54 protein-coding genes and 1 riboswitch (1 of these 55 running past the window's edge) are annotated in these 57,671 nt (G+C 70.0%); of the genes, 29 read left to right on the forward strand and 25 right to left on the reverse strand.

The features are described from left to right. Positions 1–273: 273 nt before the first annotated feature. The gene (locus VGJ24_RS06080; RefSeq protein ID WP_331499614.1) at positions 274–909 is read right to left on the reverse strand and encodes a DUF2249 domain-containing protein; all 636 of its coding nucleotides are present in this window, start codon (positions 907–909) and stop codon (positions 274–276) included. 45 nt (positions 910–954) lie between these two features. On the opposite strand from VGJ24_RS06080, the gene fdxA reads away from it, so the two are divergent. The 3 genes from fdxA to VGJ24_RS06095 all read left to right on the forward strand — a co-directional run bounded on the left by fdxA (position 955) and on the right by VGJ24_RS06095 (position 2,207). Then, positions 955–1,308, forward strand: a complete 354-nt coding sequence (gene fdxA, locus VGJ24_RS06085) for a ferredoxin (protein ID WP_331499615.1) — start codon at positions 955–957, stop codon at positions 1,306–1,308. Continuing rightward, positions 1,305–1,970 carry a helix-turn-helix transcriptional regulator gene (locus VGJ24_RS06090; protein WP_331499616.1) on the forward strand — a complete coding sequence of 222 codons (666 nt, stop codon included), beginning with the start codon at positions 1,305–1,307 and terminating at the stop codon, positions 1,968–1,970. The genes fdxA and VGJ24_RS06090 overlap by 4 nt, the downstream gene beginning before the upstream one ends. Before the next feature lie 81 nt (positions 1,971–2,051). Continuing rightward, complete coding sequence (locus tag VGJ24_RS06095) at positions 2,052–2,207, forward strand: hypothetical protein (RefSeq protein WP_331499617.1); 156 nt, start codon at positions 2,052–2,054, stop codon at positions 2,205–2,207. A gap of 13 nt (positions 2,208–2,220) precedes the next feature. Here the strand turns inward: VGJ24_RS06095 and VGJ24_RS06100 are convergent, their stop codons facing one another. Then, positions 2,221–2,982 (reverse strand): glucose 1-dehydrogenase, encoded by a 762-nt coding sequence (locus VGJ24_RS06100; RefSeq protein ID WP_331499618.1) that lies wholly within the window; start codon positions 2,980–2,982, stop codon positions 2,221–2,223. 188 nt (positions 2,983–3,170) lie between these two features. Between VGJ24_RS06100 and VGJ24_RS06105 the strand changes: the two genes are divergently transcribed. Together VGJ24_RS06105 and VGJ24_RS06110 are read left to right on the forward strand one after the other, a co-directional pair. Next, complete coding sequence (locus VGJ24_RS06105; protein WP_331499619.1) at positions 3,171–4,874, forward strand: sodium:solute symporter family protein; 1,704 nt, start codon at positions 3,171–3,173, stop codon at positions 4,872–4,874. A 12-nt stretch (positions 4,875–4,886) separates the two neighbouring features. Continuing rightward, complete coding sequence (locus VGJ24_RS06110; RefSeq protein ID WP_331499620.1) at positions 4,887–5,141, forward strand: hypothetical protein; 255 nt, start codon at positions 4,887–4,889, stop codon at positions 5,139–5,141. 34 nt (positions 5,142–5,175) lie between these two features. On the opposite strand, the gene VGJ24_RS06115 is transcribed toward VGJ24_RS06110, so the two are convergent. Continuing rightward, the gene (locus tag VGJ24_RS06115; RefSeq protein WP_331499621.1) at positions 5,176–5,952 is read right to left on the reverse strand and encodes a hypothetical protein; all 777 of its coding nucleotides are present in this window, start codon (positions 5,950–5,952) and stop codon (positions 5,176–5,178) included. A gap of 223 nt (positions 5,953–6,175) precedes the next feature. Here VGJ24_RS06115 and leuS point away from each other — a divergent pair, with 223 nt between their 5' ends. The 5 genes from leuS (at position 6,176) to holA (ending at position 13,992) form a co-directional block, all read left to right on the forward strand. Next, on the forward strand, positions 6,176–8,698 hold the full coding sequence (gene leuS, locus VGJ24_RS06120; RefSeq protein ID WP_331499622.1) for a leucine--tRNA ligase: 2,523 nt from the start codon (positions 6,176–6,178) through the stop codon (positions 8,696–8,698). A 9-nt stretch (positions 8,699–8,707) separates the two neighbouring features. Further along, the gene (locus tag VGJ24_RS06125; protein ID WP_331499623.1) at positions 8,708–9,583 is read left to right on the forward strand and encodes a DegV family protein; all 876 of its coding nucleotides are present in this window, start codon (positions 8,708–8,710) and stop codon (positions 9,581–9,583) included. A 105-nt stretch (positions 9,584–9,688) separates the two neighbouring features. Then, positions 9,689–10,561, forward strand: a complete 873-nt coding sequence (locus VGJ24_RS06130; RefSeq protein ID WP_331499624.1) for a ComEA family DNA-binding protein — start codon at positions 9,689–9,691, stop codon at positions 10,559–10,561. 7 nt (positions 10,562–10,568) lie between these two features. Beyond that, the gene (locus tag VGJ24_RS06135) at positions 10,569–12,872 is read left to right on the forward strand and encodes a ComEC/Rec2 family competence protein (protein WP_331499625.1); all 2,304 of its coding nucleotides are present in this window, start codon (positions 10,569–10,571) and stop codon (positions 12,870–12,872) included. A 136-nt stretch (positions 12,873–13,008) separates the two neighbouring features. After that, on the forward strand, positions 13,009–13,992 hold the full coding sequence (gene holA / locus VGJ24_RS06140; protein ID WP_331499626.1) for a DNA polymerase III subunit delta: 984 nt from the start codon (positions 13,009–13,011) through the stop codon (positions 13,990–13,992). Between the two features lie 2 nt (positions 13,993–13,994). Here the strand turns inward: holA and rpsT are convergent, their stop codons facing one another. After that, positions 13,995–14,255 carry a 30S ribosomal protein S20 gene (gene rpsT, locus VGJ24_RS06145; protein WP_331499627.1) on the reverse strand — a complete coding sequence of 87 codons (261 nt, stop codon included), beginning with the start codon at positions 14,253–14,255 and terminating at the stop codon, positions 13,995–13,997. A 132-nt stretch (positions 14,256–14,387) separates the two neighbouring features. After that, positions 14,388–15,332, reverse strand: a complete 945-nt coding sequence (locus VGJ24_RS06150; protein ID WP_331499628.1) for a hypothetical protein — start codon at positions 15,330–15,332, stop codon at positions 14,388–14,390. Positions 15,333–15,393: 61 nt separating this feature from the next. Between VGJ24_RS06150 and VGJ24_RS06155 the strand changes: the two genes are divergently transcribed. Beyond that, positions 15,394–15,942 (forward strand): maleylpyruvate isomerase family mycothiol-dependent enzyme, encoded by a 549-nt coding sequence (locus VGJ24_RS06155; protein ID WP_331499629.1) that lies wholly within the window; start codon positions 15,394–15,396, stop codon positions 15,940–15,942. Between the two features lie 4 nt (positions 15,943–15,946). Here VGJ24_RS06155 and VGJ24_RS06160 read toward each other — a convergent pair whose 3' ends face one another. Then, positions 15,947–16,606 (reverse strand): Crp/Fnr family transcriptional regulator, encoded by a 660-nt coding sequence (locus tag VGJ24_RS06160; RefSeq protein ID WP_331499630.1) that lies wholly within the window; start codon positions 16,604–16,606, stop codon positions 15,947–15,949. 77 nt (positions 16,607–16,683) lie between these two features. Between VGJ24_RS06160 and VGJ24_RS06165 the strand changes: the two genes are divergently transcribed. The 5 genes from VGJ24_RS06165 to VGJ24_RS06185 all read left to right on the forward strand — a co-directional run bounded on the left by VGJ24_RS06165 (position 16,684) and on the right by VGJ24_RS06185 (position 21,337). Beyond that, positions 16,684–17,226 (forward strand): GAF domain-containing protein, encoded by a 543-nt coding sequence (locus VGJ24_RS06165; protein WP_331499631.1) that lies wholly within the window; start codon positions 16,684–16,686, stop codon positions 17,224–17,226. Further along, positions 17,223–18,038, forward strand: coding sequence for a S8 family serine peptidase (locus tag VGJ24_RS06170; RefSeq protein ID WP_331499632.1), 816 nt, complete (start codon positions 17,223–17,225; stop codon positions 18,036–18,038). The genes VGJ24_RS06165 and VGJ24_RS06170 overlap by 4 nt, the downstream gene beginning before the upstream one ends. A 108-nt stretch (positions 18,039–18,146) precedes the next feature. Next, a complete protein-coding gene (locus VGJ24_RS06175; protein WP_331499633.1) occupies positions 18,147–18,362 on the forward strand; it encodes a hypothetical protein in 216 nt (71 codons plus the stop codon). Positions 18,363–18,554: 192 nt separating this feature from the next. After that, positions 18,555–20,429, forward strand: a complete 1,875-nt coding sequence (gene lepA, locus VGJ24_RS06180; protein WP_331499634.1) for a translation elongation factor 4 — start codon at positions 18,555–18,557, stop codon at positions 20,427–20,429. Continuing rightward, positions 20,426–21,337 carry an NUDIX domain-containing protein gene (locus VGJ24_RS06185; protein ID WP_331499635.1) on the forward strand — a complete coding sequence of 304 codons (912 nt, stop codon included), beginning with the start codon at positions 20,426–20,428 and terminating at the stop codon, positions 21,335–21,337. Before lepA ends, VGJ24_RS06185 begins: the two co-directional genes overlap by 4 nt. Before the next feature lie 158 nt (positions 21,338–21,495). On the opposite strand, the gene VGJ24_RS06190 is transcribed toward VGJ24_RS06185, so the two are convergent. Then, a complete protein-coding gene (locus tag VGJ24_RS06190) occupies positions 21,496–22,614 on the reverse strand; it encodes a winged helix DNA-binding domain-containing protein (protein ID WP_331499636.1) in 1,119 nt (372 codons plus the stop codon). Positions 22,615–22,669: 55 nt separating this feature from the next. On the opposite strand from VGJ24_RS06190, the gene VGJ24_RS06195 reads away from it, so the two are divergent. The 3 genes from VGJ24_RS06195 (at position 22,670) to VGJ24_RS06205 (ending at position 26,909) form a co-directional block, all read left to right on the forward strand. Further along, the gene (locus tag VGJ24_RS06195) at positions 22,670–23,593 is read left to right on the forward strand and encodes an aminoglycoside phosphotransferase family protein (RefSeq protein WP_331499638.1); all 924 of its coding nucleotides are present in this window, start codon (positions 22,670–22,672) and stop codon (positions 23,591–23,593) included. Between the two features lie 51 nt (positions 23,594–23,644). Continuing rightward, positions 23,645–24,964 carry an AMP-binding protein gene (locus VGJ24_RS06200; RefSeq protein WP_331499639.1) on the forward strand — a complete coding sequence of 440 codons (1,320 nt, stop codon included), beginning with the start codon at positions 23,645–23,647 and terminating at the stop codon, positions 24,962–24,964. Positions 24,965–25,091: 127 nt separating this feature from the next. Beyond that, on the forward strand, positions 25,092–26,909 hold the full coding sequence (locus VGJ24_RS06205) for a long-chain fatty acid--CoA ligase (RefSeq protein WP_331499640.1): 1,818 nt from the start codon (positions 25,092–25,094) through the stop codon (positions 26,907–26,909). 110 nt (positions 26,910–27,019) lie between these two features. Here VGJ24_RS06205 and VGJ24_RS06210 read toward each other — a convergent pair whose 3' ends face one another. Further along, on the reverse strand, positions 27,020–27,940 hold the full coding sequence (locus tag VGJ24_RS06210) for a hypothetical protein (protein WP_331499641.1): 921 nt from the start codon (positions 27,938–27,940) through the stop codon (positions 27,020–27,022). Between the two features lie 249 nt (positions 27,941–28,189). Between VGJ24_RS06210 and VGJ24_RS06215 the strand changes: the two genes are divergently transcribed. Continuing rightward, on the forward strand, positions 28,190–29,926 hold the full coding sequence (locus VGJ24_RS06215; RefSeq protein ID WP_331499642.1) for an MFS transporter: 1,737 nt from the start codon (positions 28,190–28,192) through the stop codon (positions 29,924–29,926). 153 nt (positions 29,927–30,079) lie between these two features. After that, positions 30,080–30,253 carry a hypothetical protein gene (locus tag VGJ24_RS06220; RefSeq protein WP_331499644.1) on the forward strand — a complete coding sequence of 58 codons (174 nt, stop codon included), beginning with the start codon at positions 30,080–30,082 and terminating at the stop codon, positions 30,251–30,253. 20 nt (positions 30,254–30,273) lie between these two features. Here VGJ24_RS06220 and VGJ24_RS06225 read toward each other — a convergent pair whose 3' ends face one another. After that, positions 30,274–31,224 (reverse strand): S1C family serine protease, encoded by a 951-nt coding sequence (locus VGJ24_RS06225; RefSeq protein ID WP_331499645.1) that lies wholly within the window; start codon positions 31,222–31,224, stop codon positions 30,274–30,276. Between the two features lie 85 nt (positions 31,225–31,309). Here VGJ24_RS06225 and hemW point away from each other — a divergent pair, with 85 nt between their 5' ends. The 4 genes from hemW to VGJ24_RS06245 all read left to right on the forward strand — a co-directional run bounded on the left by hemW (position 31,310) and on the right by VGJ24_RS06245 (position 35,302). Next, complete coding sequence (gene hemW, locus VGJ24_RS06230; protein ID WP_331499646.1) at positions 31,310–32,527, forward strand: radical SAM family heme chaperone HemW; 1,218 nt, start codon at positions 31,310–31,312, stop codon at positions 32,525–32,527. A 73-nt stretch (positions 32,528–32,600) separates the two neighbouring features. Continuing rightward, on the forward strand, positions 32,601–32,996 hold the full coding sequence (locus tag VGJ24_RS06235; RefSeq protein WP_331499647.1) for a DUF2304 domain-containing protein: 396 nt from the start codon (positions 32,601–32,603) through the stop codon (positions 32,994–32,996). Continuing rightward, positions 32,993–34,465, forward strand: coding sequence for a DUF2142 domain-containing protein (locus tag VGJ24_RS06240; RefSeq protein WP_331499648.1), 1,473 nt, complete (start codon positions 32,993–32,995; stop codon positions 34,463–34,465). Before VGJ24_RS06235 ends, VGJ24_RS06240 begins: the two co-directional genes overlap by 4 nt. A 27-nt stretch (positions 34,466–34,492) precedes the next feature. Next, on the forward strand, positions 34,493–35,302 hold the full coding sequence (locus tag VGJ24_RS06245) for a glycosyltransferase (RefSeq protein WP_331499649.1): 810 nt from the start codon (positions 34,493–34,495) through the stop codon (positions 35,300–35,302). A 12-nt stretch (positions 35,303–35,314) separates the two neighbouring features. On the opposite strand, the gene VGJ24_RS06250 is transcribed toward VGJ24_RS06245, so the two are convergent. From VGJ24_RS06250 to VGJ24_RS06270, 5 genes are all read right to left on the reverse strand, one after another. Beyond that, complete coding sequence (locus VGJ24_RS06250) at positions 35,315–36,082, reverse strand: class I SAM-dependent methyltransferase (RefSeq protein ID WP_331499650.1); 768 nt, start codon at positions 36,080–36,082, stop codon at positions 35,315–35,317. A 54-nt stretch (positions 36,083–36,136) separates the two neighbouring features. Next, positions 36,137–37,624, reverse strand: coding sequence for a hypothetical protein (locus VGJ24_RS06255; protein WP_331499651.1), 1,488 nt, complete (start codon positions 37,622–37,624; stop codon positions 36,137–36,139). 115 nt (positions 37,625–37,739) lie between these two features. Then, entirely contained in the window at positions 37,740–41,756 is a 4,017-nt protein-coding gene (locus VGJ24_RS06260; RefSeq protein WP_331499652.1) for an Ig-like domain repeat protein, read from the reverse strand. 97 nt (positions 41,757–41,853) lie between these two features. Then, positions 41,854–42,132 (reverse strand): Lrp/AsnC ligand binding domain-containing protein, encoded by a 279-nt coding sequence (locus VGJ24_RS06265; protein WP_331499653.1) that lies wholly within the window; start codon positions 42,130–42,132, stop codon positions 41,854–41,856. Between the two features lie 35 nt (positions 42,133–42,167). Then, the gene (locus VGJ24_RS06270; protein ID WP_331499654.1) at positions 42,168–44,009 is read right to left on the reverse strand and encodes a DEDD exonuclease domain-containing protein; all 1,842 of its coding nucleotides are present in this window, start codon (positions 44,007–44,009) and stop codon (positions 42,168–42,170) included. Between the two features lie 168 nt (positions 44,010–44,177). Between VGJ24_RS06270 and VGJ24_RS06275 the strand changes: the two genes are divergently transcribed. From VGJ24_RS06275 to VGJ24_RS06290, 4 genes are all read left to right on the forward strand, one after another. Then, positions 44,178–44,384 (forward strand): hypothetical protein, encoded by a 207-nt coding sequence (locus VGJ24_RS06275; RefSeq protein WP_331499655.1) that lies wholly within the window; start codon positions 44,178–44,180, stop codon positions 44,382–44,384. A gap of 204 nt (positions 44,385–44,588) precedes the next feature. Next, a riboswitch (cyclic di-AMP (ydaO/yuaA leader) is annotated at positions 44,589–44,764 on the forward strand. A 141-nt stretch (positions 44,765–44,905) separates the two neighbouring features. Next, positions 44,906–45,775, forward strand: a complete 870-nt coding sequence (locus VGJ24_RS06280) for a C40 family peptidase (protein ID WP_331499656.1) — start codon at positions 44,906–44,908, stop codon at positions 45,773–45,775. Between the two features lie 46 nt (positions 45,776–45,821). Further along, the gene (locus VGJ24_RS06285) at positions 45,822–47,024 is read left to right on the forward strand and encodes a basic secretory protein-like protein (RefSeq protein ID WP_331499657.1); all 1,203 of its coding nucleotides are present in this window, start codon (positions 45,822–45,824) and stop codon (positions 47,022–47,024) included. Next, positions 47,021–48,277 (forward strand): M48 family metallopeptidase, encoded by a 1,257-nt coding sequence (locus VGJ24_RS06290; protein WP_331499658.1) that lies wholly within the window; start codon positions 47,021–47,023, stop codon positions 48,275–48,277. Before VGJ24_RS06285 ends, VGJ24_RS06290 begins: the two co-directional genes overlap by 4 nt. Before the next feature lie 93 nt (positions 48,278–48,370). Here the strand turns inward: VGJ24_RS06290 and VGJ24_RS06295 are convergent, their stop codons facing one another. From VGJ24_RS06295 to VGJ24_RS06345, 11 genes are all read right to left on the reverse strand, one after another. Then, on the reverse strand, positions 48,371–48,583 hold the full coding sequence (locus tag VGJ24_RS06295) for a Flp family type IVb pilin (RefSeq protein WP_331499659.1): 213 nt from the start codon (positions 48,581–48,583) through the stop codon (positions 48,371–48,373). A gap of 239 nt (positions 48,584–48,822) precedes the next feature. After that, positions 48,823–49,026 (reverse strand): Flp family type IVb pilin, encoded by a 204-nt coding sequence (locus tag VGJ24_RS06300; RefSeq protein WP_331499660.1) that lies wholly within the window; start codon positions 49,024–49,026, stop codon positions 48,823–48,825. A 234-nt stretch (positions 49,027–49,260) separates the two neighbouring features. Then, positions 49,261–49,473, reverse strand: coding sequence for a Flp family type IVb pilin (locus tag VGJ24_RS06305; protein WP_331499662.1), 213 nt, complete (start codon positions 49,471–49,473; stop codon positions 49,261–49,263). 198 nt (positions 49,474–49,671) lie between these two features. Next, complete coding sequence (locus VGJ24_RS06310) at positions 49,672–50,331, reverse strand: response regulator transcription factor (RefSeq protein WP_331499663.1); 660 nt, start codon at positions 50,329–50,331, stop codon at positions 49,672–49,674. Positions 50,332–50,356: 25 nt separating this feature from the next. Next, entirely contained in the window at positions 50,357–51,952 is a 1,596-nt protein-coding gene (locus VGJ24_RS06315; RefSeq protein WP_331499664.1) for a sensor histidine kinase, read from the reverse strand. A 10-nt stretch (positions 51,953–51,962) separates the two neighbouring features. Beyond that, positions 51,963–52,904: a type II secretion system F family protein gene (locus VGJ24_RS06320; protein ID WP_331499665.1), complete on the reverse strand. Its 942-nt coding sequence runs from the start codon at positions 52,902–52,904 to the stop codon at positions 51,963–51,965. Between the two features lies 1 nt (position 52,905). Then, positions 52,906–53,934 (reverse strand): type II secretion system F family protein, encoded by a 1,029-nt coding sequence (locus tag VGJ24_RS06325; protein WP_331499666.1) that lies wholly within the window; start codon positions 53,932–53,934, stop codon positions 52,906–52,908. Positions 53,935–53,939: 5 nt separating this feature from the next. Further along, positions 53,940–55,427 (reverse strand): CpaF family protein, encoded by a 1,488-nt coding sequence (locus VGJ24_RS06330; protein WP_331499667.1) that lies wholly within the window; start codon positions 55,425–55,427, stop codon positions 53,940–53,942. Between the two features lie 4 nt (positions 55,428–55,431). Next, positions 55,432–56,622 carry an AAA family ATPase gene (locus VGJ24_RS06335; protein ID WP_331499668.1) on the reverse strand — a complete coding sequence of 397 codons (1,191 nt, stop codon included), beginning with the start codon at positions 56,620–56,622 and terminating at the stop codon, positions 55,432–55,434. A gap of 6 nt (positions 56,623–56,628) precedes the next feature. Beyond that, entirely contained in the window at positions 56,629–57,402 is a 774-nt protein-coding gene (cpaB, locus tag VGJ24_RS06340; RefSeq protein ID WP_331499669.1) for a Flp pilus assembly protein CpaB, read from the reverse strand. Between the two features lie 193 nt (positions 57,403–57,595). Beyond that, positions 57,596–57,671: the end of an AMP-dependent synthetase/ligase gene (locus VGJ24_RS06345; RefSeq protein ID WP_331499670.1), read on the reverse strand. The gene runs 1,715 nt beyond the window's last position; the window shows 76 of its 1,791 coding nt (coding positions 1,716–1,791); the start codon falls outside the window, past its right edge; its stop codon occupies positions 57,596–57,598.

The raw sequence follows: 57,671 nt of genomic DNA on the forward strand, positions 1-57,671 counted from the left end.
GGAGGATCCCGATCTCGCACCGGTGTTGGGTGTCCGCGAGGTCGGCGGCATGGTCGAGCAGCTCACCGCCCGACAGCTCGTCAACCTCCACCACATCCATGTGGTCACTCTGGCATGACCCACCGACAGACCGACCGCCCAGAACCCCTTCTCCACAGGCATCCGGTCACGAACAGGTCACGATCACGGTCCGCTCAAGAGACCAGGTCGCCGTACGTCCCCGCGTGGTCGGGGATCTCCACGACCTTCGTTCTGCTGGCTGCGCCGCGTCCCTCAGCCACCCGCGCGAGCGTCGGGCCGGGCGGTGGGATCGAGCACCAGCGCCTGGCGACGCCGGTGCACGGTCAGGTAACGGAGACCGTCGTCGCCGGCCCGGAACGCGCGACGTGAGCGCTTCGGGAGCCAAAGCAGCACCCCCGGCTCGAGCTCGACCGTCGTGCCCAGCTCGGTCGTCACGGTTCCGGATCCGTCGAGCACGTGCACGAGTACGTCGAGGTCCGGCCCCGCGTGCGCGTCGATCGCGCCGCCGGGCGGGACGGCCACCACGTTGGAGTCGAGGTCGCGCTCGCGGACGTCGAGCTTCCACAACGCGCCGGCCTCCTCCGGGTCTCGACCGTCGCCGTCCACGATCGAGCGGGTGTCCACGAGGACACGCGGTAGGGGTGTGGCGCTGAGCTTGCGGATCCGGATGCGGTAGTCCCGCGGCTCGCGAGACAGGTACTCCCACCCATAGCTCCCGGCATGGTCGGCCTCGAACTCGTCGCGCAGGTGCCGAGGGTCGTGGTCGTTGACGAGGACGAACGACGACCCGGTGGGCAACGAGTCGTACGCGGCGAAGATCGTGGGGTGCTTGTCGGGCTTGCGAAGCGGTCGTACGTCGAGCTCCGGCTCGGTCTGCTGGTCGGTCACGGGCCCTCCTATTATCACAACACTGACTTGTGTAAACTCTAGCCCATGACATACGTGATCGGTCAGCCCTGTGTCGACGTGCTCGACCGGGCGTGCGTCGACGAGTGTCCGGTCGACTGCATCTACGAGGGGAAGCGCAGCCTCTACATCCATCCGGACGAGTGTGTGGACTGTGGCGCCTGCGAGCCGGTCTGCCCGGTCGAGGCGATCTACTACGAGGACGATCTGCCGGGGGCGCTCGTCCCCTTCCTCGCGGACAACGCGGCGTTCTTCGCCGACACCCTCGACGGGTGCGAGACGCCGCTCGGCTCGCCCGGCGGCGCGGCGAAGCTCGGGGCGCTCGGCGTGGACACGCCCCTCGTCGCCGGGCTCCCGCCGCAGGACCCTTCGGGCGCATGACGAACGACGAGCCGCGTCGGCACCGCCGCCGTGAGGAGGTCCTCGAGGTTCTCCGCGCCGCGGGCGGGCCGCTCGGGATCGCCGAGATCGCCGAGCGGCTGGGCGTCCACGCCAACACCGTCCGGTTCCATCTCAACGCCCTGACCCGCGCCGGCCGGGTCGAAGCGGTTGCCGTCGAGCACGGACGACGGGGCCGTCCCCCGGCGGCGTACCGACCCGTCGGGCGGATGGATCCGGAAGGCCGGCGGGAGTACCAGGCCCTGGCCGCGATCCTCGGCGAGGACCTCGAGTCAGACCCGCAGGCGAGCCGCCGCGCGACCGAGATCGGGCGCCGCTGGGGAAGCCGGGTCGCCACGGAGGGGACTCCCTTGCGTACGGCGCGCGCGGCGCGCACTCGGATGCTCAGGATGCTGGACCGGCTGGGCTTCGCACCGGACCAGGCCGGCGGGCCGAGCCGGATCGAGCTGCGGAGCTGTCCGTTCCTGGAGCTCGCGCAGACCAGCACCCGGGTCGTCTGCCCGATCCATCTCGGCCTCATGCAGGGCGCGTTCGAGACCTGGCGCGCGCCGATCAAGGTCGACCGGCTCGAGGCCTTCGCCGAGCCCGACGTGTGCCTGGTCCACCTCCGACCCAGCGCCTCGACGACCGGAGCCGAGTCGTGAGCGCGGCAACGACGCCGGCGCGGGTGGGCCTCGCCGACGACTCGGCGTTCGCTCGCTGAGAGCCGCCGCTAATCTGGGGCCGTGGAGCTTCCTTCCTTTCGCATGGTGATCGGGGGCGTGCTGGTGCTGGTCACCGCCGCGGGGTTCGAGTTCGAGTGGTCGTGGCTGTTCCTGGCCGGGATGGTCCTGTTCCTGGCCTGGGTCGGCTTCATGCTGATGAGTCCCGACGAGTACTGAGCCGGTGACCGGGCTAGGTGATGGTCATCCCGCCGTCGACCGCGAGGGTCTGCCCGGTGATGTAGCCGGCGGCGTCGGAGGCGAGGAACACCACCGTCGCGGCGAGCTCGGCCGGGTGGCCGGCCCGACCCGCGGGTAGGCGCACCTGCATCGACTCGAGGTAGCCCTCGGGGTACTGGTCGGTCATCTCCGACTCGAAGAAGCCCGGCGCGAGCGCGTTGACCCGGATGCCCTTGCGGCCGGTCCACTGCTGGGCGAGGTCGCGGGTCAGTCCGATCAGGCCGGCCTTCGACGAGGCGTACGCCGCCTGGGGGAGGCCCGCGGTGGTGAGCCCGAGCACCGAGGAGATGTTGATGATCGACGACCCTCTCTGCATCACCCGGCCACAGGCCTGCGCCATCCAGTAGCAGCCGTTGAGGTTCACGTCGATCACCGACCGGAACTGTTCCGGGGTCTCGTGGGTGGCCGGGACAGCAGTGCCGACGCCGGCGTTGTTGACGAGCACGTCGACCCTGCCGAACGCCTCCATCGCCGCCCGGGCGAGCGCCGTACACGCATCCGGGTCGGAGACGTCGGTCGGCACCACCAGCGACCGTCGCCCCGTCGCCTCCACCACAGTGGCGGTCTCCGCGAGCCGGTCGACCCGGCGCGCACCGAGCACGACGTCGGCGCCCGCCTCCGCGAGCGACTGCGCGAACGCCACGCCGAGGCCCGACGACGCACCGGTCACGATCGCCACGCGACCGTCGAGCCGGAACAGGTCGAGGGAGGTCACCTGCGCATGGTAGGGGCCACCGATGACGCCGGCGCTCGTGACCTGTGTTCACCGCGCAGACGCGCGCTCTGACGCTGTCCGTGCATCGAGTCACCCCTTCGGGGGTACGTCGTTCCCGGTCCCTGACGATCTGGTCGGGACCGGGAGCAACGTGCCACACTGCCCACGGGATGACTCGGAGGTTCTCCATGCACGTCCTGGCGTCGTCGATCCTGCGCATGGATGCGAACTGGGTCGACTACCTGCTGATCGCGCTGTACTTCGTCTTCGTGCTCGGGATCGGCCTCTCGGCCCGCGCCTCGATCTCGAGCAGCATCGACTTCTTCCTCTCGGGTCGATCACTCCCCGCGTGGGTCACCGGGTTGGCGTTCATCTCCGCGAACCTCGGCGCCGTCGAGATCATGGGCATGTCCGCCAACGGAGCGCAGTACGGCATGGCGACCTTCCACTACTACTGGATCGGCGCGATCCCGGCGATGCTGTTCCTCGGCGTGGTGATGATGCCGTTCTACTACGGCTCCAAGGTCCGCTCCGTGCCGGAGTTCATGCTCCGCCGCTTCGGGCCCGAGGCACACCTGGTCAACGCGATCAGTTTCGCAGTGGCCCAGATCCTGATCGCCGGCGTGAACCTGTACCTGCTGGCCACGATCGTGAACGCCTTGCTCGGCTGGACCATCTGGGTCTCGACCGTCGCGGCCGCGATCATCGTGCTCTCCTACATCACCCTCGGCGGGCTGTCCGCGGCGATCTACAACGAGGTGCTCCAGTTCTTCGTGATCGTGGCGGCGTTGCTCCCACTGACGCTGCTGGCTCTCCACGAGGTCGGCGGCTGGAACGGTCTCAAGGACAAGATGTCGGCCGCGGGTACGAGCAACCAGCTCGACTCCTGGCCCGGTACGACGATCACGACGTACAGCTCGTCCTTCTGGTCGGTCGTCGGGATCGTCTTCGGCCTCGGCTTCGTGCTGTCCTTCGGCTACTGGACGACCAACTTCGTCGAGGTGCAGCGCGCGATGGCGTCCAAGGACATGAACTCCGCGCGGCGCGCCCCGATCATCGGGTCGTTCCCGAAGATGTTCATCCCGTTCATCATCATCATCCCGGGCATGATGGCGGCGGTCCTGATCTCCCCGCTGGCGAAGCTGAAGAGCTCGGGAGGTGCCTCCGGCGCCGGCGGCATCACCTACAACGACTCGCTGCTCCTGCTCATGAAACAGCTGCTTCCGAACGGTCTGCTCGGCGTGGCGATCGCCGGGCTGCTCGCCGCATTCATGGCGGGGATGGCGGCCAACATCTCGGCCTTCAACACGGTGATGAGCTACGACATCTGGCAGACCTACATCCAGAAGGACAAGCCGGACCGCTTCTACACCGCCTTCGGCCGCGGGGCGACCGTGGTCGCGACCGCGCTCGCGATCGGGACGTCGTACTTCGCGAGCCAGTTCCCGAACATCATGACCTACCTGCAGACCCTGTTCGGCTTCTTCAACGCGCCGCTGTTCGCGACGTTCATCCTCGGCATGTTCTGGAAGCGGATGACCGCGACCGCGGCCTGGACCGGGCTGGTCTCCGGCACCCTCGCCGCCGTCCTGGTCGCGTTCCTCTCCGAGGACGCGTTCGGCTCCGCGAGCACCGGGTTCCTGCACGTCGGCGGCCAGGGCGCCAGCTTCCTGGCGGCGGGAGCGGCGTTCATCGTCGACGTGGCCGTCAGCGTGGCAGTCACCTTTGTCACCGAATCCAAACCGGACTCGGAGCTGCGCGGGCTGGTCTACTCCGAGACTCCCAAAGAGGACCTGCACGACGAGCACGAGGACCACTGGTGGCTGGCGCCCACCAAGCTTGCGGGAGTGTCCCTGGTCATGGTCATCATCCTGAACGTGATCTTCCGGTAGGAGGCGGGTCGCATGAGCCAGAACGGCACGGAGAAGCCGAAGGTCAGTCTCTTCGACATCCGCAACATCATCGGGGCCCTGCTGGGCATCTACGGCGTGGTGCTCGTCGTGGCGTCCTTCTCGACCAGCAGCGCGGACCGGGCGAAGGTCTCCGGGGTGAACGCCAACCTGTGGGTGGGGATCGGGCTCCTCGCGTTCTCGGTCTTCTTCATCGGCTGGGCCTTCCTCCGCCCGCTCGTGGTCGACGACGGTGGCGAGGCCGACTGAAGCCCAAGTCAGGCTGAGCCCGGCTCAGCCTGGCTCAGCCCCGGGCAGCGAGGTCGGCGAGCAGCTCGTCCTGCCAGGCGAAGGTCGCGTCGGCGCGGCTCTGCAGGTCGTCGCCCTCGAGCAGGGCGGCGACCCGTTCGGCGTACCCGGGCGGGAGGTCGGTGCCCAGGTAGCGCAGCCCGAAGTCGTGGCGGGCCGGGCAGTGCCGGATCCGCAGCAGGCGTACCAGCGCGCTCACGCCGTAGCTGTGGTGGAAGGCGACCGCCTCGACCGTGTCCCCACGAGCGATCGCGCGGTTGACGAGCCACTGTGCCGTGGGACGGCGGGCGGCGGCCTGCTCGACCGCCTCCGCACGCGACCTGGTCATCTCCTCCTCGTCGTCATGGCGCAGCTCGACGAGCCCGTCGGGGTCGTGCACGACATGGGGTACGCCGTGCCGCCGCTCGTCGATGAGCCGGTGCTCGTCGGCGAGGTCCGAGACGTGCAGGTCGATGATGCGGGTCGGCCGCGACATGTCGCCGGCGTCGGGGGTGAGGGTGAGGAACGCCTGCCGGCCGTCCGGCCAGGTCGTCTCGGGAAGCTCCCAGACCTGGTACACCTCGAAGTCGCGTAGCGCGGCGTCGAGCATCCGCCGGTACGCCGCAGCCGCCGTGCCGGGCGTGGCCAGCACCTCGACGTCGAGGTCGGAGTGGTCGTCGTACCCGCCGGTGACCGCCGAGCCGCCCACGAACACGACGCGCACGTCGGGGTCGGTCTCGCCGATGCCCTTGAGCCAGGCCAGCCAGTCGTCGTACCTGCTCAGGTCGGTCATGCGCGGGAACCTAGGGGCAACCCGGGAGCGGTCGCCAGCACGTTTCGGTTACGATGGATGCATGCGGCACCGTACGAGCACCCTGCTTCTTCGACAGCCGCGCTGACGTCTCACCGTCGCGCGGCCGCCCCTCCCTGCGAGGGGCTTTTTCATGTCCCAGTGAATGTCCCAGTGGTCTGAGTGAATGTCGCAGAGAGCAGAGCGAGACGAAAGAGCGATCACCATGAGCCAGGAGCAGGCCGACACCCAGGCCGACCAGCCCGAGAGCGGTGCTGCCGCGACGTACGACATCGGGGCCACCGAGGAGAAGTGGTACCGCCGCTGGGAGGGGCTGCAGCCGTTCCGGGCGAGCGACGACGTCGTGCAGTCCGGGACGCGCGAGAAGCGGTATGCGCTGACGATGTTCCCCTACCCGTCCGGTGACCTGCACATGGGTCACGCGGAGGTGTTCGCGCTGCACGACGTGGTCGCGCGCTACTGGTGGCAGAAGGGCTACGAGGTGCTGAACCCGATGGGGTTCGACTCGTTCGGGCTGAACGCCGAGAACGCCGCCATCCAGCGCGACGAGCACCCCGCGACGTTCACCTACGCCAACATCGCCACCCAGATGGACTCCTGCAAGCGGTTCGGTGCGAGCTTCGACTGGACCCGCACCTTCAACACCAGCGACCCGGAGTACTACCGCTGGACGCAGTGGCTGTTCCTGAAGTTCTACGAGCGCGGGCTGGCGTATCGGAAGAAGAGCCCGGTCAACTGGTGTCCGAACGACCAGACCGTGCTGGCCAACGAGCAGGTCATCGACGGCCACTGCGAGCGCTGCGGGGCCGAGGTCACCAAGCGCGACCTGACGCAGTGGTACTTCAAGATCACCGACTACGCCCAGGAGCTGCTGGACTGCCTGGACGACCTGGCGCCGACGTGGCCGGAGCGCGTGATCACCGCGCAGCGCAACTGGATCGGGCGGTCCGAGGGTGCGCACGTGAGCTTCCCGGTCGAAGGGCACGACGACATCAGTGTCTACACGACCCGGCCCGACACGCTCTTCGGCGCGACGTTCATGGTGGTGGCCGCCGACGCCGCGCTGGCCGGCGAGCTGGTCACCGACGAGCAACGCTCGGCGTACGACGCGTACCTGGAGGAGGTGCGCAAGGCCAGCGACATCGACCGGCTGTCGACCGACCGGCCCAAGACCGGCGTCTTCCTGGGCGTCCATGCGACCAACCCGGCGACCGGGGCGCAGATCCCCGTGTACGCCGCGGACTACGTGCTGGCCGACTACGGCACCGGCGCGATCATGGCGGTGCCCGGCCAGGACCAGCGCGACTGGGACTTCGCGAAGGTCTTCGACCTGCCGATCGTGCGCACCGTGCAGCCGGCCGAGGGCTGGGAGGGCCCCGACAAGATGGCGTACGTCGGAGACGGCCCGGCCGTGAACTCCCACAACGACTCGGTGTCGCTGGACGGGATGGGCGTCGAGGAGGCGAAGCGGACGATCATCGACTGGCTGGAGTCCGAGGGCATCGGCACCGGCGCGGTGAACTTCCGTCTGCGCGACTGGCTGCTGTCCCGGCAGCGCTACTGGGGCGCCCCGATCCCGGTCATCCACTGCGAGAAGGACGGAGAGATCGCGGTCGCCGAGGACCAGCTGCCCGTCCTCCTGCCCGAGCTGCGGGGCCGCGACCTGACCCCGAAGGGGGTCTCGCCGCTGGCCGCCGCCGAGGAGTGGGTGAACGTCGAGTGCCCGCGCTGCGGGGGCCCGGCCAAGCGCGACAGCGACACGATGGACACCTTCGTGGACTCGTCGTGGTACTTCCTGCGCTACTGCTCGCCGCACGACCACACCCAGGCGTTCGACGTCGAGCTGGCCAACCTGTGGGGGCCGTGCGACATCTACATCGGCGGCGTCGAGCACGCCGTACTGCACCTGCTGTACGCGCGGTTCTTCACCAAGGTGCTGGCCGACATGGGTCTGCTGGAGTTCCGCGAGCCGTTCTCGGCACAGCTGAACCAGGGAATCGTCATCAACCAAGGCGCCAAGATGTCGAAGTCCAAGGGCAATGGCGTCAGATTGGGGGAGCAACTATCGGCGTACGGCGTGGATGCGGTACGGCTGACCCTGGTCTTCGCGGGGCCCCCGGAGGACGACATCGACTGGGCCGACATGTCGCCCAGTGGGTCGCTGCGCTTCCTGCAGCGCGCGTGGCGGCTGAGCGGTGACGTGACCTCGAGCGCCGTCGCGGACCCGGCGTGGGGTGACGTCGCGCTGCGCAAGGTCACCCACAGGACGCTGCACGAGGCCGAGCAGCTGGTCGAGGCGCACCGGTTCAACGTCATGGTCGCGCGGACCATGGAGCTGGTGAACGCGACTCGCAAGGCGATCGACTCGGGCCCGGGTCCGGACGACCCGGCGGTACGCGAGGCCGCGGAGGCGGTCGCGATCATGCTGTCGCTGGTGGCGCCGTACACGGCGGAGGAGATGTGGGAGCGGCTGGGTCACGAGCCCTCGATCGCGCGTGCCGGCTGGCCTGCCGTCGACGACGTACTGCTGGTCGAGGACTCCGTCACCGCGGTCGTCCAGGTGCAGGGCAAGGTGCGGGCGCGGCTGGACGTGCCGCCGACGATCAGCGACTCCGACCTGGAGGCCGCGGCGATGGCCGACCCCGCCGTCGTCCGGGCGATCGACGGGTCGCCCGTGCGTCGGGTGATCGTGCGCGCACCGAGGCTGGTCAACATCGTCGTCGGCTAACGTTCCGCCATGTCCGGCACCGCGGTGGTCGTCACCGACTCGACGGCCTCGCTGCCGCCGGAGGTGGCCGAGGACCGCGGCATCGTGGTGGTACCGCTCCAGGTCGTGATCGGGGCGACCGTCTACGACGAGGGCCCGGACGGTGCGACGCCCGAGATGGTCGCCGAGGCACTGCGGGGATTCCGTCCGGTGAGCACGTCGCGGCCGTCTCCGACGTACCTCACGGAGGTCTACGCGAAGGCGGCGCAGGACGGCGCGACCGAGATCCTGTCGATCCACCTGTCGGCGGAGATGAGTGGCACCTACGAGTCCGCCCAGCTGGCCGCGCGCGACGCGCCCGTGCCGGTGACCGTCGTCGACTCGCGTCAGGTCGGCGTCGCGACGGGGTACGCCGCGCTGAGTGCGGCCGACGTCCTCGACGCCGGCGGCTCCGTGGCCGACGCGGCGGCGGCCGCGCGAGCACGTGCGGCTACGGCGACGGCGTTGTTCTACGTGGACACCCTGGAGTACCTCCGGCGTGGGGGACGGATCGGCGCCGCGGCGGCGCTGCTGGGCGGTGCCCTGTCGATGAAGCCGCTGCTGCGGATCGACGAGGGCCGGGTCGTGAACCTCGACCGGGTGCGCACCTCGGCCCGGGCGCTCAGCCGGCTGGAGGACCTGATCGTCGAGGCCGCGGGTGACCGGCCGATCGAGCTCTGCGTCTCCCACCTGGCCAACCCCGACCGGGCGGGTGAGCTCGCCGGACGGCTGGCCGAGCGGCTCGCCACGGACCTGGAGGGGCGCGAGGTGTGGTGCGGCGAGCTGGGCGCGGTGCTCGGCGCGCACGTCGGACCCGGGATGGTCGCCGCGTGCGTGGCTCCTCTGCTCGAGACGTCGAGGCGATAGGTCCCGCACCGGTCATCGTCCACAGGATCCGGTCGGGCGAGCACCGTCCACAGGGTCGACGACGAGCGGATCGGCGCGACGGTCCGCGCTCCTAGCGTCACCGTCATGCGCAGCCGATCCCTCGCCGCTCAGCACGACGCCGCTGTGGCTCGCCGGCTCGAGCTGCTCACGACCGAGCTCGCCACGGTGCGGGTGGTCGGTGACCTGTCGGAGCCCGCGGTGGAGACCGCTGGGCGGCTCGATGACGAGGTCGGTCCGGCGCCGTCGGTGGCTCGGCTCCCGGGGCGGCACGCGTCGCGACGTACGCCGTCGACCTGGGTGCTGGGCCTGCCCGACGTGCTACGCGGGCGGGTGGCCCTGGGCTCCGGGCAGCTCGCGGTCGTCGCGGTCCTCGCCGTCGTGGGCCTCGCCCTCACCTGCTGGTGGCTGGTCCGCAGCGGCGGGCACGAGCTGGCGGCGCCGAGCGCCCCCACCACGCCCCGGAACGCGCTGGCGACGCCGGACGGCTCGTCGACCGGCGGCCCCGGGGCGGCGAAGGCGAGCGCGGGGACGGGGAAGGTCGTCGTGGACGTCGCCGGCAAGGTCCGGCGACCAGGCATCGCGGTGCTTCGTCAGGGCGCCCGGGTCATCGACGCCGTGCGGGCGGCCGGGGGCGCACGCCCGGGGGTCGACCTGGCCGGGCTCAACCTCGCGAGGGTGCTCACCGACGGTGAGCAGGTCGTGGTCGGCCAGGCGGCCGCTCCGGTCGTGTCCGGGTCCGCCTCGGCCGGTGGCTCGCCGGTCGGCACGTTGGTGAACATCAACACCGCCGACGAGACGGCGCTGGAGTCGCTGCCAGAGGTCGGCCCGGTCACCGCGCAGTCGATCATCACCTGGCGCACCCAGCACGGCGGATTCACGTCGGTCGACCAGCTGCTCGACGTCGACGGCATCGGCGACGCCACCTTGGCCAAGCTCACGCCCTACGTGACGATCTGAGGTCCGCGTGCGACGCCCACTGCCCGACCTGCGGACGGTGTTCCTCGCGGTCTTCGGCTGGGCCGGCGCGCTGGCCGGCGCCGGTCATGGCCCCGTCCTGCCGATGGCGTCGGGGTGTGTCCTGGCGCTCGTGGCGGCGGCCCTCGCCCGCTGGCGCAGCCACGGTGCCGCCCTGGCGCTGCTCGCCGGCCTGGTCGTGTACGCCGCGGTGGCCACGGCCGCGGGAGTGCGTCACGAGCGAGTCACCGACAACCCGCTGACCCGGCTCGCCGAGACCCGGGCCGAGGCGACGCTCACCGGCACAGTCGTCGACGACCCGCGGAGGATCCAGGGGCGGTTCGCCCCGGAGGTGCTGGTGCGGCTCCAGGTCGGACAGGTGAGTGCGGAGGGTCGCCTGATCGGGCTGCGCGAGCCGGTGCTCGTCTTCGGGCGGGAGTCCTGGCTCGACGTGCCGTTGGGGGCGACGGTGCGGCTGACCGGTCACCTGGACGTCGCGTCCGGAGGCGACGTGGCCGCAGTGGTCTCGACGTCGGAGACGCCGAACATCCAGGCTGCTCCCGATCCGTGGTGGCGCGCGTCCGGTCGCGTGCGGGCAGCGCTCCGCGAGTCGGTGGCCGAACTGCCTCCGGACACTCGGGTGCTGGTGCCGGCCCTGGTCGACGGCGACGACGCCGGGCTCGATCCGGCCCTGGCCGACGACTTCCGCACGACCGGGCTCACCCACCTGCTCGCGGTGTCGGGCACCAACCTCACGCTGGTCGTCGGCTTCGCGCTGGTCGTGGCGCGCTGGTTGCACGTGCGTGGCCGATGGCTGTACCTCGTCGGTGCCGGAGGGATCCTCGGGTTCGTCCTGCTGGCGCGGGCCGAGCCGAGCGTGCTCCGGGCCGCGGCGATGGGCTCGGTGGCTCTGCTCGGGATGGGCGCGAACGGCGCTGACCGCGGCACGCGCGCGCTCGGCGTGGCCACGATCGTCCTGCTGCTCGTCGACCCGGCCCTGGCGTCGGCGGTCGGTTTCGGACTCTCCGTGCTCGCCACCGCCGGGATCCTGCTCCTCGCTCCGGCCTGGCGCGACGCGCTCGCGGTCTGGCTGCCGCGTTGGGTGGCGGAGGCGGTGGCGGTGCCCGCCGCGGCCCAGCTGGCGTGTACACCCCTGATCGCCGCGATCGCCGGTCAGGTGAGCCTGGTCGCCGTCGCGGCCAACCTGCTCGCGGCGCCCGCCGTCGGCCCGGCCACCGTGCTCGGACTCGTCGGCGGGCTGGTGACCCTGGTGTGGCCGACGGCCGGGCGGCTCGTCGGTGTCGGCGCGGGCTGGTGCGTCGCGTGGATCGTGGAGGTGGCCGAGCGCGGTGCCGCTCTGCCCACCGCGGCGGTGTCGTGGGGGAGTGGCCCGGTGGCGTTGACCCTGCTGACCGGGCTCTGTGTGGCGATCGTGCTGCTGGCGCCGCGGCTGCTGGGCCGACGCTCGACGGGGCTGGCCTGCTGCGGGCTGATGGTGGTCTCGGTCGTGGTCCGGGTGCCGACCCCCTGGTGGCCACCCGACGAGTGGCTGATGGTGGCCTGCGACGTGGGCCAGGGCGACGGTCTCGTGCTCAACACCGGGCTTCCGCACACCGCGGTCGTCGTCGACGCGGGTCCGGACGCGCGACCGATGGACCGGTGCCTCGACGGCCTGGGCATCGGACGGGTGCCCTTGGTGGTGCTGACGCACTTCCACGCCGACCACGTGAACGGCCTGCCGGGGGTCCTCGACGGCCGTCAGGTCGGGACCGTGTGGGTGACCCGGCTGCAGGACCCGCCCGAGGGCGTCTCACTGGTGCGTGAGACGACGACGCGGGCCGGGCTACGCACCGAGCAGGCGCCGTACGCCGAGACCCGCCGCATCGGCGACATCACGCTCGAGCCGATCTGGCCGCTGCCCGACTCGCCGACGGTCGGACCGGGCGACGGCAGCACCGCCAACAACGCGAGCGTGGTGATGCTGGCGCAGATCCGGGGCGTCACCTTCTTCCTCGGTGGCGACATCGAGCCCGAAGGTCAGGAGCGCCTGGCCTCGGCGCTGCCCGGCCTCCACGTCGACGTCCTCAAGGTGCCCCACCACGGGAGCCGGTACCAGGACATGCCGTTCCTGCAGTCCCTCCAGGCCCGTCTCGCCGTGATCTCGGTGGGTGCGGACAACGACTACGGACACCCAGCGCCCGCGACCGTCGCGGGGTTGTCCGCGACCGGAGAGCGGGTGCTGCGCACCGATCAGGACGGAAGTGTCGCGGTGGTCGAGCGTGGCGGAAGGCTGGGAGCCGTGACCCTGCGGTGAGCGGGCCCAGATCCCGGCCAGGACCTCGTGCGCCGCCCGGCGCCCACGGTCGGCGTTCGGTCGGGCCACCGGCTCCTCGGCACGGCGCCGGGCCACGGGTCGCGGAGGTGTCGGTCCGGTGTGCGAGGCTTCGGCCATGCGAGGACCGACGCCCGCCGACGTGCTCGGTCGCGTCACCTTGGTGACCGGCAAGGAGGAGTTCCTCTCCGAGCGCACGGTGTCCGGGGTCCGGGACGCCGTACGCCGCCACGACCGCGAGGCCGAGCTCTCCGAGACGCAGGCCGCCGGGCTGACCGCCGCCGCTCTCGGCGAGCTCGCGGCGCCCTCGTTGTTCTCGTCCACCCGCTGCGTGGTGGTGGTCGGGCTGGAGAACCTGCCGGACGAGTCGGTCGACGGCCTGCTCGACTACGCGGCCTCCCCCGTGGAGGACGTCGCCGTGGTGCTCGTGCACGGCGGCGGGCAGAAGGGTTCGGGCGTGGTCACCAAGCTGCGCAAGCTCGACGCGGTCACCGAGGTGAAGTCCGAGGAGCTCCGCTCCTCGGAGTACCCCGGGTTCGTGACCGCGGAGGCACGAGCCCACGGCGCAGACATCGATCCCGACGCGGCGACCGCGCTCGTGCAGTCGGTGGGCCAGGACCTGCGCTCCCTCTCGGCGGCCACGGACCAGCTGGCCAACGACTTCCCCGGCGAGACCCTGACCGAGGAGAAGGTGAAGCGGTACTTCGGGGGTCGGGCCGAGGCGAAGTCGTTCGCCGTGGCCGACGCGGCGTTCTGGGGGAGGCGGCGACCCGCGCTCGAGGAGCTCCGCTGGGCGCTCGACGGCGGTACGGCGCCGGTCCTGGTCACGTCCGCGTTCGCCGGTTCGGCCCGCGGGATCGCCCGCTACCTCTCAGCGCCGCGCGCGATGCGCGAGGCCGACCTGGCGCGTGAGGTGGGGGTGCCGCCCTGGAAGGTGCGCACCATCCGCGACCAGTCGCGAGGCTGGTCCGAGGCCGCCATCGCCCGGGCGATCCGGACGATCGCCCAGGCCGACGCCGACATCAAGGGGGCCGCCAGCGACGCGTCGTACACCCTGGAACGGATGGTGCTGACCGTCACCGGGCTCCGCGACCGGTCCTGAGGTCAGAGGGACGCGGCGCGCTTCATGATGGCCGACTTGCGGTTCGCGGCCTGGTTCTTGTGGATGACGCCCTTGGAGACGGCCTTGTCCAGCTTGCGCGCGGCGACGCGGCTCGCCTCGACGGCTGCGTCGGTGTCGCCGGAGTCCGCGGCCTCGCGGAACTTGCGGACGAGGGTCTTCAGCTCGGACTTCACAGCCTTGTTGCGCTGATGACGCTTCTCGTTCTGCTTGTTCCGCTTGATCTGGGACTTGATGTTCGCCACTGATAAGGCCTTCGGTCGGTGGGTTCGGGGTGGAACAGACGGTGGAGGCGCAGGCCCGAGCGGCCGCACACGCGAGGCACAAAGTTACCAGCGGGCCGCTGACCTGCCCAAATTCAGAGGCGGACCACGCGCTCAGCTCTCCCAGCCACGACGCTCGCTGAGCCAACCCCACACCACCTCGCCCTGCCAGCGCTGTGCGTTTCGGATGTGCGGTGAGGTCGGCGGCACCGGCTGGTCGGCGGAGCTGAGGAAGTACCCGCAGATCAGGGCCAGGACCCGGTCGACGTGGTCGGGCGGTACGTCGCGGAGCAGCCGGCGCTGCGCGATCACGGCCTCGACGTCGAGCCCGTCTCCGCGTGGACCCAGCAGCATGAACAGCGAGTCCAGCCACGCCGCCCCGACGACCGGCCAGTTCCAGTCGCAGAACAGGGCACGTCCGTCGGTGGTCAGCAGCACGTTGTCGTCACGCACGTCGACATGCACGACGGTGCTCCCGCCCATGACTTCGGCGAAGCCTGCCGCGAGTGCGGCGGCCTCGTCGGCGTGCGGGAGCTCGTGGCGCTCACGCACGGTGTCCCAGAACGCCGGCCAGGTCGCGAACTCCCGGGTGACCGGATCCAGCCCGAGGGCTTCCGGTGCCGGGGTCAGCTCCTCGGCAACGATCTCCAGCGCGTCGAGGCAGGGGTCGAGGTCGTCTGTCCGCCACGGGCGCCTCGGCGCTCGCGCCTCGACGTACTCCAGCCCGAGCAGCACCCAGTCGTCGTCGACCAACCAGAGCAATCGCGGTGCCGGGACGGTCTCCGGGAGCGCACTCAGCTTGCGGGCCTCCTCGCGGTACGCGTCGGCGAACATCCGCTGGGCCACGGTCGACGCGGCCTTCACGAAGTGCCGCGACCCGTCCGCACAGATGAGCACCGACGCGAACCCCGGCGTGAACCCGCCCCCCTGAGAGACGGCCTCGACCACGTCCGACCCGCAGTGCTGCTCGATCAGCGCGCGCACCCCGGGTGGCAGGTGTGCCCACTCGAGGCGGCGGGCGGTCCGGCCGTGCGGGATGGTCGTCGGGGTGCGGGCCACCGCGCCATCCTCACCCAGCCACGACGTACGATGCGACCGGGGTCCGGCGTACGGTGAACGGATGACGAACCGCGACGACGAGCTCGCCGTGCTGGCCCGTGGTCTGGACCAGGCCACCGCGCTGCTCGGCTCGGTGAGCGACGACGACCTGGGCACCGCGACGCCCTGCGACGACTGGACGACCGCCGAGCTGGTCGACCACCTGGTCGCCGCACCGGCGAAGTTCGCCCAGATGGTGCGCGGCGAGGACGTCGACTGGGGGGCGCCGACACCGCACGTCGGCGCCGAGCGCGCGGACGTGTTCAGCTCGGCCGCCGACGACCTCCTTGGTGCCTGGCGGGACGTCGCGGACGGCGAGGCACCGATGGGTCCCGACTGGCAGACCGCCGAGATCGCCGTCCATTCCTATGACCTCGCCGCAGCACTGGCCCGCCCCACCTCGGACCTCGACGCAGAGGTCGCCGACCGTGGGTTGGCGTTCATGCGGGCCAATCTCACGCCGGAGAACCGCGGGCCGGTCTTCGAGCCGGAGCAGCAGCCGCCCGAGGACGCGGACGCCTATCAGCGCATCGCGGCCTTCGCCGGCAGGACCGTCACACCGGCTCGATGATCGCTCAGCCGGTGAGCCGGGCCAGCCGTGCGGGATCGTGGACGAGGATCCGGCCGCGACGCACCTCGATCAGGCCTTCGTCGACGAGGCGACGGAGCGCCTGGTTGACCGAGGGACGCGCGCCGCCGACGAGCTGGCTCAGCTCGTCCTGGGTCAGCGGGACGATCACGTCGCCGGAGGCCGTCGCGTAGATGTCCGCGAGCGCGCACAGCCGACGTACGACGCGACGCTCGAGGCTGTCATACATCGCCTCCACGACCTGCGCGGAGAGCTCGTCGACCCTCCGGGCCAGGATGCCGGACACCAGCTGTTCGAGCCGGGGGTTGCGCTCGCACAGATCGCGGAACACGGTGGCCGGAATGCTGAGCGTGCGGACCGACTCGAGCGCCACGATGCTCGCCGTACGTCGGGGGTCGGCGCGGCCGAGCAGCGAGACCTCGCCGAAGTGGTCGTCGGGCCCGAGGATGTTGACGATGGCGGACTCGCCTGCGGGCGTCGTGACCCGCACCGCGGCCCGCCCGCCGAGCATGATGTGGAAGGAGTCCGCGACGTCTCCATCCTGCACGAGCACGTCGCGGCGTGCATAGGTGTTGACCTTGCCGGCCTGGAGCAGGAGCTTCGCGTCGGCGTCGGGCAAGGACTGGAGCACCTTCGGCACCTTCACGCGGTCAGTCAACCAGCCACCCGCTGCTGAGGCGTTCGTGAGCCCCCATGGCCGACCGTGGTCGGTACGGTTCCGGCATGACCTCCGCTCCCGACGTCGACGTCGCCCTCGGTCGCTGCGTGGAGGCCACCCGTGCCTTGTTCGGCGCGGCCGCCTGCTCCATCGCCCTCGTGCACGACGACGGCGCGACGCTGGAGTTCGTCGCCGCCGACGGCGCGGGGGCCGACGAGATCGTCGGGGTGACCATCCCGGTCAGCCGTGGCATCGCGGGCTGGGCGGCCATGTCCGGCCAGCCGATCGCCGTCCGCGACGTCCACGCCGACCCCCGCTTCGCCCGCGACGTCGCCGAGTCGACCCACTACGTACCGACCGCCATCTACGCCGCGCCGATGCTCGACGCCGAGGGTGAGGTCCTCGGGGTCGCGTCGGTGCTCGACCCGGTCGTCGACGAGACCAGCGACTGGACGCTGAACGTGCTCGGGACCATCGCCGGGCTGATGGCCCTGGTCACCACGGCCTCCGCCGGCGCCGACCCGTCCGCCCCGCCCCTCGCCCGTCTCGGGAGCGACGTCCTGCGACTGGTCGCGTCGTGGCAGGCAGAGCCGGGACGGGCGGAGTGAGCACCAGCCCGGCGTGGTCGGGCGCCTTCGATCGCGGCTCGCTCGAGGAGGTCGTCCGGCTCCCGATCGACCACGTCCGCGAGTGGGCCTTCGGTGGAGTCACCGGCGCGGGGGTCAAGGTCGCGGTGGTCGACAGCGGCGTCGACGCCGACCACCCGCGCGTCGCGGGCGTCGCGGGGGGTGTTGCGTTCGAGCTCGACCCTTCCGTCGACCTCGGGTACATCGAGCGCGTCGGGCCGCACGACGACCTGGTCGGCCATGGGACGGCGTGCGCGGCCATCATCAGGTCCTTGGCGCCCGAGGCGGAGATCTACTCGGTCCGGGTGCTCGGGGCCAACCTCAAGGGGCGCGGTGCCCTGTTGCACGCCGGCGTCGAGTGGTGCGTCGAGCGCGGCATGCACGTCGTCAACCTCTCCTTGTCCAGCAAGTCCGAGACGATGTTCGGGCCGCTCCATGAGGTCGCGGACGATGCCTACTTCGCCGGCACCGTGCTGGTCTGCGCCGCGAACAACCTGCCCGGTCCGACGTACCCCTCGCAGTACGCGTCGGTCGTCTCGGTCGCCGCCCGGCCCGGGGACGAGGCGATGGCGCTCGCCTACAACCCCCATCCTCCCGTGGAGTTCGGTGCCCGCGGGATCGACGTCGACGTTGCCTGGGCCGACAGGGGGTCGATCACCGCGACCGGGAACAGCTTCGCCGCCCCCCACGTGACCGGGATGGTGGCGTTGATGCGCAGCAAGCACCCGTGGCTGACCCCGCTCCAGGTCAAGGCGGTGCTCCAGGCCGCCAGCGCCAACACCGTCACGCGCTGACGCCCGGATCTCCGCGTTGTGTCAGCGGGCTGACAGACGATCCGGCGCTCCCAGGGCAGAGTGTGATCATCACGGCCATTGGGGCCGGGGGGACAAGGGAGAAGCGCCATGAGCGAGCAGGGCACCGAGTTCGACCCGCCGATCAACCAAGACGACGACGTCGAGGGTCACCGCCACCACCAGGTCGAGGGTCCCGACGACGACGACGTCGAGGGCCACCGCCACCACCAGGTCGAGGGCTCCGACGACGACGACGTCGAGGGCCACGTCCAGCCGCCGCGCGGTGACGACACCGACCACGTGCACAGCATCAACCGGGAGTGAGGCTTCCGCCGACCGGCCGCGGGGACCGGGAGGCGGGATCACGGGGACAACGGGGGGACGACCGCAGCGTGGAGGCCCGGGACAGGGCCTCCCCGCTGCGGTTGTCGTCGTGGTCGGCGAATCCGGGTCGACGGGTGACGCGTGGAAGAATCGGCACGACCGAACCCGCCCGATTCCTGTCGAAGGTCTGCCGTGCCCATCCCGTCCGTGCCCGTGCCGGGTCGTACCGACCCCGCGGCCATCCGGAACTTCTGCATCATCGCCCACATCGACCACGGCAAGTCGACGCTGGCCGACCGGATGCTGCAGCTGACCGGCGTCGTGGACGAGCGCAGCGCGCGGGCCCAGTACCTCGACCGGATGGACATCGAGCGCGAGCGCGGCATCACCATCAAGAGCCAGGCCGTCCGGATGCCCTGGACGATCCAGGCCGGCAACGAGCAGGGCGCGAAGCCCGGCACCTACGTGCTCAACATGATCGACACCCCTGGGCACGTCGACTTCACCTACGAGGTCTCTCGGTCGCTGGCGGCGTGCGAGGCCGCCGTGCTCCTCGTCGACGCCGCCCAGGGCATCGAGGCGCAGACCCTCGCCAACCTCTATCTCGCGCTGGGCGCCGACCTCCACGTCATCCCGGTGCTCAACAAGATCGACCTGCCCAGCGCCGACCCCGAGAAGTACGCCGAGGAGCTCGCCCACATCATCGGCTGCGACCCCGCCGAAGTGTTCCGCGTCAGCGCCAAGACCGGCGAGGGCGTCTCCGCCGTCCTCAACGAGATCGTCAAGCAGACCCCACCGCCGGTCGGTGACGCGGACGCACCGCCGCGGGCCCTGATCTTCGACTCCGTCTACGACACCTACCGCGGGGTCGTGACCTACGTCCGGGTGATGGACGGCAGGCTCAGCCACCGCGACCGGATCAAGATGATGTCGACCGGCGCGGTCCACGAGATGCTCGAGGTCGGCGTGATCAGCCCCGAGCCGGTCAAGGCCGGCGACCTCGGGGTCGGCGAGGTCGGCTATCTGATCACCGGCGTGAAGGACGTCCGCCAGTCGCGGGTCGGGGACACGGTCACCAGTCAGCACCACGGCGCGACCACGGCGCTCGGTGGGTACCAGCACCCCAACCCGATGGTCTTCGCCGGGCTGTACCCGATCGACGGCGACGACTACCCGGACCTCCGTGAGGCTCTCGACAAGCTCCAGCTCAACGACGCGGCGCTCAGCTACGAGCCCGAGACCTCCGGCGCACTCGGCTTCGGCTTTCGCTGCGGCTTCCTGGGCCTGTTGCACATGGACATCGTCCGAGAGCGGCTCGAGCGCGAGTCCGACCTCGACCTGATCTCGACGGCGCCCAACGTCGTCTACGAGGTGGCGATGGAGGACGGCACCGTCCACACGGTCACCAACCCCAGCGAGTACCCCGACGGGAAGATCGCCGAGGTCCGCGAGCCGGTCGTGCGCGCCACCATCCTCGCCCCGAGCGACTACATCGGCACGATCATGGAGCTCTGCCAGACCAAGCGCGGCTCCCTGTTGGGTATGGACTACCTGTCCGCCGACCGGGTCGAGATGCGTTACACGCTGCCCATGGGCGAGATCGTGTTCGACTTCTTCGACCAGCTGAAGTCACGCACCAAGGGCTACGCGTCGCTCGACTACGAGCTCTCCGGCGAGCAGGCGGCCGACCTGGTGAAGGTCGACATCCTGCTCCAGGGCGAGCCCGTCGACGCGTTCTCGGCGATCGTGCACCGCGAGGCGGCGTACTCCTATGGCGTGATGCTGGCCGGGAAGCTCAAGGAGCTGATCCCTCGGCAGCAGTTCGAGGTGCCGATCCAGGCCGCGATCGGTGCCCGGGTGATCGCCCGCGAGAACATCCGCGCGCTCCGCAAGGACGTGCTCGCCAAGTGCTACGGCGGTGACATCACCCGCAAGCGCAAGCTGCTGGAGAAGCAGAAGGAGGGCAAGAAGCGCATGAAGATGGTCGGCCGGGTCGAGGTGCCCCAGGAGGCGTTCATCGCCGCCCTCTCCACCGGTGCCACGGGGGAGAAGCCGGCCAAGAGGTGACTCCCAGGGTTCCGCTCGGAGATCCCACGCCGCGCGGCGTCGCCGTGGTCGTCCGCGGCGCCAAGGTACTGGTGATCGCCCGCCGCCTCGACGGCCGCGAGTACGCCGTGCTGCCCGGCGACGGCATCGAGGCGGGCGAGTCCGCGGCTGATGCCGCGGTCCGCGAGCTGGCCGAGGAATGCTCGCTGTGCGGCACCGTGGTGCGACACCTGTTCGACGGCGACCACGGCGGCCGGCGCGCGTCGTACGTCCTGGTCGACGTCCCCGAGGGCGAGCCGGTGGTGGGCGGACCCGAGGCCGAGGAGCAGTCGGACGACAACCACTTCCAGCCGCTCTGGGCGACGGCCGGCGAGCTGCCGCTGCTCGGCCTGCTTCCCGACGGCATCGCCGACCTGGTCGTGGACGAGGCATGGCCGCTACGCGTCGCGGAGTGCGGCCCCGACGACTGGCCCGTCGTCGAGCGGCTCTGGCAGCTCTACCAGCACGACCTCTCGGAGTTCCGGCACAGCTCGCCCGACCCGGACGGCCTCTTCCAAGCGCGACGTCTCCCGGGGTACGTCGAGGGTGACGACTCCGTGGGCTACCTCGCCCGGCTCGGCGACGTGCCATGCGGCTTCGCGCTGGTGCATGGCATCACCCGCGAGTCGCGGCTGATGGGCGAGTTCTTCGTCAGCCGGTCCGCGCGCGGGCGCGGAGTCGCGGGAGACTTCGCGCGCGAGGTGTTCGTGCACTACCCGGGTGGTTGGGCGATCCCGTTCCAGAACGAGAACCCGCGGGCGGCGTCGTTCTGGCGACGGCTCGCCTCCGAGGTGCTGGTCGACGTCTCGGAGAAGACCTTCGCCGTCCCCGGCAAGCCCCATCTCCCACCCGATGTCTGGCTGAGCGGGACGCAACCATCCCCGGCATGACCGCGTCCCACCGGGAACATCTACCAAGGGGGGACCTTCGATGAGGCCTGCCGCTGCCGCAGCCCTGGAGGGTGCGGATCTGGAAGAGCGGGACCACGCACCGCGTCCTGCACCGGTCGGTGGCGACGGCGTACTTCGTCGGGACGCACGCCTGAGGTTCAGCCGCGACTGACGGTCACCGACGCGAGGTCGATGTCGAGCGCGCCTGCGAGCGCGGAGGCCGGCTCGTCGAGCTCGGCCTTCCGTGGCTTCCGTGAGCCGGCGAACGACGAGATCGCGAGCGTCTTGTCGCGACCGGTGCCCTCGATCCGCCAGGAGCCGCCGATCCGCCCGTCGACGAGCACCGGCGCCAGCATCAAGCCGTTGTTGCGCAGCCACAGCAGCTCGTGGTCGGCGGGGGAGACGAAGCGGTCGCGGGCCTTCGGGTCGTAGCCGCACAGGACCGCGTCGAACTCCGGGAGAAGTCGGACGCCTGGCTGCTCGCTCGGTGGCGGCGGGTCGGCGACGTCGGCGTACGGCTGACCCCCCGGCCCGTCGCGCCAGCTGAGGTCCAGCTGACCGAGCAGGTCGTCGACCTGGCGCAGCCCCAGCCCCGACCACCAGGCGACGTCGCGCCGGCTCGCCGGGCCGTACGACGTGATGTGGAGCCGGACCGCCTCCAGCAGCGGGTCGTCGGGAACAGCCCGCTCGGGCAGCACGGCGGTGGCCGCGCGGTATCCCGGCGCGCCCTGACCCGACCAGGCACCCTTCAACGGACGGCGCAGCAGGCCGCCGTGCCCGAACGTGAGGTAGCGACCAAGGCCGCGGTCGATCAGCTCGGGTGTCGCCTCGTCGTGCGCTTGCATCCAGCCGCGCAGGTGCTCGAGGAGCTCGTCGGGCGAGCGCCACTCCTCGTCGGCGAAGGCCTCCGTCGCCCGCCAGAGGTCCTCCACCTCGGTGTGCTGGAGCTGGAGGTGGCGCACCCAGATCGCGCGCTGGGCGACGCGGGTGACGGCGTCGAGGAGGGCATGGTGCGCCGACGTCGAGGTGTGGACCGTGCCCCGGATCGAGCTCCCACGCACGATCGCGTGGCACTCGTACGCCTCGGTCACGGCGGCGTGGGTGACGCCCGGGAGGCGCGCCCCCAGAGCGACGTACGGCGAGCGTGCGGTCTGGGACTGGATCGGACCCATCCGGCGGACAGTCTCGGCCACGCTGCCCACGCCGCGAGAGCCCACGTCGGGGAACTGCCGGGCCAGGCTCAGCCCCCGCAGCTCGTCCCAGTCGTACGCCGTCACGGCACCACCGTAGGGGGGCGCACCGACGCGACGGGCGCGTGCCACGATGACGCGCATGCCCCTCCGCCTGCCCGCCGGCCTCGACGAGCAGCGCGAGCTCGGGCCGGACTGGGCCGGCTGGCTGGACTCCCTGCCGCGCCTCCTCACCGACGTGCTGGAGGAGTGGGGTCTGGCGCGGGACGGCGAGGACCTGTGGCACGGGTTCTGCTCGTTGGTGGCGCCGGTCGTCACCGAGGACGGCGAGCCGGCGGTGCTCAAGATCAGCTTCGACGGCGACACCGAGTCGCTGCACGAGGGGCTCGTGCTGCAGCACTACCAGGGAGACGGCGTCGTCCGCCTGCTGCGCGCCGATCCGAACCGTCGCGCCCTGCTGCTCGAACGGCTCCATCGGCGCGACCTCACCGAGCTGTGGGACATCGAGGCGTGCCAGGTCGTGGCGGGGCTGTACCCGCGGCTCCACCGGCCGGCACTGCCGCAGCTGGCGCCGGTCACGTCGTACGTCGAGCGTTGGCTGGACGACCTTGCCGCGCAGCCGCGCGACATCCCGATCCCGCACCGGATGGTGGAGCAGGCGCTGGCGCTCGGGCGTGACTTCGTGGCCGATCCGGCAAGTGTCGGCAGGATCATCCACGGCGACCTCCACTACGAGAACGTCCTGGCCGCCGACCGCGAGCCGTGGTTGGTGATCGACCCGAAGCCGATGTCGGGCGACCCCCACTACGAGCTGGCGCCGATGCTCTGGAACCGGTACGACGAGCTGGCCGGCGACGTGCGCGAGGGGCTGCGGCGGAGGTTCCACACGCTGGTCGACGCCGCCGGGCTGGGGGAGGAGCGTGCGCGCGACTGGGTCGTCGTACGGATGGTCCTGAACGCCAACTGGTCGATCCAGGACGCCCAGCGTGCCGGGCGCCCCCTCGACGACGAGGAACGGGAGTGGATCACCCGATGCGTGGCCATCAGCAAGGCGGTCCAGGACTGAGGGCCCTCCGCTCACTAGAGTGACGCCAGCGTCGAGTGAGGGAGCGTGCGGGTGACGATCGACCCCGTGGTGATCGACAAGCGCCCACGGTCCCTCCTGCACATGTTCCGCCAGCGGGTCGAGGACACGCCCGACGAGGACGCGTTCTACTACCCGGTCGAGGGTGGTTGGCAGGAGTCGAGCTGGGGGCATACCAACGACCTCGTCGTGGGCCTGGCCGCCGGGCTGCTGGCCCTCGAGGTGGAGCCCCAGGACCGGGTCGCGATCATCGCGTCGACGCGCTACGAGTGGGTGCTCGGGTATCTCGCGATCCTCTGGACGGGTGCGGCGGTCACCGCGGTCGACCCGACGGCCGACGACGACACGATCGCGCAGGTGCTGGCCGACTCGGGCGCGCGCATCGTCCTGGCCGAGGACTACGACCTCGTCCAGACGTTGTGGCGCGTGCGGGCCCGGATCCGCGACGTGACGAAGGTGGTCCAGATCGACGGCGACTTCCCGGACGACCGGGTGATCACGCTCGAGGGGTTGCTCGGCCTGGGGCACGACCACCTCGTCGAGCAGCCTCGGGCGTTGTCGCAGCGGTTGTACGCCGTGCGCCGGCAGGGGCTGGCGGCCCTGCCGTACGCCCGCGACCAGCGCGGCAACCTCCGCGGCGTACGCCTCAGTCATGCGGCGTTGACCTACCAGGCGGCCGCGGTGGCGGCGCTCGGAGAACTGACCCGGGACGATCTGCTGTACGTCGCGCTGCCGCTGTCGACGGCGTACGCCCAGGCGATGCTGGGGATCCAGCTGGCGTGTGGCTTCCCGATCGCGTTGGAGGGGCGGGCCGACAGCGTCGTGACCTCGATCTCCGCGGTGCGTCCGACGTTCGTGGCCGCCACGCCGGCGATGCTCGACCGGGTGCGGACCGCGATCGAGGACGCCCGCCAGCCCAGCCTCTTCCACCGCAGGCGCTGGGTCGAGAAGAAGGTGCGGACCGACGTGGGCGAGACGTTCGGCGACCGGCTCCGGTTCGTCGTGTGCGCGGGCGGGATCGACGCGGACCTGGCCGACTTCTACGAGCTGGCCGGCATCACGGTGCTCGAGGCGTACGGCCGGCCCGAGACCGCTGGCGCGGTGAGCGTGGCCCGGCCGGGGGAAGCGGGCAGCCGGACGGCCGGTCTGCCGCTCGTGGGCACCGAGGTGCGCATCTCCGACGAGGGCGAGATCGAGGTCGCCGGGCCCGGGCTCATGGACGGCTACCACGGCCGCCGCGCCGACACCGAGGCCGTGCTCGACCAGGGCTGGCTACGCACGGGCGACGCCGGCCTGCTCGACGAGGAGGGCCGGCTGCTGGTGTTCGGCCGGCACGTGCCGCCGGAAACGTGAGGGAGGCGTGAGCGGGGACGCCAGTGACCCGGCGGGCTCCGGATCGTTGGCTACCCGTGCGTAACCTCGTCAACTAGATTGACGATCTCGGATCGCCGCGTCCCGTTCCCCGCCCCAGGAGAGACCGTTGCCCGTCAGCATCGACCCCGGATTCGTCGACCACATGGTCGCGAACGCAGCCTTGCAGTTCCTCGACCGCGTTGACCGGAGCCCGCGCAACGAGGCGTTCCGCTACCCGGAGGGGGAGCGGTGGGTCTCGGTGACCTGGGCCGAGGCCGGGGAGCAGGTATCGCGGTTCGCGGCCGGGCTGCTGGCCTTGGGTCTCGAGCCGGAGCAGCGGGTGGGCATCGCGTCCGGCACGCGGTACGAGTGGATCCTGGCCGACCTCGCGGTGATGTGCGCGGCCGGCGCGACCACGACGGTCTACCCGTCCACCAACGGTGAGGACACGGCGTACATCCTCAGCGACTCGGAGTGCCGGATCGTCTTCGCCGAGGACGACGAGCAGATCGCCAAGCTGAAGGACCACAAGGCCGAGCTGCCGCATCTCGCGAAGGTCGTCACCTTCGACGGTGCTACCGATGGTGACTGGGTGATCGGGCTGGAGGACCTCGGCGCTCTGGGCGACACCTACGTGGCCGAGCACGAAGGTGTGGTCCGCGAGACGGCGGACAAGATCCGGCCCGACCAGCTGGCGACGCTGATCTACACGTCGGGCACGACCGGTCGGCCGAAGGGCGTGCGGTTGCAGCACCGCTCGTGGGTCTACGAGGGGTCGGCGATCGCGGCCCAGAACATCCTGGACGAGACGGACCTGGAGTTCCGCTGGCTGCCGATGGCCCACTCGTTCGGCAAGGTGCTGATGTCGACGCAGATGGCGTGCGGGTTCGCCTGCGCGATCGACGGGCGGGTCGACAAGATCGTGGACAACCTGGGCGTGGTGAAGCCGACGTTCATGGGCGCGGCGCCGCGGATCTTCGAGAAGGCGCATGCGCGGATCGTCACCATGCAGGCGGCCGAGGGCGGCGCCAAGGAGGCGATCTTCAAGCAGGCCTTCAAGGTCGGCATCGCCTACGACCGCGCGGTCCGCGAGGGCCGCACCCCCGGGATCCTCCTCAAGGCCCAGCACGGGCTCTTCGACAAGCTGGTCTTCGCCAAGATCCGTGAGCGCTTCGGCGGCCGGGTGCGCTTCTTCATCTCCGGTGCGGCCGCGCTGAACCAGGAGATCGCCGAGTGGTTCCACGCCGCGGGGATCCTGATCCTCGAGGGCTACGGGCTGACCGAGTCCTCGGCCGGGTCGTTCGTGAACCACCCCGACGACTACAAGATGGGCACGGTCGGGCCGGTCTTCCCGGCGTCCGAGGTGAAGCTGGGAGACGGCGACGAGATCCTGATCAAGGGTCCCGGCGTGATGGAGGGGTACCACAACCTGCCCGAGGAGACTGCGAAGTCGCTGGCAGACGACGGCTGGCTGCACACCGGCGACAAGGGCGAACTCGACGCCGACGGCTTCCTGCGGATCACCGGGCGGATCAAGGAGCTGTTCAAGACCTCGGGCGGCAAGTACATCGCCCCACCCGCGATCGAGTCGAAGTTCAAGGCGATCTGCCCCTACGCCAGCCAGTTCGTGGTGTTCGGCAACGAGCGGAACTTCGTCGTCGCCCTGATCACCCTCGACCCGGACGCCCTTGCCGACTGGGCGAAGGAGAACGACGTCTCGGGTGACTACCCATCGATCGTCAGCTCGGACGCCTGCCAGAAGATGGTGCAGGGGTACGTCGAGGAGCTGAACCGCCGGCTGAACCGGTGGGAGAGCATCAAGAAGTGGAAGCTCCTCGACCACGACCTCTCCGTCGAGTCCGGTGAGCTCACGCCGTCCATGAAGGTCAAGCGGAACGTCGTCGAGGAGAACTACGCCGCGGTCATCGACGCCTTCTACTCCTGACTCTGCCTTTTCCGGGTCGTCCGCCTCGGTGGTCCGTCTAGTGCCCACCCAAGCGGACGACTGAAACGCGTCATGGGGTCGTCCGCTCGAGCGGTTGTTCTTCTGGCCTCTCAGGCGGACGACCGGCCGACGCCGACAGCACGGAGGGAAGCAGCCACTCTCTCCGGTACGTCGCGCACCTCGCGGCTCGTGCAACGCAGCACCACGGCGCCAGTGGTCACGAGATCGCGCTCGCGCCGGATGTCGCTCTCCCAATGCCCCACCTCCATGTGGAAGCCTCCGTCCACCTCCAGGATCACGATTGTCCCGTCGGCGAGGTGCCACACGCAGTCGAGGTAGCGGTCACGACCCGAGGCGTCCGCCCGCCGCACCTGGCGGTCCGGCAGTGGGAGTCCCTGGTCACGGCACATGCGGGCCACGCCGAGCTCAGCCAGCGAGTGGGATCCGGCGGCCACGTCCTGAAGGTTCGCCCGGAAGAGCTTGGAGCGGCGCAGCGGATGCAGCCGCCTCATGTCCTCGAGCAGGCGTCCTGGCGTGGTCAGTCGTTGCTGAACCACTGCGGCGAGAAGCCCGAGAGCCGTGTTCGCGCCGGCCGTGTATCCGGCACAGAGCAGCGCGGCCGGCTCGGCGCGCCAGGTCGGAAGTCGGCCGGTCGCGAACAGGCCGATCGGCCTACGTGTCTCCACGAAGCGGACGCCCTCCAACGGTTGCAGGTTGTGCGACTTCGGAAGGAGGACCGTGATCTCGTCTCGGTGCCAGTTGCGCAGACCCCGTCGCTCCAGAGCCGTCAGACCACCGATGGCGCTTCCGCGGCCTGCATGGAGGACACCGGCCCACATCAGCTGCTCACGTGTCAGCGTCCCGGTCGTGGTGCACACGACCACCTCGCTGACCAGTTGCCACTGCTCGGCCGCCACCCGCGAGTCCGTGTAGTGATCGTGGTAGCCGAGCTCGACGAGCTGGCGGCGTGCGATGAGCCCGCACTGGGCCCCGGCAACCTCCCGCCAGGTGGTGGCACGTCGTACGGGCATGACCACCAGCGTGGCGATTCATCGGGTCGGTCGTCGGAGGTCATCCACAACCTCGCGGTCGTCCGCCTCGGTGGTTGTTCTAGTGACCAGCTGGGCGGACGACCCACGAGGGGTCCGCAGTCGTCCGCCTGGATGGCTGTTCTTGTGCCCACTGGGGCGGACGACCCGGATGCTCGTCGGGCCTGGCAGCCGGGCGGGCCGACCCCTACGCTGACGCTGCTCGGGCTCGACGCGACTGGGGAGGGTGCCGTGGGCGAGGCCGTGGGGCTTGCCGAGGGACGATCCGGCGGGGTGGTCCGGTCGTTCTTCCACGAGGCTGGCGCGTCGCTGACGTCGGTCTTCGTCAACCGCAACCTGCGCCGCATGCAGCTGGCCTTCGCCGGCTCGCTGATCGGAAACTGGGCCTACGCCACCGCCGTCTCCGTCTGGGCGTACGGCGTCGGGGGCGCCAAGGCGGTCGGCATCTACATGGCCCTCCGGCTGGCCCTGTTGGCCATCGCGACGCCGTTCGTATCGACCTTCGCCGATCGCTACCCGCGCAAGTGGGTGATGATCTACAGCGACCTCTACTGCGCCGTCCTGATCACCGCGGCGACCGCGTGCCTGTACGCCGGCACCCCCGCCCTCCCGCTCTTCGCGCTGGCCGTGCTGACCCCCTTCGGCAGCTCGTCCTTTCGCGCCGCCCAGGGCGCCATCACTCCGCAGCTCGCCAACACCACCGAGGAGCTGACCGCGTCCAACGGCACCGCCAGCACGCTCGAGAGCCTCGCCATCTTCGTCGGTCCGGCGATCGGTGCCGGCGTGCTCGCGATCGCCGACGTGGAGATCGTGTTCTTGCTGAACGTCGTGTCCTACCTGTGGTCGATACTGATGGTCGCCGGCATCCGGGTCGCTGGCGCCGCAACCACGGACACCGGAGTCAAGCCCGACCTCGAGTCGACCCCCGCGAACACCCCGGTGGTCGACGAGGCGCCGCACAGGGAACGATTCCTCGCCGAGACCTCGGCGGGGTTCCGCACGATCTGGCGCGACAAGGACCTGCTGATCACGGTCACCCAGGGCTCCGCCCAGACCGTGGTCGCAGGCGCCACCGCCGTCTTCCCGCTGGTGATGGCCGTCGAGATCCTGCACACCGGAGCCAAGGGCGTCGGCCTCCTCGACTCCATGTCCGGGCTGGCGGCCATCTTCGGCGGCATCTACGCGATCTCCCGGGCCGCCAAGCACAAGCTCGGCCAGGACCTCTCCGTCGGCGTCATGCTCTGGTCGATCCCACTGATCCTGGTCACGATCTGGCCGTCGCCCGGAGCGGCGTTCGCGGTGATGGCGTTCATCGGTTTCGCCAACCCGCTGGTCGACGTCAACGTGTTCACCGTCATCCAGCGCCTCACGCCTGATGCCGTGCTCGGGCGCGTCTTCGGTGCCTTCGAGACCTGCTTGATCGCGACCATGGCCCTGGGGTCCGCGATCACGCCGGTGATGCTCCACTGGTGGGGACTGCGTACGACGTTGGCGATCCTCGGTCTGGCGATCGGGGCAGTGGCGCTGCTCGGCTTCCCACACCTGCGACGCATGGACCGCCGGCTCGAGGCGCCGGCGGGGCTGCCCCTGCTCCAGGCCATCGCGATGTTCGGCCCGCTGAGCCCGATCACCGTCGACGCGCTGGCGCGCGCCCTGGTCAGGGTCGAGGTACCGGCCGGCGGAGTCGTGGTGCGCGAGGGCGACGAGTCGGACCGGTTCTACGTGATCGAGTCCGGCACCGTCCGGGTGACCGCCACCGACGGGTACCTGCTTCGCGAGGAGGGCCCGGGCGAGTACTTCGGCGAGATCGGTCTGCTCCGCGACGTCCCGCGCACGGCCACCATCACCGCCGCCGACGACGTCGTGCTGCTCGCACTGCCGCGCGAGGAGTTCCTCGAGGCCGTGACCGGCCAGGGCGAGTCGCGACGGCTCGCCGAGGACGTCGTCGTACGCCGCCTCCGCGCGTGAGGCCCCCTGCGTCCTGACCACTGGCGCGCACACGACCAACGCCTCGCTGCAGACCGGGAGTGCTGGTGCCCCGGTCTGTCAGGAGCCTGACAGACCGATGCCGTGAGGCGGCCCATGATGGGGTCACACGCAGCCGAGGGAGAGGTAAGACCGATGAGCGAGGACCCGAACGAGACCATCCTGAACGACGAGACGGACCCCACCGACGTCGAGGGCCAGTACCTGCCGCTGGACGACGAGGGCAACATCGACTTCAGCCCCCAGCGCGAGTCCGGCGACGACGTCGAGGGCCACGTGCTGGACCTCGACATCGAGCGAAAGCGCTGAGACCGCGCAGGGCCCACCTATCAGTCGACGAGCTCGACCGGCTCGGCGACGACGTCCACCAGGGCGCCGTTGCGGAGCACGGTGATCTCGACCCGGCTGCCGATCGCGTCGCCGAGGAGCAGGCTCTGCAGCGAGCCGGCGTCGTCGAGAGTGCGGCCATCGACCGCCAGCACCATGTCGCCGCGCCGCAGGCCGCTGCCTGCCGCGGGGCTGCCCTCGACGACCTCGACGACCTGGAGCACCGAGCGGCGACCCGTACGGTCGACCCACGCCGGCGTCAGGCTCGCGGGCGCGGTGACCAGCCCCAGGTAGGCGCGACGTACCCGGCCGTCGTGCAGCAGTGAGTAGATGATCCGGTTGGTCGTGCCGTTCATGGGGACGGCAAGACCGAGACCGATGCCGGCCACCGCGGTGTTGATCCCCACCACACGGCCGGTCGCGTCGGCGAGCGCCCCGCCCGAGTTGCCCGGGTTGAGGGAGGCGTCGGTCTGGATGACGTCCTCGATGAGTCGGGCGGCCGTGCGGCCGCGGGCCGGCATGCTGCGGCCCAGCGCGCTGATCACACCCGCGGTCACGCTGCCCGCCAGCCCCAGCGGGTTGCCGACAGCGACCACGAGCTGGCCGACGCGCAGCCCGTCGGCGTCGCCGAACTCGGGCGGATCGGGCACGGCCCGATCGGCACGGAGCACCGCGAGGTCCGACAGCGGGTCACGGCCCACCACCTCGACGAGTGCCGAGGTGCCGTCGGCGAACGACGCCTCGCCCGCCGTGGCGTCGCCCACGACGTGTGCGTTGGTGACCAGGTGCCCCTCCGCGGTCAGCACCACGGCGGAACCGGCCGACTCACCGCGCCCGCTCCGGATGTGCAGGGCGGCGACCCGCGGGGTCAGCCGTTCGGCCACACCGACCACGGCCGCCGAGTAGGCATCGAGGGGCCGCTGGTCGGCAGCCTCGTCCCGGTCGTCCCTCATGTCGCATCCAACGACGGTACGGCGGTCCGCGTTTCCGCGTTCGCCGACAGCGGAACGGTCATCGCCCCTCTGGTTGGATGAAGGGGTGCCGTCATCGCTTCCCCCGGGCGACCCGGCCCCGGCCGACGGGTCGCTGCCCGAGAGCGCTCTGGCCGAGCTCGGCACCGGACCGTTCGGGATCTACGTGCACGTGCCGTTCTGCACGGTGCGGTGCGGGTACTGCGACTTCAACACCTACACGGCGGCCGAGCTGGGGGACCAGCCCGGCGCCTCGCGCGCGACGTACGCCGAGGCCGCGATCGCGGAGATCAGGCTGGCGCGGGCGGTGCTCGGCGACCGCGACCTGCCCGTCGACACCGTCTTCTTCGGGGGAGGTACGCCGACCCTGCTGGGCGCGGCCGACCTCGCCACGGTGCTCGCGGCGGTGGCGGCCGAGTTCGGTCTCTCGCCCGACGTCGAGGTCACCACCGAGGCGAACCCGGACAGTGTGGCGGCGTGGGATCTCGAGGCCCTGCGCGAGGCGGGCTTCAACCGAATGAGCTTCGGGATGCAGTCGGCCGTCGACCACGTGCTCAACACCCTCGACCGCACCCACGACCCGCTGCGGGTCCCGGCTGTCGTCGAGTGGTCACGCAGCGCCGGCTTCGACGAGGTGAGCCTGGACCTCATCTACGGGACCCCCGGGGAGTCGCTGTCGGACTGGGCAACCTCGCTCGAGGTGGCCCTCGGCTGCCACCCGGACCACCTCTCGGCGTACTCCCTCATCATCGAGCCCGGCACCGCCCTGGCCCGCCGGGTCTCCCGCGGAGAGCTGGCAGCGCCGGACGACGACGACCTCGCGGACAAGTACCTGCTCGCCGACCACCGCCTGTCCGAGGCCGGACTGGAGTGGTACGAGGTGTCGAACTGGTCGCGCGACCGGGCGACCCGGTGCCGGCACAACGAGCTGTACTGGACCGGCGGGCACTGGTGGGGGATCGGGCCGGGGGCGCACAGCCACGTCGGCGGCGTCCGCTGGTGGAACGTCAAGCACCCCGCGGCGTACGCCGGACGGCTCGCGGAGGCGACCAGTCCGGCCGCTGCCCGGGAGACCCTCGACGCCGAGACCCGACGGGTGGAGCGGGTGCTGCTCGAGATCCGCCTACGCGACGGGCTGCCGGTCCTCGCCCTGGACGCGCACGGGCGCGCCGCCGTCGCCGACCTGATGGCCCGCGACCTGGTCGAGCTCGCCGCTGAGCGGCTGGTCCTCACCCGGCAGGGCCGGCTCCTCGCCGACGCGGTCGTGCGCGACCTCCTGCCCTGAGATTTTACGTTCCGCCACGCTCGCACCCGTCACGCCTTAGCCTGGACCGGACCCCTTCTCGAGGCCCACGACCATGACCCAGCCCTTGATCAAGATCCTGCTCCTGGCCGCCCTTGCCGTGGTCGGGTACTACGCCGTGCGCGGCAGTCGCCGTGCCGTGCACCGAGTCGTCTGGCGGGGCTTCGTCGTCATCGCGCTGTTGGCCGCCGTGGTCAGCGTCGGCTTTCCCAACGCCCTGACCTGGGCGGCGAACCAGGTCGGGGTCGGCCGAGGCGCCGACCTGCTGCTCTACGTCCTCACCGTCGCTTTCATGCTCATGTCTGTGGTGCTGTTCCGACGGCTGGCCGAGCTGGAGCGCAAGTACGTCACGCTGGCCCGGACCCTGGCGATCCGAGAGGCACGGGCGGCTGAACACGACGGCCATGTCACGGCGGAGATCTCAAGGACACAGCCGGAGAGCTTCTCGTGAGCGTCGCGGTGCGGCGCGGCGTCATTGCGCTCCTCGCCGTGCTCATCGCGGAAGCGGCCTGGATCATCGCTGTCCCGCCGTTCCGGGGCAGCGATGAGGTCGACCACGTCTATCGGGCAGCGGGTGTCGCACGCGGACAGCTCCATCTGTCTCAGGGTGCCCCTCACGGACGCGGCCTGCTGGTGTGGGTGCCGACGGACATCGTCACCGCGGCGCAGAAGCAGTGCACTGCCCTCTCCTATGTCGGCCACGACAACTGCCACGCGGTCGAGACGTCGGGCGACCGGTCGCTGGTGGCCACGGCGGCTGGGGGCTACGACCCGTTCTTCTATCTGGTCGTGGGCACGCTGGCCAAGCCGTTCCACGGGGCCGCCGCAGACTATGCGATGCGTGTTGCCACTGCCCTGATCTGCGCGGTACTTCTCGCGATCGGCGTGGGGACCATGACCTTCGCCGGGATCGGGCGCTGGACGAGCCTGGGCGTGCTGGCCGCGCTGACCCCGGAGGTGCTGTTCAGCGGGACGATCCCCTCATCGAACGGCGTCGAGATGGCGATCGCCTTCATCGTCTGGGCAGCTCTCCTGGCAGCGGTCAGGACGGACGACGATCCGAGGACCCAACGGTTCCTGCTCGTGGTGGCAGGGGTCGCGGTGTTCCCCCTGACGTTCATGCGCCTGCTGGGCCCGATGTGGGTGGTGCTGATCGTGGCCGCGGTGGTCGCCACGATCGGCTCTCGGCACGCTTGGACGATCGTGCGGAGTCACAGACGTGTGGTCGCGACATTCGTCATCACGACGGTGGTCGGTGTCTGCTGGTGGGCAACGTGGCAGGTGATCGCCAGCCACGCGTCGGGTGTCCAACCTGATCCGGACACGAAGAAGTGGATCCTTGCCTTCAACCTGCCTGCCTACACCATGCAGATGGTCGGTGCGTTCCCGTTCCGGGACGAGCCGGCCCCGCTGGGGGTCTACCCCTTGGCGTTCTGCGTGATCGGCCTCCTTGTGGTCGGTGCCTGGCGAAGAGGGGCGACCGCCCGGGTCCGCCGGGCCGTCTTCTGGATCGCGGTCGCGTCGCTCCTCGTGCCGGTGGTGCTCTCGTTGGTGTTCATGCCGAGCGCGGGAGCCATCTGGCAGGGCCGGTACGAAATCCCGTTCGTCATCGGGTTCCTGCCCCTGTGCGGACTCATCCTGGATGACGCCGCCTTCGCGCCGGCCGAGACGCCACGACTGATCGGGTTGTCCGCCGTCTTCTTGGCTGCCGTCCACGTGGCCTGCGTGTACCACGTCGAGCGGCTCGAGCTGACGCGTCCCGAGTCCTACACCGACCCCGCGTGGTGGCACCCCCCTGGGGTGCTGCTCGGTGCGCTGATGCTCCTGGCTTGTACGGTGGCCTGGCCGCTCTTGCGTCATCGCCCTTCCTCTCGGACTGATGAACGCGTGGCCGTGGATACCCCCGTCAAGGCCGTTTAGATGCCAGCGAACGTTCAAATTGACACGGTGACCGCCGTCTATCATGCAGTAGATCCTCCGCATCTTGACCAGGCATTGCGGTCGTTGGCCGACCAGACGCTGAGGCCGACCAGGTGCATCGTGGTGGCTGACGGACCGTTGACAAAGGATCTGGAGGCCGTCATCTTGCGCTTCACCAGAATCCTGCCGCTGCACGTGGTGCGGTTGCCGGGACATTCTGGTTCAGGTCCGGCCAAGCAGGCGGGACTCGAAGCGAGCGATGCGCCGTACGTCGCGATAGCCGACGCCGATGACATCTCGATCCCTGTTCGTCTGGAGTACCAAGCGCGCTTGATGCAAGAGTCGAACGCTGACCTGCTGGGCGCCGCGATGGAGGAATTTGACGCAGAGTCTGGCGAAGTCCTGGGCATCCGTACCTTCCCCACCTCGCACGAAGAGGTCGCAGCCCTGATGCAGAAGGTCAACCCGATCAATCATCCAACGGTGTGCGTACGTCGGGAAACGGCTCTGCATGCCGGTGGGTACCTCGACCTTCCCTATCTCGAGGACTACGACCTTTGCGCTCGGATGTTGGCTAGGGGAGCGACCGCTGCCAACCATCCTCAGCCACTTGTTCGCTTTCGTGGTGGCGCTGCCAGCCTCGCGCGCCGCCGGGCAAAGGGGGTCGCCGCCAGTGAGTGGCGACTCCAGCAGAACCTTGTCTGCTATGGGCTCATCACATGGCCGCGCGCGGTATGGAACATGGTTGTCAGAACAGGATTCCGGTGTCTTCCGGGTTGGTTGATGCGACGGATGTACCAGCGGATCTTCCTCTCCGTCGCACCGTCGACCCACTGATGCGAACCTCCGCTAGTGCGATGAGTCGGACACGCTGCGTGGCTTGATTGCGATGACCAGGAGCGACTTGGAGATTGCCCAAAGTGCGGGCCAGCGCCGTAGCACAGCCATACCCAAGCGGTAGTGAGGTCCGCCCATCCGAACCGCATCGGGGTCACCGGGAAGCACGAAGCGCCAATCCAGGCCGACACGACTGAGCTCGCGACCCAAGGACCACGACGTCGGGGCGTACGACGCGTCGGTGTAGTCGGTGCCTCGGCGGGTGACACGTAGGTAGCGATTCGCGAGGGGCAACGGCAACCAGGCAAGGCAGGGCAGACGATAGTGCGCCTCGACCGGCCACAGCCGGTTGGGCGTCAACAGGTAGAGCACGCCACCCGGCCTCAACGCGGCAGTGATTCGCTGAAGCCCGAGTGCGTGGTCCGGCAAGTGTTCATACACGTTGTCGAGCACCACGAGGTCGAAGGCATCGACGTCGGTCACGTCCTCGACCCCACCCCGTCGGAAGCTGAGGTTCGCGCGCAGGTGAGTCGTCTGCGCGGTCTCTACGAGCCGGGACGTGGGTTCGATACCTTGCACCGAGCGAAACGTCGTAGCCAGTTCGGCCGCCGTGTCGCCGTACCCGGATCCGAGGTCGAGGACGTCGAGGCTTTCCGGGAGGGCGGATAGCCACGGACGAGTCGTGGTCACGATCTGCCTCGCCAAGGCCTTCGCCAGCTGGAACCTCGCGGGACCGTCCATATCCGTGAAGTCGTGGTACGCCGGGCGATCAGCAGACACGCCTGCATCCTCACCCGTCGCGGTGACGAACGGTGAGCGACCCGCCGCACTCGCTCAGCTCTCCGACGACCAGCCCGGTGGCGCCTGGAGCTCGGCCACGCCCGTCGAGCTGTGCAGCACCGTCCAGTGCTCCTGGCGCAGCGCGTAGGCCAGGGCGCTGGTCGGTCGGAGGACCGCGATGGTGCAACCCGTACGGCGAAGCTCGGTGTCCCACCCGGACGCGACCTCGAGGATGTCGGTGTTGCGCTGGAGCTCGGCGACCGTGAACGTGTCGCCGTACCCGTGCGTGAGCAGGTCGAGCTGCGGGTAGCGCCACATCAGGTACCCGCCGTAGTCCCACGAGTCCACCACCTTCGTACCGGCCGGCAGCGAGGACAGGGCGGGGTCGACCCACGCCGGCTGTGACGGCGGCCCGTCGGCGGTGCGAGGTACGACGACGGCCAGGGCAGCGAGCGCGACGACACCGGCCCCGACGACGAGGAGGTACTCGGGGCGCCGCGGAGCGGCGGGCCGGACACGTCCGGCGTGAACCTGGACCGCGATCAACGGGACCAGGATCACCCCGGCCACCGGGACGGTCCGCCAGGACCAGACGGCACACGCCGCGGCGGTCAGGAGGAGCGCGAGCTCGAGGTAGCTGCGGTTGCCGCGGCGGACCATCAGGGTGACGCTCGCGGCGAGCAGCAGAGCGAGGACGACGCACGCAGGGTTGGTGAAGTCGGGGGAGCCCCACTCCGAGAAGTACTGGGCACGTGAGCCGACGCCCGCGACCGCGCCGTACAGTCCTGGGCCGACCGGTGTCACGGCCGCGGCGACCGCCGAGAGCACGGGGACCAGCGCCGCCTTGCGGAGCGCCGGCGCGGGAAGAGCGCGATCCAGGCTGAGCCCTACGACCGCGACGACGCCGATCACGATCCCGATCGGCCACATCCCGTGCACCATGGCCCACAGCCACGTGGTCGGCACCAGCCACCACCGGATGCGTCTGTCGTCGCGGGTGCGCAGCCAGGCCGCTGTGGTGACCGCGATCAGCAGGAAGCTGAGCACCTGCGGGCGCATCGACAGGTTGACCGACGCCACGAACAACGCGGCAGCCGCGAGCCCCGCCGCCGCGAGGGGGCCGGCCCACCGGCGGGCCAGCAGATAGAGCGTGGCGAGCAGCCCCACCAGGATCAAGCCGAGGAGCCACGCGACACCGGCCAGGCCGAACCACGCGTCGGTCTTGGCCATCACGATCTCGGGCAGCCATTGGGTGGGTAGCCACGATGCGGTGGCGAAGCTGCTCACCGAGCCCGGGTGCCGCAGTGACCACCCGTCCAGGAACTCGTGACCGAAGCGAAGATGGAAGTAGGTGTCGGTATTGCTCACCGGCGCCGCGGCAATGCGGACCACGACCAGCAACAAGGCGACGTACACGCCGCCGCCGGTGAGCTCCCGCCAGAGAGGGAAGCGCCCGGGTCGGTCGTCGCCGGACCGGTCAAGCCGGACGCCCCGGTCGGCGACGTCGCCGGGCTTGGTGGGCCCGTCCCGCACCACGCTCATCGACGACGTCCTTCGGGCAGGGGCAGTGACGGGTCCACGGTAAAGGGGTGCAGCCCTCCTGCGCCGGAAAACCGCCGAACTGTGACCGAGAGGGGTCACGCAGACGTCATGCCCATCACCTCACGACGAGCAGAGCCTGGGCCGCCGTCTTGGAACCATTGATCGTCGGCGCGCCGAGGTAGACCACCTTGATCTTGTGCTTGCCCTTCTTCAGCACCGGCAGCTTGATCGTCTTGACGCCATTGTTCCTGCCCTTGAGGGTCGTCGTCAGCAAAACCTTCCTCTTGCCGTCGTAGACCTTCACCTTGCCGGTGGGCTTGTAGAAGTTGGGCACGGCCACCGAGAACGTGAGCTTGGCGTGGGTGCGGACGAGGACAGGGTTCGCCGCGAACGAGAACGCGGTCGCGGAGCTCATCTTGCCGACCTTGACGGCGCTGCTGGTGGCCTTGCCGGGTGCGTAGCCCGAGATCATCGCGGTGACTCGGACCGACACCGAGCGAGTCGCGTCGTCGGGGCCCAGCGTGTAGGCATAGCTGGTAGCACCCGCGATCGGCCTGCCGTTGCGCAGCCACTGGTAGGTGTAGCTGTAGGGGGTCCCCGGCCAGGTTCCCGGGTTCGCCGTCAGCGTGTCGCCCACGTGATGTCCGCCCGAGATCGAGGGGCGGACGATGGCGGAGGGCGCGACACCGTTTCCACCGGTGATCACGTTGCTCACCGAGGTCCCGTCCGTGTAGCCAGGCTTGGTCCCGGTGGCGCGGAGCGTCAGGGCGTGTCCGACGTCCGCCGGTGTGACCTTGTAGCTGGTCGCGGTCTGACCGTCGATCGGCCATCCGTCGCGCAGCCACTGGTACGCCGTGATCACCCCCGGGAGGTTCCACGTGGGAGCGGCCGACGTCAGGATCTGGTCCACGGCACCGGTGCCCGTGATGGACACGTTGTTCGCGGGTGAGACGCCGCCGGTCACCGTGAACTGCATGTCCGACCAGGTCCCGGGGTTGCCCAACGGATTGCCGTTGGCGTCGAGCGCCGTGACCCGCCACTGCCACGTGCCGGTGCCGATCAGGTTCTGCTCTGCCCAGGACGTGTTCTGCGTGAAGACCGTCTCGGCGACGGTGCTGGAACCGGCAAGCCGCCGTTCGAACTTGTAGGTGACCGCGTTGCCGACCGGGAGCCAGGTGAAGAGCGCGCCGTTGGGAGCCTGCGACGAGCCATTGGTCGGCGAGATCAGGGTGGGGGAGTCACCACGGGAGATGAACTCCTGGAACGGCGACCACGGCCCCGGCCGGCCGGTCGCGTCCACCCGCCGCACGCGCCAGGTGTACGGCGTCGTGCTCGCGGGTAGCAGGCCGGACGGCGCGTAGGCGACCACGGGGGTGTTGACGGCGAGCACCCGGTTGCCGGGCTGGCCGACCAGGTCGTCGTTCCGGTAGACCTCGAGGTCGTACGACGCGGCGAAGGACAGCGGGCTCCAGGTGAACGGGTTGGTGCCGTTGACCTCCGGCATCTGGCCACCGGTGGTGACGGGGTAGGTCAGCGCCGGGGCCGGCGAGCTCTTCTGGAAGGACGCCGGGTCGCTCCAGTTGAGGTTGTTCCCCGATGAGTCGATCGCGCGGACGCGCCAGTACAGCGTGCCCTCCGGGTACGTCGTGCCGTACGCCGTGTAGGTGGTCTGGTCGACCACCGCCTCGTCGATCACCTGGGTGAAGTCGGGTGTCTGGGAGACCTGGATCCGGTACTGGTACGCCTCGGTCCGCGCGGGCGGGGTCAGCACTGTGTCCGTCGTCTCGGCCGTCGACTCCGTCGCCAGGAGGTCCTGCCAGGTGAGCGTGACGTCGTTGCTCACGGTGGCGGGGTGCTGGCTGTCGGTGGTGACCGGACTGGTGAGCACGACCTGGTTGCTCGCCTTGTTGAAGGCGTGCGACGCATGGTCGATCGGCGCGCAGACATTGGGCGAGGTGCAGGGCACGACGGTCCAGTAGTAGGCCGATCCGGCCTGGCTGTCCGGCAGTGCTGAGGGGTCGATCCACATGCTGTTCTGGACCACGAAGCCGAAGAGGTTCGGCACGGCGTTGTTGATGCCGTCGTAGGTCAGGTAGACCTTGTAGAAGCCCACGTCGGAGTTCGGGTCCCAGCGCAGCACGGGCGTCTGCCGGAGGTTCTGGCACTCACTGGGCAGTTGGGCTCCGCAGCTGATGCCCTCCGGTCCCGAGGTGTCGTCTCCCGTCAGGGCCGCCCGGAAGCCGCTGAGCGTGGCGGGTGGGTCGATCGTGTAGTGGCCGATGGCACCGGTCGCGACCGGGGTGCTTCCGTTGTATGCGTCGACGTACCAGTCGTACCTCTGCGAGGTCGAGTTCGGGCCGGCGCTGGAGAACTGGTCACCGGTGTCCTGCGCGCTCGGGTACACGTACGAGGTACCGCCCAACAGGGGTGTCCATGCCGTCGCGCCGCTCTTGCGCACGTACACGACGTAGTGGTCGGCGCCCTGTACCGGCTGCCAGGTGAGAGTGGGGAAGCGCTTCGTGTGCGGCTCCGCCCCGATGGGATCCGGCGACGTAGCGGTGGCGGCGGGCTGGTCCACCACGGTGAACGTCGGCTGGCCGGGTGGCGTCGGTGATGTTCCGAGCGACCCGTCGATCGCGATGCTCTGAACGGTCCAGCGGTAGGTGTGGCCCACGACCAAGCCGGAGCGAGGCGTGTACGACGTGGTGTCCGTGACGTCCGCGGAGCCGCCGCCAACGGTGAGATCCACCCAGGAGACCTTGTACTGTGCCGCGCCGGCGACGGGAGCCCAGGTCATGGTCGGCACGGAGGTGGATGCCCCACCGATGGGAGACAGCGGTTGCGGGAGGTCGGGCTCGTAGGTGAAGGAGTGCACCTGGGCCGAGATGTAGTCGGTCAGCGCGCCGGACGGGTCATCGACGGCGTACACGCGCCAGTAGTACGTCCCGTACGCGCCGGGCAGACAACCCTGGTTCGGGCTGCCCGGGGTCAGGGTGGTCTGCGTGGTGTAGCAGTTGACCGGGTTTCCCGGCCGGTCCGTGAACGCCGCGTCGCTGCTCAGCTGCACGACGTAGCGACTGGCGCGCGGCACCGCGCTCCACTGGTAGTAGAAGGGGTCTGCGACCGTCGCGCCGTCGGCGGGGTACTGCAGCGTCGGCTGGTCCGGGTAGTTGCGCTTGAAGTGCCACACCGGAGCCAGGGCCCAGGGCGACCTGTTGCCGGCGGCGTCCACGGGCCGCACCCGCCAGTAGTACTGGTCGTTGTTCAGCGTCGTCGGTGGCGAGAAACGGGTGCTGGTGACCGTCTGGTCGACCACCGCGGTGTTGAAGTTCTGGTCGGTGCTGACCTGGACGTCGTAGTAGCGGGCTCCGGCGACGGGAGTCCAGTCGAGCACGACGTCCTGGACCGCGCCGTTGATGTCGTCGGCTGGGCTCTGTCGCCCGGCCGACGCAAGCGCCCCGATCGTGAAGGCCGACGGCGCCGACCAGTCGGTGTTGAATTCGCCGTTCGAGAAGCGGGCCTGGACCTCCCAGTAGTAGGTCCCCGGCGCGAGCAGGCCGGACAGGGTCGCGGCGTTGGCCTGCACCGGGTTCAGGGTGATGTAGCGGGACGGATCGACGAAGGCCGAGTCCTGCCCCACCCGCACGAGGTAGTCCTGGGCACCCTGGACGGCGGACCACTGGAAGGCCGGTGTCTGGTCTGGCTGGGGCAGGGTGTCGCCGTTACCCGGTGCCTGCAGCGTGGGCGGATTGTCGGCAGAGCGCGAGAACGACGCGTTGCTCCAGGCGCTGTTGCCGCCCTGTGAGTCGGCGCGGACCCGCCAGTACAGCTGACCCTTGGGCAGCTGGATGGTCGGTGTCGCCTTGTCGTTCCACGTGCCGCCCTGCGACCAGAGCACGTTGCCGAAGTCGGCGTCCTTGGCGATCTGGACGTCGTACACGGTGGCGTCCGCGACACGGTCCCAGGACAGCGTCGGGATGCTGGTGCCGTTCGGCCCGTCGGGCGCGAGGTTCACGGGTGCGGCAGGTGCGGACGCGTGCGCCGGAGCGACGAGGACCAGAGAGGCACCGACAGCGGCGAGTGCCGTGGCGAGCGCCGTGATCAGGCGTGGGGAACGACGGACACCGAACACGAGGGGGCCTTCCCCGAGACGACAGGACGAGGCAGCCTAGGTCGCCATCCGGGCGGGCGTGCGGGGAATGGAGAAATTCAGAGGAAGCCGAAGTGTTTCAGTCGACGCCGACCGCGAACGCCGACTCGAGGTCGTGCCGGGAGTAGGCGCGGAACGCGATGTGGGTCTCGGTCGAGGTGACCCCGGGCACCTTGTTCAACCGATCGGCGACGACGTCGGCCACGTCGTCGTGGTTGCGGACCCGGACCAGCGCGATCAGGTCGATCTGGCCGGTCACGGAGTAGACCTCGCTGACGCCCTCGAGGTCGGCGATCGCCTCGGCCACCTCGGGGATCTGCGCGACGTCGGCCTTCACGAAGACGATGGCGGTGATCATGTCCCGACCCTAGTGCGTGCTGGTGCCGCTCGACGCTAGCGAGCCGGGCGGGCGGCCACCGGCAGGTCACGACGCTCGTCGAACGGCACCAGGTCGAGCCGCGACTGGTGCACGGCGTCATGGAGCGCAAGGTGTCGGGTGGCGCCGCCGACCGGGCACGTCCACTCGCCGTCGACGTCGACGAGCCGAAGCCCTGGGGCCTCGAGCCAGCGCAGGATGCGCTCGGTCTCCTCGGCCGTCGCGGCCGGCACCGGCCCCGGACCGCCGCGGACCGTCTCACCGCTGGCGACCAGCTCGGCGACGTACTGGTGGGCGTCGCCGGCAGGGGGGATCACCCCGGCCGCCGCCAGCCGGCCGTGCCGGACGACGTGCACCTCCCAGTGAGTGCCGCGTCCTGAACCTGTCAGGGGGTCGTCCTCGCGACGGGCCGCGACCAGGTGCGGGATGCGGGTGAGCGCGGTCAGGCGCTGGGTGCGTGAGACCGCGCGGATGAACGCCGACAGCCGGTCGCGGTGGACCCCTGCCTCCTCGAACCGCTCGCCCTCTGCGAGGAGGGCCATCCGGCGGGTGATCAGCTCGACCACGTCGTCGGGCCGCTGCAGGAGGTTGTCACGCAGCTGCCGCACCACGGCGGCGTATGTCGTCTCGTCGACGCTGCCGTCACACGGGGACAGACAGCGGCCCATCTCGGCGAGCACGCATGCCGATCCAGTCGGGTGCCGCGCGATGCGCTGGGAGCACTGGCGTAGGGGGAACGTCTCGTGGAGGGCGGCCAGACACTTCTCGGCGGACCTCTTGCTGGCGAACGGGCCGATGTAGTCGGCGTCGTCGTCGGTGACCCGGCGCACCAACGAGAGACGGGGCCACGGCTCGCGGGTGAGCTTGAGGTAGTGGACCTTCTCGGGGAAGCGCGAGCGGCGGTTGTAGTTCGGCTTGTGCTCGGCGATCAGCCGGAGCTCGCGGACCTCCGCCTCGAGCGGTGTCGCGCACTCGATGCCGGTCACGGACTCGGCGATGGCCACCATCTCCCCGATGCGCGAACGTGTCTCGGAGGCGGTGAAGTAGGAGCGGACGCGGGTGCGCAGGTCGCGCGAGGTGCCGACGTAGAGGACCCGCGACTGCTCGTCGCGGAAGAGGTACACACCCGGGGCGTGCGGGAGTCCCTCGGCGAGGTAGCGCTTGCGGCGCTGTGCCGTCGAGACCTTCGCGCTGAACGTCGAGAGCTCCTCGATGGTGTGGACGCCGAGGCCGCCGAGCCGCTCCATCAGGCCGTGGAGCACGTCGACGGTGGCGCGCGCGTCGGACAGTGCCCGGTGGTTGGGCGTCGTCGACGCATGGAAGACGCGCGCCAGCGAGGAGAGCTTGCAGTTGGGCGCGTCGTCACGGGTGATCACACGACGGGCGATCTTGGCCGTGTCGAGGACCTCGAACCTCGGCCACGGGATCCCCTGCCGGGCCGCGAACCACTGGAGGAAGCCGACGTCGAACGGCGCGTTGTGGGCGACGAGCACCGAGCCCGCCGCGAACTCGAGGAACGACGGCAGCACCGACTCGATCGGGGGGGCGGTGCTGACCATGGAGTTGGTGATGCCGGTCAGCACCGCGATGAACGGCGGGATCTGGGTGTGGGGGTTGACCAGGGTCTGGAACTCGCCGAGCGGCTCGCCGCCGCGGACCTTCACCGCCCCGATCTCGGTGATCATCGAGCCGGCCCCGGCCGAGCCGCCGGTGGTCTCGAGGTCGACCACGCAGAACGTCAGGTCGCGCAGGGGGCGGCCGAGCTCGTCGAAGGAGCGCTGGGCCTCCCAACGCCTGCGGGCCGAGGCTCGCGCGGACACGACCGAGCCGCCGGGGAGGCGGAGCGGCGCGGTGGTCATGTCGACGACGCTAGGGCGGAGCGCCGACACACCGGGCGAGACACGCGGCTCGGCTGTCAAGGCACCTCGCGAGCACGCTCGCTTCGGGCTCGCTTCGGCGTTGCGCTCCGCCCCCGTCCGATCGCAACGTCCTCGCTGATGTCGGTGGTCCCTGGGACCGTCAGGGGCATGACGACGAGAATCGACTGCGACACCTGCCTGGTGCGTGGGCAGGCCTGCCACGACTGCGTGGTGACGGTGCTGCTCGGCCCGCCGCCCGAGCTGACCCTGGCCGACGACGAGTGCCGGGCGCTCGACACCCTGGCCGCCGGCGGGCTGGTGCCGCCGTTGCGGCTGGTGACGCCCGTCGACCCACCGGCCATCGAGTCCGCGTGAGGACGGCGGTGATCGCGGCGTCGGGCCTGTGGAGAGAGCGTGACCCATGAGGCCTGTGTGACTCATGTGACACCCGCTCGTGACCGGTCACGAAAATGTCACGACAGCCTGGTTGAAAGTTTGGCGGTCCCCCCGGGGTGTGGTTAGTGTGACCGCTCAGATGCCCGTGCCGATGGACCAGTCCGGTGTCCATGCGGGTGTCGCGCCGAGTCACCGCCGTAGCCACTCGGGGTTGCGACGGAGAGCCGGGGAACCAACCCACCTGGGGTGAATCGCCGCCAAGGCGCAGGTGCACGAGAGTGCACCGGCGAGGAGGCGGTGTAGGGCCTGTCGTGTCCGAACCCGTCAGCTCACCTGGTAGGCGTACGACAAGCAAGGGAGTCCTTCCGCTCGTGCTCAACGGCCGGAAAAGCCTCGTCACGCTCATTGCCACCTCCGCCGCCGCGGCCGTCACGTTCGTCGGGACGATCCCCAGCGGTACGGCAGAGGCCAAACCCACCATCCAGGACGTCCAGCATCGCGTGGACCGCCTCTACCACGCGGCCGAGCAGGCCTCGGAGCGCTACAACGCGATCCGCGTCCAGCTCAAGCAGATGCGTGGAGACGTCGCGGCGCTGCGCGCCGACCAGACTCATCAGCAGAAGCAGACCGAGAAGGCCCGGCGCCTCGTCGCCGACTCGATCGTGCGGCAGTACGAAGGCGACTCGTTGTCCGCCGTCGGCCAGGCCGTCGTCTCGAGCGACCCCAATGCCTTCGTGTCGCAGCTGACCACGATGTCGGCGTTCAACTCCATGCAGGCGGGGCAGTACTCCTCGTACCTGACCCAGGCGAAGGCGCTCACCATCCGCCAGAGCGCGACCCAGAACCAGCTCACGAAGGTCGCCGAGCTCGAGAAGCAGGCGGCCCAGGACAAGGCGACCATCGCCAAGAACCTCAGCGCGGCCAAGAGCGTGCTCGGCAAGATGCAGGCCGCGGCCCGCGAGCGGATGATCGCCGCCTCCCGCGACAACACCCGCATCTCCAGCGCCGACATCCCGGTCTCGGGACGCGCGGCCGCCGCGGTGCACTACGCGATGGCTCAGATCGGCAAGCCGTACGTCTACGGCGCCGCCGGTCCGAACTCCTTCGACTGCTCGGGTCTCACCATGGCCTCGTGGGGCGCCGCAGGGGTGGGTCTGCCGCACTCGTCGAGTGCGCAGTACGGCTCGGGGACCCACATCTCGGCCAGCCAGCTCCAGCCCGGTGACCTCGTCTTCTACTACAGCCCGATCAGCCACGTCGGCATGTACATCGGCAACGGCATGATCGTGAACGCCGAGAACCCGTCGGCGGGTATCCGCGTCACCGGCCTGTACTCCATGCCGTACGTCGGCGCCGTCCGTCCTGGCTGACCCGGCGCCTCGAGCGCGTCGAAAGGCCGACCGCCCCCGCTGGTGGGTGGTCGGCCTTTCGCTGTTCCTGGTCGCTGTCGTCGGGGTCGTCGTCTGGCTGACGCAGCACGACTCGACGTACCACGCGCCGCTCGACGGCGCGCCCGCGCCGCACATCGACCAGTCCGGCGCCACGTCGCTGCTGGACGACCTCGAGACGGCCGTCCGCCGCGATGACGTGACGTCCGGGGCCGCGCTCGGTGCCACGCCACAGGCGCGAACGGACCTGGGTGGCGTCGTCCGCAACGGACGTGTCCTGCGCGTCGCCGACTTCTCCCTGCGCTACGTCGACGCGTCCGGAGCGGTCGCGCCGGACGGCACCTGGGCCGCGGACGTGGCGACCACGTGGCGGTTCGCCGGCTTCGACGACCGGACCGAGCGTCTGGAGGTCCGGGTCCGGTTCGCCCGTGCTGGTGACCGCCTGCGGATCGCCGGCATCGGCGGGGGAGACCACCGGAGCCCGCTGTGGCTCTCGGGTCCGGTCCAGGTCCGCAGGTCCGCCCGCAGCATGGTGGTCGTCGACGGGTCGGCCGAGCAGGCCGACCGGTTCGCCGCGCTGGCCCGGCGTGCGGTCCCGCAGGTGCGACGTGTGCTGCCGGGTTGGGCCGGCGACCTGGTCGTGGAGGTGCCCGCCTCGCAGGCCAGCCTCGACGCGGCCCTCGGCGCCCATCCCGGCGACTACGACGGCATCGCCGCCGTCACCACCACCGTCGACGGCTCGAGGTCGCGCCGCTCGCCGAGCCATGTGTTCATCAACCCGCAGGTCTTCGACCCGCTGCGTCCGCGCGGCGCGCAGGTCGTGATCACCCACGAGGCGACCCATGTCGCCACGGACGCCGCCACCAGCGCGGCGCCGATCTGGCTGGTGGAGGGCTTCGCCGACTTCGTCGCGCTCAGCTCGCAGCGGTTACCGCTCACCACGACCGCAGCCCGGATCATCGCCCTGGTGCACCGCAGCGGTGCCCCGGAACATCTGCCGGGCCCGCAGGAGTTCCAAGCCGGCGCGAAGCACCTCGAGGCTCGCTACGAGAGCGCCTGGCTGGCCTGCCGGATGCTCGACGGTGACGGTGGCACCGACGCATTGGTCGGCTTCTACCGGGCCATGGACCGGGGCGGGCAACTCGGCCCCGAGCTGCAGCGGTGGTTCGGTCTGACGCCTGCGGCCTTCACCCGGCAGTGGCGGACCCTCCTGACACACTTGCCGGCGTGAGCGAACGCCGCTGGTCTCTGGTCACGTTCCTCGTCGCCACGATCGCCTTCGTGCTGGTCGCGGCCTGGCGGATCCCTTGGCATCCGGTCCCCGGCGGCACTCCTGCGGCGGTCCCGGCGTCGGACGTGTTCACGGCCGCGCAGATCGCTCGCGCCAACGAGTACACCGATCCGGCGCGCTACCTCGGCTGGGCCTCGCTCCTGGTATCGCTGGTGGTCACGCTCGTGCTCGGATTGACCCCGCTCGGCGCTCGGCTCGCCGCGCGGTTGCGCGGTTGGTGGTGGGTGCGGGTGCTGCTCGCGGTGGCGGCGCTGGCCCTCATCGGTCGCCTGGTGACCCTGCCGTTCGCGATCATCGGTCACCACCGGTCGGTCGCCTTCGGGCTGAGCGACGAGGCCTGGGGTCCCTGGACCGTGGACCTGCTGAAGAGCCTGGTGCTCTCGATCGTGATCACCGGGCTGCTGCTCCTGGTGCTGATCGGCTGCGCGCGTCGCTGGCCGCGCGCCTGGCCCGCGGTGGCCGGGACGATCCTGGGCGCATTGGTGATGGTCGGGTCGTTCGTGTACCCGGTGCTCGTCGAGCCGGCGTTCAACCACTTCACCCCGCTCGAGAAAGGTCCGCTGCGGACGCAGATCCTGCACCTGGCCGACGTGGAGCACGTGCACCTCGACGACGTCCTCGTCTCCAACGCGTCACGGCGTACGACGACGCTCAACGCCTACGTGTCGGGGTTCGGCAGCACCCGTCGGGTCGTGCTCTACGACAACGTCATCCACGACCTGCCGCGCGACCAGATCCTGTCCATCGTGGCCCACGAGCTGGGGCACGCCCACCACGACGACGTGCTCACCGGGTCGATCCTGGCGGCGCTGGGCACCACGCTCGGCGTCGGTCTGCTCGGCCTCGCCGTCTCCGCCGTACGCCGCGGCCCGGGCGGGATGCGCGACCCGACGGTGGTGCCCCTCGTCGTCGCTCTGGTGGCGATCGCGACCCTGCTCTCGAGCCCGGTCAACAACGGATTGTCCCGGCTGATCGAGACCCGGGCCGACGTCGCTTCGCTGGAAGCGACCCGCGACCCGACCGCGTTCATCGGGATGCAGCGTGAGCTCGACCTGCACTCCCTCAGCGACGACCCGCCGACCTGGTCGCACTTCTGGTTCGGCTCACACCCCACGACGCTGCAGCGGATCGCGATCGCCGAACAGCTCGGTCGGCGGATGGGCGTTCCGCAGCACGCGGTGCCCGAGGGCTGAGCGGGGGTGCTCGTCCGGAGGTAGCCGAAATGTCGATGGCCGCGGACCCCCCATGGATCCGCGGCCATCAGCACGCCGAAACGAACTGGGGGATCAGCAGGTGCCACCGGTTCCGGCGCTCGAGGCGACCGTGCTGCAGGTGCTTTGGAACAGGCCGTTGAGAACCACGCCACCGAACGCGTAGACGACGAGCACGATCATCGCGGCGATGCCGGCGATCAGCAGGCCGTACTCGACCGCCGACGCGCCGCGCTCGTCGATCCGGCTGAGCCGGGCGTTGAGCATGATCCGCAGGTGGTCGAGCATCGTGAGGTCTCCTTGATCGCGCGCTGTGCTTCTGTCCACCAGTGTGAGGGCACGGGCCCCGCCCCCGGATCCGACGTTCGACCGAGATGGGCTGACCCGGATGGACTAGCCGGACATGCTCAGGTCGCGGGGCCGTTCTGGCCGATCGTCGGGTCCCGCCGACCGAGGTGTCCGGAGACGCGGACGGGGCCGCGGACCTGTCCAGGTCCGCGGCCCCGCCGGTGTCGGTGACGACGTCGTCAGCAGCTGCCGCCCGCACTGGCGCCGACGCTGTTGCAGGTGTCCCTGAAGACGTTCTGCAGAACGCCGCCGAAGGCGAAGACGACGACGACGATCAGGGCCGCGATGCCGGCGATGAGCAGGCCGTACTCCACGGCCGAGGCTCCCCGCTCGTCCCGGGCCGCCAGACGGCCGTTGAGCATGATGCGCAGGTAGTCGAGCATGGCGAATCTGTTCCCCCCTATGAGTGTGCGTTGCAGAGTGTGCGTTGCACGCTCTCCATGAGAAACGGAGATAGGGAGGACGTGTGACGTCACTGAGTGGTAAAGCCGCCGAGATGACTCGTGCCAACCACCGGCGCCGAGCCGGAATCAGCGCACCCAGGGTATTTCTCTACGCCGGAAAATGACGGAGGCCGCGGACCCGTTCGGGTCCGCGGCCTCGCGTTGGCGCTGAGATCAGCAGCTGCCCGAGCCGCCGGTGGCGCTGGCCCCGACGCTCTTGCAGGTTTGCGAGAAGACGTTCTTCAGAACGCCACCGAAGGCGAACACGACGACGACGATCAGGGCGGCGATGCCGGCGATCAGCAGGCCGTACTCGACCGCGGACGCACCGCGCTCGTCCATCTTCGCCAGGCGGGCGTTCAGCATGATGCGGAGGTAGTCCAGCATTTCGTTCTCCTACAGATTGTTTGACGTTGGCGCTTGAGAGCCGAGAAGGCCGGAGGCCTCCGTACTCAATGATGGCGTTAATCCGTCGATCGCGGATCGAGTTTTCGGACGAAGCCGCCTAGTCACTCAGGACCATTTGGGCCACTGCAGAGGGAGGAAATCGTCGAATTCCCTGACAACGACCGCCGACTTGTGCTGTCAGTTGTGCGGGCGCTGTACGGCGGAGAGCAGGCCGATCCGCATCGCCGTGACCAGCGCCTGGGCGCGGTTCTGGGCACCGAGCTTCTGGTAGATGCGGGCGATGTGCGACTTCACCGTGGACTCGCTCATGTACAGCTGTTGGCCGATCGCGGCGGCGTTCGCGCCGTCGGCCAGGAGCAGGAGTACGTCGTGCTCGCGCGTCGAGAGCCGCGTCGACTCCGCGCTCATCCTTCGCATCATCGCGCCGGCCAGGCCCGTGCACATGAACGACCGCGGCGAGACCGCCGCGTGCCGGGCCGCGCGCACCACCTCGGTGGAGGGCGCGTCCTTGCCGACGAACGCGGAAGCACCGGCCTCCATGGCCGCGAAGATCTGGTCGTCGCCGGAGTGCATGGTGACCACGACCAGGCCGATCGTCTCGTCGCGCTGGCGCACCTGGCGGATGATGTCGAGTCCGGTGCCGTCCTGCAGCTGGAGGTCGGTGACGATCACGTCCGGCCGGTCATCGCCGTACGACGCGACGGCCTCGGCGACGGTGCCGACCGAGCCGACCACCTCGGTGCCGTCCTCGCGGGCGAAGGCACCCACGAGCCCCTCCCGGACGAGCTCGTGGTCGTCGACGATCAGGACGCGGAGTGGGGTGGTCAGCGTGGTCATGCGCGTTCCTCGGGTCGTCTCGAACTCATGCGAGCAGGGTGTCGGGTTCCACGGTCGCCTCCTGCGGCGACACGCCGGAAGAGGCGTCCAGACGTACTGACACCACGGTGCCGTGCGGGACGTTGTCGGAGACGGTGAGATCTCCTGCCACCAGGGCCGCACGCTCGCGCATGATCTCGAGCCCGTGCGAGTCATGGCGACGCGCCCCGAGCCCGCGGCCGTTGTCGGCCACGACGATCTCGGCACATGGGGGGGCAACCGAGCAATGGACGCTGATGGACGTCGCTCCGGAGTGGCGTACGGCGTTGGTCATCGCCTCCTGCGCGATGCGCAGCAGCTCGCTCTCGATCTCGGGTCGCAGCCGCGTGGTCTGCTCGTCGAGCGTGACGTGGATCGGGATGCCGCTGCTGGCGCCCAGGTGTCGGGCCAGGGAGCCGATCGCGGTGCCGAGGGAGTCGCTCTCGCCGATCTCGGTGCGCAGAGTCTGGACCGAACGGCGTACCTCGCCCACGACCATCGTCAGCCGCTCGCGCAGCATCGTCAGCTGGCGGGCTCGCGTGGAGCCCTCGGGCTCCTGGTCGATGAGCGTGTCGACGAAGTAGCCGAGCGACGCCATCTCCTGCGCCACGCCGTCGTGCATCTCGCGGGCGAGCCGGCGTCGCTCCTCGACGGTCGCGGAGTCGCGGAACGCCAGGAACAGCACCGCGGTGTCGAGCCGCACGGTCGCCGGGCTGAGGTGCCGATCGAGCGCGGACAGTCGGCGGGGGAGGTCCATGGCCTGCGGATCGAGGCCCGGGGCGAGAACCCCCGAGACGACGGCCGCGACGCCCCCGCCGCTGTTCAGGGGAAAGGCGAAGCTGTGCCCGGCGATCCGGACGTTGCCGGTCATCAGGCTGTACTGCGCCAGCTCCTCACTGACGGTGAGGTCGGGCGTGGCCAGCCCCGAGTCGCCGACCAGCGGCGTGAGCACCTCACCGCGCGGGATGTGAATGGTCACGGCAGAGACCGGCAGCTCGTCGCGCACCGCACTGGCGATCTGACCCCCGAGCGCGACCGGGTCCAGTCCGGAGCTCAGCCGGCCGGACAGGGTGATCAGCTCGCGGATCAGGGTCTGGGCGTCGCGGTAGGCGCGCTGCGGGTCGTTCACCTGCAGGAAGGTGCGGCGGACGAACGCCGCGATCAGTCCGAGCCCCAGCCCGGTGACCGCCCACGTGAACGCTGCGCTGCCTTGGTCCTGGTCGAGGCTGGAGGTGGTCAGCACCACCACGACGTACGCCGTGAGCTCGGCCGACAGGGACAGCACGACGCCCCGGACCCCACGGCTGAGGCCGGCTGTGAACGGTGGAACAGCGATCGCGCCGAGGATCGCGGTCGTCGAGTGTGACGACAGTCCGGCGACCGTCGCCACCAGGAGCGAGTCCATGACCAGGATCAACGTGGCGGGGAGCCCGAGCAGCTCCGCGGCCGTGACGGCCGCCCACACCGCACCGGTGGCCAGCAGGGCGAGGAGGAGCAGCTGGTTGTTCTTGAGGATCAGGGGCATGACCAAGCTCAGGAGCGCGAACGTCCGCGCCCCGACGGCGAGCCAGGTGTGCTGCCGGCCAGCACTGCCCCAGATCATCGGACGCGGGTCACCCCGCCCCTGAGAACGAGTCGATGATGTGGATGACGGCGGGACCCATGACGGCGATGAACAGGGTAGGGAGGATGCAGAAGATCAGCGGAACGGTGATCTTCACCGGCACCTTCTGCGCCTGCTCCTCGGCCCGCTGACGCCGCTTGGTCCGGATCTCCGAGGACTGGATGCGGAGCACGTTGGCGATCGGGATACCGAAGCTGTCGGCCTGGACCATCGCGGTCACGAAGCTCTTCACGTCGTCGACCTCGGTGCGGTCGGCGAGACCACGCAGGGCCGCGGCACGTCCCTGGCCGATCTGCATCTCGCGGAGCACCCGGGAGAACTCGTCGGCGAGCGGTCCCTCGGTGTTGCGAGCCACCTGCTGGACGGCTGCGTCGAACGCGAGCCCGGACTCCACGCTGATGGTCATCAGGTCGATCGCGTCCGGCAGCTCCCGCTGCATCCGCTTCGAACGGTCATACACCTTCTGGTACAGGTACAGGTTGGGCCCCAGCCAGCCGACCGCCGTGGCGCCCGCCACCAGGACGATCCGCACCGTCAGGCTCGTCCCTATCACGGCCGTGAGCGCCACCGAGATCAAGAAGAGCGCGATCGCCCCGATCACCTTGCCGGCCTGGACGCGCTCGATGGTCCACCCGGCCGGGTTGCCGGCGACGTCGAGGCGCTTGCGGATGCGTTCGGGGGCGTCACTGCCGGAGAACCGGCGGGCGATCTTGGACGCGCGCTCCTGCAGCGGCGACATGATCCGGTCGGCGAACGTCTCGTCGAACTCCTTGACGAGCTCCGGCGAGTGGTTCGTCAGGGCCTGCACCAGCTGGACCGAGCGGTCGACGCCCGACGCGGAGTGTCCGCTTGCGGTGGTGCCGACGGCAGCCGACACCAGCACGATCGCGAGGAGGACGAGCGCGCCGCCGAGAATCAGGAGCAGAGTCATCTCACACCTCGACCTTGACGATGCGGGACATCCAGAAGATACCCACGGAGAGGATCATCGCACCACCGATGAGCATGGCGATGCCCATCGGCGTGGTGAACAGCACCATGACGTAGGAGCGGTTGGCAAGCACCAGGTACAGGAGGAACGCCGGAGGCAGACCCCCGAGCACCATCGCCGAGAGCTTGCCCTCCGCCGCAAGGGCGGCGACCTGGCGTCGGATGTACTCGCGCTCGCGCATGGTGTTGGCCACCGTGTTGAGCAGCTCGGCGAGGTTGCCACCGACCTGTCGCTGGATGTTGATCGCCATCACGACCCACTCGAAGTCCTTGCTCTGGAACCGGTCGGCCACGCCCTGGAGAGCGGTCTCCAGCGACAGCCCCAGGCGCGTCTCGACGAGCACCTTGCGGAACTCGCCGGCGATCGGCTCGGTGCCCTCGCGGACGATGGTGTCGACGGACTGGGCGAGCGAGAGACCGGCCGCCAGCGAGCCGGACATCAGCTGCAGCGTGTCGGGGAGCGCCCGCTCGAACTTCTTCTTGCGGTTCTTACGACGGAACCCGAGGTAGAACCACGGACCGACGGCGCCGAGGATGATGAAGAGGAGCCCGATGATCAGGTCTCCACCGCCGAGCAGCAGCCCGACGATCGACGAGACGAGAAAGACTCCGGCGTGGAACAGGAGCCACTCGGCCGGCCGCCACTTGCTACCCGCGCCATCCAGACGCTGGGCGATCTTCGCCTCGAGCCCCTTGTTGCGCTTGAGGACGTGCGCCGCCGCGGTCTTGGCGGACTGAAGTGCCGATTCCTCGGGATGGCTCTGGGTGGGCATCGCGGCCGCGCCCGGCATCCCCGCCGCCGCGCGCTGGGCGTACTGCACGACGCGCTCCTCGGTGGACAGGGTCCGGTCCCGAGGGACAGCCAGCACCAGCAGCACCAGCACGCCCAGACCGAGCGCGCCGAGCCCGGCGTACATCAGCCAGCTCGTGTCCGCCGCCGAGGAGGCGAGCGGGAGGACCAGGGTGCTCACCAGGGTCACCGCAGCCCGTCCATTGCGAACAGCATCGGGTCCACGTGCACGTTCGAGTGCTCCATCTTGTCCAGGAACTTCGGTCGGAGGCCCGTGGAGCGCAGGTAGCCCTGGGCCCGGCCCTCATTGTCGAAGCCGGCGGAGTGGTCGTAGACGAAGATGTCCTGGAGGGTGATGATGTCGCCCTCCATCCGCTCGACCTCGGTCAGGCTGGTGATCCGGCGAGACCCGTCCTTGAACCGTGTCTGGTGCACGATCAGGTCGACCGCGGAGGCTACCTGCTCGCGGATGGCGCGCACCGGCAGGTCCATGCCGGCCATCAGCACCATCGTCTCCATGCGGGCCAGCGTGTCGCGGGGACCGTTGGAGTGCAGGGTGCAGATAGAGCCGTCGTGGCCAGTGTTCATGGCCTGGAGCATGTCGAGCGCGGACGCGTCACGGACCTCGCCGACGATGATGCGGTCGGGGCGCATACGCAGGCTGTTCCTGACCAGGTCGCGGATCGTGACCATGCCTCGACCCTCGATGTTGGCCGGGCGGGACTCGAGCCGGACCACGTGGTCCTGCTTGAGCTGGAGCTCCGCTGCGTCCTCGATGGTGACGATGCGCTCGTCCTCGGGGACGAACGACGACAGCACGTTGAGCGTGGTCGTCTTCCCGGCGCCCGTGCTGCCCGACACGATGATGTTCAGGTGGCCGCGCACGCAGGCCTCGAGGAAGTCCACCGAACGCTCACTGAGGGTGCCGAACGCGATCAGGTCGTCGGAGGTCAGCGGGTCGGCCGCGAACTTACGGATGGTCAGCGAGGACCCGTCGACGGCCAGCGGCGGGATCACGGCGTTCACACGGCTTCCGTCAGGGAGCCGCGCGTCGACCATCGGGCTCGACTCGTCGACACGACGGCCGATGCGGGAGACGATCTTGTCGATGGTGCGGCGGACGTGGGCCTCGTCGCCGAACTGCGCGTTGGCCTTCATCAGCTTGCCGTCCTTCTCCAGCCAGATGGAGTCGGGGGCGTTGACCATGACCTCGGAGACGTCGGGGTCGCGCAGGAACGGCTCGATCGGGCCGTACCCGAGGATGTCGTCGCTGATCTCCTGCGTGAGCCGGTTGCGGTCGGCGTTGCTGATCGGGCGCTCCTGGGAGCTCATCAGCTGCCCCAGGACGCCGCGGACCCGCTGGTCGAGCTCGGCCTGGTCGAGGTTGGCGTCGTACAGCTGCGGGCCGAGCTGCTTGAGCAGCTCGGTGTGCACGTCCTGCTTGAGCTCCTCGAGACGGTCGTGCTCGGCGCTGCCGCGACGGGCGATGCGGCTCGCCGACAGCGGCGCGGTGCGAGGACGGCCGGCGTCGTCGCCACCGTCCGCGCCCTGCGGCGGCGGCGGCGACGTGGTCTCCGGGGTGTCCGGACCCCGCGGAGCCGAGGGAGGCGTCGGGGTCGTACCGGCCTCGCTCTGCTTGCGGGCCGCGGCCAGTCGTTCGGCGAGACTGCTCACGATGTCACCTCTTGATCCGGAAGAGCTTGGCGAACCGGTCGTTGTCGGAGGAGTCGGCCGAGGGGGTGCGGCCCAGGTCTGCCACTCCTGCCGGTTCGCCGACGAGCAGGGTGGAGAGGTTCCGGAACGCCGAGCTCGACGGGTGGTGCGGGCTGGCCGCGATGATCGGCGTGCCGGCGTTGGTGGCAGCCGCGATGTCGATCGACGTCGAGATCTGCGACGCGACACTCATGCCGAGGATCGCCTCCACCTTGTCGGCCCCGATGCCGACGGCGTCGTCGGCGCGGTTCAGGAGGAGGTAGCGGTGACCGTGCCCGATGTTGAGCATCTCGAGCGTGTCCAGGGCCACCTTGACGTTCTTCAGGGTCGGGACGTCGAGGGTCGCCACGATGATGCACTCGTCGGTCTCGTCCAGCGCCGTGAGCGTCTGCTCGTCGAACGCCGGCGCGGTGTCCACCACGACGTAGTCGTACATGGTGCGCAACGTGCGCAGGACCTTCGAGATCAGCAGCGGTGTGATGCGCTCACGTACGTCTGGGTGGCTCGGGGCCGCCAGAACCTTCAGGGCGTCCTGGTAACGGGTCAGCAGCGAGTTGAGCATGGGCGGGTCGAGGTCCTCCTCGGACCCGATCGCGTGCTCGATCGTGTGCGAGGGGAACAGCTGGAGCGTGATCGCGACGTCGCCGAACGCCAGGTCGAAGTCGACCAGGCACACCTGGCGCGAGCCATTGTCGGTCAGCGCGAGGGCGAGGTTGACCGCGACCGTGGTCTTGCCGACACCGCCCTTGGGCGAGAAGACCGAGATCACGTGGCCGTTGTGCTTCGAGGCCTCGGGTCCGCGGAGCGCCTGCGAGAAGGTGTGCGCGCGGGAGACGGCCCCGGCGACCAGGTGCAGGTCGTCCATGGCGACGACCTCTCTGGCACCCGCCTGCATGGCCCGAGCGAGCAGCGCGGTGTCGAGGGCGGGTCGCACGAAGACGACGCTGGTGGCCGGCCGCGAGACGCGAAGGCTCTCGCACACGGTCACGCCGTCGCCGAACGAGATGTTCGGCCCCAGCACCACGACGTACTCCTCGGGGTGCTGGGCCAGCCACGGCAGCAGTCGCTCGGTGGTGTCCACGGACTGGCAGCCCGGGGGCAGCGCACCGAGCAGCCGCCGGGCTGTCGTGCTGTCGGGATCGACGATGACGGGCATGTCAGCTCACTTGCCGAAGAGGGACTGGACCAGGGTGGACGTTCCCGCGGCGGACTTGACGTTGCTGTCCGGGGTGAGAAGGCCGAAGGTGAGGTCGAGCGCCTTGGACGCCACGATCACCTTCTGTGCGTCCTTCTGCGACACGGCGATCGTGAGCAGGGTCCGCGGCAGGGTCTCGGTGGTCTGGACGCCGCTCTCGTCGGTGGACGTCGAGGTCGTCGGCGGCTGGGGCGAGCCGACGTTCAGGACGGTGACCTTGGGCAGCAGGAGCCGGGTCGACTGGATGTCGCCTCCGGTGGAGGCGCCGGTCGTCCCGTTGGTCAGCTGACCGGTCACGAAGATGGCGACCGCGGAGCCGTTCTGGATGTTGCCGGCGACTCGGTCGGGGTCCGTCAGGTTGACCGAGATCGCGATCATGCCCTTCGGGATCGCCAGCGTGGATGAGGTCGCCGCGACCGTGTTGCCGAACTGGCTCTCGATGATCTGCTGGCCGGCGAAGATCGGTACCGAGGCGATCTTGCCCTTCAGTGCGGTCGTGGTGGTCTGGTATCCGCTGGTGAGCTGGTTCTGCGGCACCGGCTGGAGCGAGATCTTGCCCGCGGTCAGCGCCTGGTCGTAGTTCTCTCCGGCGGCGATGTCCTGCGTGGCCTTGAGGACGCTGACGTTGTCGAACTTGTTGTTCGCACGCTTGTCGGCGCCTTGGACGTAGAGGAAGACGAGTGCCGTGCCCATGACGGCAACGAACACGGCGAGAATGAGGAGCAGCCTACGGCGATCCATGGCCGGTTTACCTTTCGCTCGGACATCTGCCGTCCAGCGGATGGCGGGCTGGCAGTACGTGACGCGCGCGAACCGTGCTCGGACGGAGGGGATTTTCGCCCTGGTTGAGCCCGGAACTCGCGAGACAGATGGTAGGTGTGAGACCACTGCGCTCGTGGGAAAATGGCAAAACCCTGCATCCGACGAGGCGTGCCTAGACGGTGAACAGGCCGGCGATCTCGTCCTTGTGCTCGCGCACGACGACGTTGCGCTTGAGCTTGAGGCTGGGC

Source organism: Nocardioides sp., assembly GCF_036493135.1.
GTDB lineage: Bacteria > Actinomycetota > Actinomycetes > Propionibacteriales > Nocardioidaceae > Nocardioides.

Coding starts and splice junctions, on each gene's coding strand:
- fdxA (WP_331499615.1), top strand. CDS start 955: ATGACATACGTGATCGGTCAGCCCTGTGTCGACGTGCTCGACCGGGCG.
- VGJ24_RS06090 (WP_331499616.1), top strand. CDS start 1,305: ATGACGAACGACGAGCCGCGTCGGCACCGCCGCCGTGAGGAGGTCCTC.
- VGJ24_RS06105 (WP_331499619.1), top strand. CDS start 3,171: ATGCACGTCCTGGCGTCGTCGATCCTGCGCATGGATGCGAACTGGGTC.
- VGJ24_RS06110 (WP_331499620.1), top strand. CDS start 4,887: ATGAGCCAGAACGGCACGGAGAAGCCGAAGGTCAGTCTCTTCGACATC.
- VGJ24_RS06115 (WP_331499621.1), bottom strand. CDS start 5,952: ATGACCGACCTGAGCAGGTACGACGACTGGCTGGCCTGGCTCAAGGGC.
- leuS (WP_331499622.1), top strand. CDS start 6,176: ATGAGCCAGGAGCAGGCCGACACCCAGGCCGACCAGCCCGAGAGCGGT.
- VGJ24_RS06125 (WP_331499623.1), top strand. CDS start 8,708: ATGTCCGGCACCGCGGTGGTCGTCACCGACTCGACGGCCTCGCTGCCG.
- VGJ24_RS06130 (WP_331499624.1), top strand. CDS start 9,689: ATGCGCAGCCGATCCCTCGCCGCTCAGCACGACGCCGCTGTGGCTCGC.
- holA (WP_331499626.1), top strand. CDS start 13,009: ATGCGAGGACCGACGCCCGCCGACGTGCTCGGTCGCGTCACCTTGGTG.
- VGJ24_RS06155 (WP_331499629.1), top strand. CDS start 15,394: ATGACGAACCGCGACGACGAGCTCGCCGTGCTGGCCCGTGGTCTGGAC.
- VGJ24_RS06165 (WP_331499631.1), top strand. CDS start 16,684: ATGACCTCCGCTCCCGACGTCGACGTCGCCCTCGGTCGCTGCGTGGAG.
- VGJ24_RS06175 (WP_331499633.1), top strand. CDS start 18,147: ATGAGCGAGCAGGGCACCGAGTTCGACCCGCCGATCAACCAAGACGAC.
- VGJ24_RS06195 (WP_331499638.1), top strand. CDS start 22,670: ATGCCCCTCCGCCTGCCCGCCGGCCTCGACGAGCAGCGCGAGCTCGGG.
- VGJ24_RS06210 (WP_331499641.1), bottom strand. CDS start 27,940: ATGCCCGTACGACGTGCCACCACCTGGCGGGAGGTTGCCGGGGCCCAG.
- VGJ24_RS06220 (WP_331499644.1), top strand. CDS start 30,080: ATGAGCGAGGACCCGAACGAGACCATCCTGAACGACGAGACGGACCCC.
- VGJ24_RS06225 (WP_331499645.1), bottom strand. CDS start 31,224: ATGAGGGACGACCGGGACGAGGCTGCCGACCAGCGGCCCCTCGATGCC.
- VGJ24_RS06235 (WP_331499647.1), top strand. CDS start 32,601: ATGACCCAGCCCTTGATCAAGATCCTGCTCCTGGCCGCCCTTGCCGTG.
- VGJ24_RS06255 (WP_331499651.1), bottom strand. CDS start 37,624: ATGAGCGTGGTGCGGGACGGGCCCACCAAGCCCGGCGACGTCGCCGAC.
- VGJ24_RS06265 (WP_331499653.1), bottom strand. CDS start 42,132: ATGATCACCGCCATCGTCTTCGTGAAGGCCGACGTCGCGCAGATCCCC.
- VGJ24_RS06270 (WP_331499654.1), bottom strand. CDS start 44,009: ATGACCACCGCGCCGCTCCGCCTCCCCGGCGGCTCGGTCGTGTCCGCG.
- VGJ24_RS06275 (WP_331499655.1), top strand. CDS start 44,178: ATGACGACGAGAATCGACTGCGACACCTGCCTGGTGCGTGGGCAGGCC.
- VGJ24_RS06295 (WP_331499659.1), bottom strand. CDS start 48,583: ATGCTCGACCACCTGCGGATCATGCTCAACGCCCGGCTCAGCCGGATC.
- VGJ24_RS06300 (WP_331499660.1), bottom strand. CDS start 49,026: ATGCTCGACTACCTGCGCATCATGCTCAACGGCCGTCTGGCGGCCCGG.
- VGJ24_RS06305 (WP_331499662.1), bottom strand. CDS start 49,473: ATGCTGGACTACCTCCGCATCATGCTGAACGCCCGCCTGGCGAAGATG.
- VGJ24_RS06310 (WP_331499663.1), bottom strand. CDS start 50,331: ATGACCACGCTGACCACCCCACTCCGCGTCCTGATCGTCGACGACCAC.
- VGJ24_RS06315 (WP_331499664.1), bottom strand. CDS start 51,952: ATGATCTGGGGCAGTGCTGGCCGGCAGCACACCTGGCTCGCCGTCGGG.
- VGJ24_RS06320 (WP_331499665.1), bottom strand. CDS start 52,904: ATGACTCTGCTCCTGATTCTCGGCGGCGCGCTCGTCCTCCTCGCGATC.
- VGJ24_RS06335 (WP_331499668.1), bottom strand. CDS start 56,622: ATGCCCGTCATCGTCGATCCCGACAGCACGACAGCCCGGCGGCTGCTC.
- cpaB (WP_331499669.1), bottom strand. CDS start 57,402: ATGGATCGCCGTAGGCTGCTCCTCATTCTCGCCGTGTTCGTTGCCGTC.